Annotated in this window: 56 protein-coding genes, 1 pseudogene and 1 riboswitch (1 of these 58 only partly in view); of the genes and pseudogenes, 19 read left to right on the forward strand and 38 right to left on the reverse strand. The window is 58.1% G+C overall.

The window, feature by feature from the left end:
* The 12 genes from ACR0B5_RS19570 to dnaK form a co-directional block, all read right to left on the reverse strand.
* On the reverse strand, window positions 1-329 hold the start of the coding sequence (locus ACR0B5_RS19570) for an ABC transporter permease (RefSeq protein ID WP_480542751.1). Its footprint begins 406 nt before the window's first position; only the first 329 of its 735 coding nucleotides appear in the window; it begins with the start codon at window positions 327-329; its stop codon lies beyond the left edge, outside the window.
* On the reverse strand, window positions 326-1051 hold the full coding sequence (locus ACR0B5_RS19575; RefSeq protein ID WP_480542753.1) for an ABC transporter ATP-binding protein: 726 nt from the start codon (window positions 1049-1051) through the stop codon (window positions 326-328). The genes ACR0B5_RS19570 and ACR0B5_RS19575 overlap by 4 nt, the downstream gene beginning before the upstream one ends.
* Window positions 1048-1722, reverse strand: coding sequence for a thiaminase II (gene tenA / locus ACR0B5_RS19580; RefSeq protein WP_480542755.1), 675 nt, complete (start codon window positions 1720-1722; stop codon window positions 1048-1050). The genes ACR0B5_RS19575 and tenA overlap by 4 nt, the downstream gene beginning before the upstream one ends.
* Window positions 1719-2654, reverse strand: coding sequence for an ABC transporter substrate-binding protein (locus ACR0B5_RS19585; RefSeq protein WP_480542757.1), 936 nt, complete (start codon window positions 2652-2654; stop codon window positions 1719-1721). Before ACR0B5_RS19585 ends, tenA begins: the two co-directional genes overlap by 4 nt.
* A gap of 20 nt (window positions 2655-2674) precedes the next feature.
* On the reverse strand, window positions 2675-3637 hold the full coding sequence (locus ACR0B5_RS19590) for a ThiF family adenylyltransferase (protein ID WP_480542759.1): 963 nt from the start codon (window positions 3635-3637) through the stop codon (window positions 2675-2677).
* Window positions 3634-4230, reverse strand: coding sequence for a thiamine phosphate synthase (locus ACR0B5_RS19595; protein ID WP_480542761.1), 597 nt, complete (start codon window positions 4228-4230; stop codon window positions 3634-3636). Before ACR0B5_RS19595 ends, ACR0B5_RS19590 begins: the two co-directional genes overlap by 4 nt.
* The gene (locus ACR0B5_RS19600) at window positions 4227-4991 is read right to left on the reverse strand and encodes a thiazole synthase (protein WP_480542763.1); all 765 of its coding nucleotides are present in this window, start codon (window positions 4989-4991) and stop codon (window positions 4227-4229) included. Before ACR0B5_RS19600 ends, ACR0B5_RS19595 begins: the two co-directional genes overlap by 4 nt.
* Window positions 4992-4993: 2 nt before the next feature.
* Window positions 4994-5188, reverse strand: a complete 195-nt coding sequence (thiS, locus tag ACR0B5_RS19605; RefSeq protein WP_170479983.1) for a sulfur carrier protein ThiS — start codon at window positions 5186-5188, stop codon at window positions 4994-4996.
* On the reverse strand, window positions 5172-6149 hold the full coding sequence (locus tag ACR0B5_RS19610) for an FAD-dependent oxidoreductase (protein WP_480542765.1): 978 nt from the start codon (window positions 6147-6149) through the stop codon (window positions 5172-5174). Before ACR0B5_RS19610 ends, thiS begins: the two co-directional genes overlap by 17 nt.
* Complete coding sequence (thiD, locus tag ACR0B5_RS19615; protein WP_480542767.1) at window positions 6146-6949, reverse strand: bifunctional hydroxymethylpyrimidine kinase/phosphomethylpyrimidine kinase; 804 nt, start codon at window positions 6947-6949, stop codon at window positions 6146-6148. The genes ACR0B5_RS19610 and thiD overlap by 4 nt, the downstream gene beginning before the upstream one ends.
* 45 nt (window positions 6950-6994) lie before the next feature.
* Window positions 6995-7099: riboswitch (TPP riboswitch) on the reverse strand.
* 252 nt (window positions 7100-7351) lie between these two features.
* The gene (gene dnaJ / locus ACR0B5_RS19620) at window positions 7352-8500 is read right to left on the reverse strand and encodes a molecular chaperone DnaJ (RefSeq protein ID WP_170380244.1); all 1149 of its coding nucleotides are present in this window, start codon (window positions 8498-8500) and stop codon (window positions 7352-7354) included.
* A 74-nt stretch (window positions 8501-8574) separates the two neighbouring features.
* On the reverse strand, window positions 8575-10482 hold the full coding sequence (dnaK, locus tag ACR0B5_RS19625) for a molecular chaperone DnaK (RefSeq protein ID WP_480542770.1): 1908 nt from the start codon (window positions 10480-10482) through the stop codon (window positions 8575-8577).
* A 214-nt stretch (window positions 10483-10696) separates the two neighbouring features.
* Here dnaK and ACR0B5_RS19630 point away from each other — a divergent pair, with 214 nt between their 5' ends.
* Complete coding sequence (locus ACR0B5_RS19630; RefSeq protein ID WP_480542772.1) at window positions 10697-11299, forward strand: alpha-ketoglutarate-dependent dioxygenase AlkB family protein; 603 nt, start codon at window positions 10697-10699, stop codon at window positions 11297-11299.
* Here the strand turns inward: ACR0B5_RS19630 and ACR0B5_RS19635 are convergent.
* Window positions 11296-12117 (reverse strand): ABC transporter permease, encoded by an 822-nt coding sequence (locus ACR0B5_RS19635; RefSeq protein WP_480542774.1) that lies wholly within the window; start codon window positions 12115-12117, stop codon window positions 11296-11298. The genes ACR0B5_RS19630 and ACR0B5_RS19635 overlap by 4 nt on opposite strands.
* Before the next feature lie 122 nt (window positions 12118-12239).
* Here ACR0B5_RS19635 and cysQ point away from each other — a divergent pair, with 122 nt between their 5' ends.
* The 7 genes and pseudogenes from cysQ to ACR0B5_RS19670 all read left to right on the forward strand — a co-directional run bounded on the left by cysQ (window position 12240) and on the right by ACR0B5_RS19670 (window position 20007).
* On the forward strand, window positions 12240-13037 hold the full coding sequence (gene cysQ, locus ACR0B5_RS19640) for a 3'(2'),5'-bisphosphate nucleotidase CysQ (protein WP_480542776.1): 798 nt from the start codon (window positions 12240-12242) through the stop codon (window positions 13035-13037).
* Complete coding sequence (locus ACR0B5_RS19645; protein WP_480542778.1) at window positions 13037-13837, forward strand: 3-deoxy-manno-octulosonate cytidylyltransferase family protein; 801 nt, start codon at window positions 13037-13039, stop codon at window positions 13835-13837. The genes cysQ and ACR0B5_RS19645 overlap by 1 nt, the downstream gene beginning before the upstream one ends.
* Window positions 13838-13888: 51 nt before the next feature.
* A pseudogene (locus tag ACR0B5_RS19650) lies at window positions 13889-14681 on the forward strand (NAD-dependent epimerase/dehydratase family protein).
* A gap of 7 nt (window positions 14682-14688) precedes the next feature.
* The gene (locus ACR0B5_RS19655) at window positions 14689-15750 is read left to right on the forward strand and encodes a glycosyltransferase family 2 protein (RefSeq protein WP_480542780.1); all 1062 of its coding nucleotides are present in this window, start codon (window positions 14689-14691) and stop codon (window positions 15748-15750) included.
* A 145-nt stretch (window positions 15751-15895) separates the two neighbouring features.
* Complete coding sequence (locus tag ACR0B5_RS19660; RefSeq protein ID WP_480542782.1) at window positions 15896-16882, forward strand: glycosyltransferase family 2 protein; 987 nt, start codon at window positions 15896-15898, stop codon at window positions 16880-16882.
* Window positions 16879-18579, forward strand: coding sequence for a DUF5927 domain-containing protein (locus ACR0B5_RS19665; RefSeq protein WP_480542784.1), 1701 nt, complete (start codon window positions 16879-16881; stop codon window positions 18577-18579). Before ACR0B5_RS19660 ends, ACR0B5_RS19665 begins: the two co-directional genes overlap by 4 nt.
* Window positions 18580-18585: 6 nt before the next feature.
* Window positions 18586-20007 (forward strand): nodulation protein NodH, encoded by a 1422-nt coding sequence (locus tag ACR0B5_RS19670; protein ID WP_170643439.1) that lies wholly within the window; start codon window positions 18586-18588, stop codon window positions 20005-20007.
* Here ACR0B5_RS19670 and ACR0B5_RS19675 read toward each other — a convergent pair.
* The 8 genes from ACR0B5_RS19675 to hslO form a co-directional block, all read right to left on the reverse strand.
* The gene (locus ACR0B5_RS19675) at window positions 20004-20522 is read right to left on the reverse strand and encodes a L,D-transpeptidase family protein (protein ID WP_170643438.1); all 519 of its coding nucleotides are present in this window, start codon (window positions 20520-20522) and stop codon (window positions 20004-20006) included. The genes ACR0B5_RS19670 and ACR0B5_RS19675 overlap by 4 nt on opposite strands.
* A gap of 57 nt (window positions 20523-20579) precedes the next feature.
* Window positions 20580-21365, reverse strand: coding sequence for an ion transporter (locus tag ACR0B5_RS19680; protein WP_170550765.1), 786 nt, complete (start codon window positions 21363-21365; stop codon window positions 20580-20582).
* 14 nt (window positions 21366-21379) lie between these two features.
* Window positions 21380-22609: a class I SAM-dependent RNA methyltransferase gene (locus ACR0B5_RS19685; protein ID WP_480542786.1), complete on the reverse strand. Its 1230-nt coding sequence runs from the start codon at window positions 22607-22609 to the stop codon at window positions 21380-21382.
* A 38-nt stretch (window positions 22610-22647) separates the two neighbouring features.
* Window positions 22648-24480 (reverse strand): ABC transporter ATP-binding protein, encoded by a 1833-nt coding sequence (locus ACR0B5_RS19690; protein WP_480542788.1) that lies wholly within the window; start codon window positions 24478-24480, stop codon window positions 22648-22650.
* The gene (locus ACR0B5_RS19695; protein WP_480542790.1) at window positions 24477-26315 is read right to left on the reverse strand and encodes an ABC transporter ATP-binding protein; all 1839 of its coding nucleotides are present in this window, start codon (window positions 26313-26315) and stop codon (window positions 24477-24479) included. Before ACR0B5_RS19695 ends, ACR0B5_RS19690 begins: the two co-directional genes overlap by 4 nt.
* Window positions 26316-26507: 192 nt before the next feature.
* Window positions 26508-27662, reverse strand: coding sequence for a CCA tRNA nucleotidyltransferase (locus ACR0B5_RS19700; protein WP_480542792.1), 1155 nt, complete (start codon window positions 27660-27662; stop codon window positions 26508-26510).
* Complete coding sequence (locus tag ACR0B5_RS19705; protein ID WP_480542794.1) at window positions 27659-28255, reverse strand: CoA pyrophosphatase; 597 nt, start codon at window positions 28253-28255, stop codon at window positions 27659-27661. The genes ACR0B5_RS19700 and ACR0B5_RS19705 overlap by 4 nt, the downstream gene beginning before the upstream one ends.
* Window positions 28248-29234 (reverse strand): Hsp33 family molecular chaperone HslO, encoded by a 987-nt coding sequence (hslO, locus tag ACR0B5_RS19710; RefSeq protein WP_480542796.1) that lies wholly within the window; start codon window positions 29232-29234, stop codon window positions 28248-28250. Before hslO ends, ACR0B5_RS19705 begins: the two co-directional genes overlap by 8 nt.
* 76 nt (window positions 29235-29310) lie before the next feature.
* Between hslO and ACR0B5_RS19715 the strand changes: the two genes are divergently transcribed.
* The gene (locus tag ACR0B5_RS19715; RefSeq protein ID WP_170491759.1) at window positions 29311-29754 is read left to right on the forward strand and encodes an NUDIX hydrolase; all 444 of its coding nucleotides are present in this window, start codon (window positions 29311-29313) and stop codon (window positions 29752-29754) included.
* 100 nt (window positions 29755-29854) lie between these two features.
* Here the strand turns inward: ACR0B5_RS19715 and ACR0B5_RS19720 are convergent, their stop codons facing one another.
* Window positions 29855-31066, reverse strand: a complete 1212-nt coding sequence (locus ACR0B5_RS19720; RefSeq protein WP_480542892.1) for a PP2C family protein-serine/threonine phosphatase — start codon at window positions 31064-31066, stop codon at window positions 29855-29857.
* A 217-nt stretch (window positions 31067-31283) separates the two neighbouring features.
* Between ACR0B5_RS19720 and ACR0B5_RS19725 the strand changes: the two genes are divergently transcribed.
* Window positions 31284-31613, forward strand: coding sequence for an Hpt domain-containing protein (locus ACR0B5_RS19725; protein ID WP_480542798.1), 330 nt, complete (start codon window positions 31284-31286; stop codon window positions 31611-31613).
* Here the strand turns inward: ACR0B5_RS19725 and ilvA are convergent.
* Together ilvA and ACR0B5_RS19735 are read right to left on the reverse strand one after the other, a co-directional pair.
* Window positions 31610-32836, reverse strand: a complete 1227-nt coding sequence (gene ilvA / locus ACR0B5_RS19730; RefSeq protein WP_480542800.1) for a threonine ammonia-lyase IlvA — start codon at window positions 32834-32836, stop codon at window positions 31610-31612. The two genes, ACR0B5_RS19725 and ilvA, sit on opposite strands and share 4 nt — an antisense overlap.
* A 56-nt stretch (window positions 32837-32892) precedes the next feature.
* Window positions 32893-33711 carry a hypothetical protein gene (locus ACR0B5_RS19735; RefSeq protein WP_480542802.1) on the reverse strand — a complete coding sequence of 273 codons (819 nt, stop codon included), beginning with the start codon at window positions 33709-33711 and terminating at the stop codon, window positions 32893-32895.
* 91 nt (window positions 33712-33802) lie between these two features.
* Here ACR0B5_RS19735 and ACR0B5_RS19740 point away from each other — a divergent pair, with 91 nt between their 5' ends.
* Both ACR0B5_RS19740 and ACR0B5_RS19745 read left to right on the forward strand, forming a co-directional pair.
* A complete protein-coding gene (locus ACR0B5_RS19740) occupies window positions 33803-35029 on the forward strand; it encodes an argininosuccinate synthase (protein ID WP_480542804.1) in 1227 nt (408 codons plus the stop codon).
* Between the two features lie 139 nt (window positions 35030-35168).
* Complete coding sequence (locus ACR0B5_RS19745; protein ID WP_480542806.1) at window positions 35169-35450, forward strand: SCP2 sterol-binding domain-containing protein; 282 nt, start codon at window positions 35169-35171, stop codon at window positions 35448-35450.
* On the opposite strand, the gene ACR0B5_RS19750 is transcribed toward ACR0B5_RS19745, so the two are convergent.
* From ACR0B5_RS19750 to ACR0B5_RS19760, 3 genes are read right to left on the reverse strand one after another with little or no spacing between them, the layout of a single operon-like run.
* A complete protein-coding gene (locus tag ACR0B5_RS19750; RefSeq protein ID WP_170462857.1) occupies window positions 35447-35788 on the reverse strand; it encodes a carboxymuconolactone decarboxylase family protein in 342 nt (113 codons plus the stop codon). The two genes, ACR0B5_RS19745 and ACR0B5_RS19750, sit on opposite strands and share 4 nt — an antisense overlap.
* An 11-nt stretch (window positions 35789-35799) precedes the next feature.
* Window positions 35800-36558 (reverse strand): amino acid ABC transporter permease, encoded by a 759-nt coding sequence (locus tag ACR0B5_RS19755; RefSeq protein ID WP_480542808.1) that lies wholly within the window; start codon window positions 36556-36558, stop codon window positions 35800-35802.
* Window positions 36559-36567: 9 nt separating this feature from the next.
* Entirely contained in the window at window positions 36568-37308 is a 741-nt protein-coding gene (locus ACR0B5_RS19760; protein ID WP_170470721.1) for an ATP-binding cassette domain-containing protein, read from the reverse strand.
* Between the two features lie 122 nt (window positions 37309-37430).
* Here ACR0B5_RS19760 and ACR0B5_RS19765 point away from each other — a divergent pair, with 122 nt between their 5' ends.
* Together ACR0B5_RS19765 and msrA are read left to right on the forward strand one after the other, a co-directional pair.
* Window positions 37431-38201 carry a transporter substrate-binding domain-containing protein gene (locus ACR0B5_RS19765; protein ID WP_170667578.1) on the forward strand — a complete coding sequence of 257 codons (771 nt, stop codon included), beginning with the start codon at window positions 37431-37433 and terminating at the stop codon, window positions 38199-38201.
* 160 nt (window positions 38202-38361) lie between these two features.
* A complete protein-coding gene (msrA, locus tag ACR0B5_RS19770; protein ID WP_170640883.1) occupies window positions 38362-39033 on the forward strand; it encodes a peptide-methionine (S)-S-oxide reductase MsrA in 672 nt (223 codons plus the stop codon).
* On the opposite strand, the gene ACR0B5_RS19775 is transcribed toward msrA, so the two are convergent.
* Together ACR0B5_RS19775 and ACR0B5_RS19780 are read right to left on the reverse strand one after the other, a co-directional pair.
* Complete coding sequence (locus tag ACR0B5_RS19775) at window positions 39030-39902, reverse strand: ribokinase (protein WP_480542810.1); 873 nt, start codon at window positions 39900-39902, stop codon at window positions 39030-39032. The genes msrA and ACR0B5_RS19775 overlap by 4 nt on opposite strands.
* On the reverse strand, window positions 39899-42160 hold the full coding sequence (locus ACR0B5_RS19780; RefSeq protein ID WP_480542894.1) for an NADP-dependent malic enzyme: 2262 nt from the start codon (window positions 42158-42160) through the stop codon (window positions 39899-39901). The genes ACR0B5_RS19775 and ACR0B5_RS19780 overlap by 4 nt, the downstream gene beginning before the upstream one ends.
* Before the next feature lie 161 nt (window positions 42161-42321).
* On the opposite strand from ACR0B5_RS19780, the gene mutS reads away from it, so the two are divergent.
* On the forward strand, window positions 42322-44937 hold the full coding sequence (mutS, locus tag ACR0B5_RS19785; protein ID WP_480542896.1) for a DNA mismatch repair protein MutS: 2616 nt from the start codon (window positions 42322-42324) through the stop codon (window positions 44935-44937).
* A gap of 58 nt (window positions 44938-44995) precedes the next feature.
* Here the strand turns inward: mutS and ACR0B5_RS19790 are convergent, their stop codons facing one another.
* Both ACR0B5_RS19790 and hrcA read right to left on the reverse strand, forming a co-directional pair.
* The gene (locus ACR0B5_RS19790; RefSeq protein WP_170470713.1) at window positions 44996-45559 is read right to left on the reverse strand and encodes a nucleotide exchange factor GrpE; all 564 of its coding nucleotides are present in this window, start codon (window positions 45557-45559) and stop codon (window positions 44996-44998) included.
* Between the two features lie 10 nt (window positions 45560-45569).
* Window positions 45570-46634, reverse strand: a complete 1065-nt coding sequence (hrcA, locus tag ACR0B5_RS19795; RefSeq protein ID WP_170550810.1) for a heat-inducible transcriptional repressor HrcA — start codon at window positions 46632-46634, stop codon at window positions 45570-45572.
* Between the two features lie 112 nt (window positions 46635-46746).
* On the opposite strand from hrcA, the gene rph reads away from it, so the two are divergent.
* Genes rph through ACR0B5_RS19815 form a run of 4 tightly spaced genes read left to right on the forward strand, consistent with a single transcriptional unit; the run spans window position 46747 to window position 49572 of the window.
* Window positions 46747-47460: a ribonuclease PH gene (rph, locus tag ACR0B5_RS19800; RefSeq protein WP_480542813.1), complete on the forward strand. Its 714-nt coding sequence runs from the start codon at window positions 46747-46749 to the stop codon at window positions 47458-47460.
* Window positions 47457-48071 (forward strand): RdgB/HAM1 family non-canonical purine NTP pyrophosphatase, encoded by a 615-nt coding sequence (gene rdgB, locus ACR0B5_RS19805; RefSeq protein ID WP_170680647.1) that lies wholly within the window; start codon window positions 47457-47459, stop codon window positions 48069-48071. The genes rph and rdgB overlap by 4 nt, the downstream gene beginning before the upstream one ends.
* Entirely contained in the window at window positions 48061-49215 is a 1155-nt protein-coding gene (gene hemW, locus ACR0B5_RS19810) for a radical SAM family heme chaperone HemW (protein WP_480542816.1), read from the forward strand. Before rdgB ends, hemW begins: the two co-directional genes overlap by 11 nt.
* 3 nt (window positions 49216-49218) lie before the next feature.
* Window positions 49219-49572, forward strand: a complete 354-nt coding sequence (locus tag ACR0B5_RS19815) for a YbaN family protein (protein ID WP_170660972.1) — start codon at window positions 49219-49221, stop codon at window positions 49570-49572.
* On the opposite strand, the gene ACR0B5_RS19820 is transcribed toward ACR0B5_RS19815, so the two are convergent.
* The 7 genes from ACR0B5_RS19820 to ACR0B5_RS19850 form a co-directional block, all read right to left on the reverse strand.
* The gene (locus tag ACR0B5_RS19820; RefSeq protein WP_170720529.1) at window positions 49562-50458 is read right to left on the reverse strand and encodes a ParB/RepB/Spo0J family partition protein; all 897 of its coding nucleotides are present in this window, start codon (window positions 50456-50458) and stop codon (window positions 49562-49564) included. The genes ACR0B5_RS19815 and ACR0B5_RS19820 overlap by 11 nt on opposite strands.
* A gap of 20 nt (window positions 50459-50478) precedes the next feature.
* Window positions 50479-51282, reverse strand: a complete 804-nt coding sequence (locus ACR0B5_RS19825) for a ParA family protein (RefSeq protein WP_170380205.1) — start codon at window positions 51280-51282, stop codon at window positions 50479-50481.
* Window positions 51275-51886: a 16S rRNA (guanine(527)-N(7))-methyltransferase RsmG gene (gene rsmG, locus ACR0B5_RS19830; protein WP_480542818.1), complete on the reverse strand. Its 612-nt coding sequence runs from the start codon at window positions 51884-51886 to the stop codon at window positions 51275-51277. The genes ACR0B5_RS19825 and rsmG overlap by 8 nt, the downstream gene beginning before the upstream one ends.
* Complete coding sequence (gene mnmG, locus ACR0B5_RS19835; protein WP_480542820.1) at window positions 51883-53751, reverse strand: tRNA uridine-5-carboxymethylaminomethyl(34) synthesis enzyme MnmG; 1869 nt, start codon at window positions 53749-53751, stop codon at window positions 51883-51885. Before mnmG ends, rsmG begins: the two co-directional genes overlap by 4 nt.
* Window positions 53752-53763: 12 nt before the next feature.
* Entirely contained in the window at window positions 53764-55050 is a 1287-nt protein-coding gene (mnmE, locus tag ACR0B5_RS19840) for a tRNA uridine-5-carboxymethylaminomethyl(34) synthesis GTPase MnmE (RefSeq protein ID WP_480542822.1), read from the reverse strand.
* Between the two features lie 30 nt (window positions 55051-55080).
* Complete coding sequence (gene rho / locus ACR0B5_RS19845; protein WP_480542824.1) at window positions 55081-56352, reverse strand: transcription termination factor Rho; 1272 nt, start codon at window positions 56350-56352, stop codon at window positions 55081-55083.
* A gap of 135 nt (window positions 56353-56487) precedes the next feature.
* A complete protein-coding gene (locus ACR0B5_RS19850) occupies window positions 56488-56937 on the reverse strand; it encodes a CopD family protein (protein ID WP_170550835.1) in 450 nt (149 codons plus the stop codon).
* Window positions 56938-57086 lie beyond the last annotated feature (149 nt).

Raw genomic sequence — 57086 nt, forward strand, 5'->3', positions numbered from 1 at the left:
AGCCACAGGGTCAGCAGCGGCGCCAGCGCAAAGACCGGCAGAGCCTGCGTGAAAACCAGCATCGGCTGCACCAGCACCCGTGCGGCCCGCGAATTGGCCAGTTGCAGCGCGGTGACGACGCCTAGAACGGTTCCCACCGCCAGGCCGATCACGACCTCAACCGCGGTAATCCAAGTGTGTTCCGCAATCACCCAGCGGTTCTGCCACCAGGTCTCAGCCACAAGCGCCGGACCGGGCAGGATGAATTTGGGCAGGCCCGTCAGGCTGACAATCGCTTGCCAGACGGCCAGAGCGAACAGGGTTGCGGCGAGAGCAGAGAGGAGTTTCATGCCGCCTCTCTCAACAGTTTCAGCAGCGCGCCTTGGGTTTCCAATGTCTCCAAGTCATCCACATGGCGCGGAGCGGGCGCGGCAGGTGGAGCACAGGGCGTCAGCCCTTGCTGCGTCATCACGACGATGGATTGGCCCAGACGTGCTGCCTCGGCTGGGTCGTGGGTGACCAGAAGGACTGTTCGGCCCTGCAGCGCCTCGGCGGCCAGATCCTGCATGTCTGCGCGGGTGCGCGCATCGAGGGCCGAGAACGGCTCATCCAACAGCACGATGGGGCGATCTTCCATCAGGGTCCGCGCCAAAGCGACGCGCTGTCTCTGGCCGCCAGACAGTTCCGACGGTTTCTTGGCCATGTGGTCTTGTAAGCGCATCCGCTCGATCAGACGGTCCCGGCGATCCAGATCAGGTTTCTCACCCCGCAATCGCGCGCCGAGCGAGACGTTTTGCGCCACCGTCGCCCAAGGCAGCAGCAGGTCGTCCTGCGCCATATAGGCCACGCGAGTCGGGACCGTTTGGCCATCGCTGGCCGATATCTGACCAGTGAAATCCGCGCCTGTCTCCAGCCCGGCGATCAGGCGCAGAACCGTGGTTTTGCCAACGCCCGATCCACCCAACAGGCAGGTCCACTGCCCTGCCCCAAGGGTCAGGGTCAGCGGTGCGAATAAGGGCGTATCGCCAATGCTCCCGTGTCCGCTGATGGTGAGATCGGGCGCCGGGGTCATGGGGTCAGACCCATTTGCCAGAAATTGACCTCCAGCTCGGTGGCGGTTCGGAAGGTTTGGCACAGACGACCCCAACGCGGGGAGGCCTTGAAATCTGCCCCAATCCGTCGTGTTAGAGCCGAATCCAGCAGTTCGCCGACCGCCTTGCACGCGCCCTGGTAGTCCTCACCAGCATAGGTATTGATCCAGTCGCGATAGGTGTCCGAGGTCGCTTCAGCAGCGAGTCGAGACCCGATTTCTCCGTATCCCATGACACAAGGCGAAAGCGCGGCCAGCAGGTCCAGCAGATCGCCACTATACCCGGCCTCAAGCACGAAGCGCGTATAGGCCAGATTTTCGGCACGTTCCGGGGTCGCAAACAGCTCCTCCTGAGAGATCCCAGCCGCTTCGCAGATACCGATATGCAGCTGCATCTCTTCGGCAACCAAAGCGTTCACGGTGCCCACAGCCGTCAGCATTTCGGAATGCGTTTCCGATTTCACCACCGCCAGCGCCCAGGCGCGGCTGAAATGGATAAGGAACACATAATCCTGACGCAGGTAGTGCAGGAATGCCTCTCGGGGCAGAGAGCCGTCTTTCATCCCTTCGACAAAGGCGTGACGGGTGTAGTCCTGCCACGGCCCCTGCGCTGCATCACGCATCAGCGTGAAGGCTTTGCCATAGTCGCTCATTGCGCGGTCACGTCGATGGTGATGTCGCTGACCGGCAGAACGCTGTCGATCATGCCGCTTTCGTTCAGGAAGGTCTCAAATCGGGCATAACGGCCTGCATCAAAACCCGCCGGGCGCAGAGCAAAGCGCGGCAGGGTGTCGACCCAAGCGCGAGCATTCAGCTCATCCTGCAACTCGGGCGAAGTCGTGGCGAAAATCTCCCAGCTTTTTTCGGGGTTGTTGACAATGTACTGGGTCGCTTTTTCGGTCGCCGCCAGGAAACGCGCGATCTTATCCTTGTCCATCGTCTCGGGGTTAGCAACGTAGATCAACTCGTCATAGGACGGCACGCCCTCTTCCTCGATATAGAAGCAGGTGCCGGGACGGCCTTCGATATCCATCTGGTTCAACTCGAAGTTCCGATAGGCGCCGATCACCGCGTCCACCTGACCGGTCATCAGCGACGGCGAGAGCGAGAAGTTCACGTTGATCAGTTCAACGTCGTCCAGCGCCACGCCATATTTGCCCAGAACGGTGGTCAGAACAGCCTCTTCCACGCCAGCAACCGAGAAGCCGATTTTCCTGCCCTTCAGGTCCGCAGGCGACTTGATCGGGCCGTCTTCCAGAACCAGCAGACAGTTCAGAGGGGTCGCGACCAGCGTGCCGACGCGTTTCAGCGGCAGGCCTTCGTGGATCTGCAGGTGCAGCTGAGGTTGATAAGAGACGGCCAGTTCGGCCTGACCAGCAGCCACCAGACGCGGCGGAGCGGAAGGATCGGCGGGCGGAACGATCTCAACCTCGAGGCCTTGCTCGGCGAAATAGCCGTTTTCCTGCGCCACGATGATGGGCCCATGATCGGGGTTGATGAACCAATCCAGCAGAACGGTCATCTTGTCTTCGGCCCAGGCCGGCGCAGCGGCCAGAAGGGCGATGGCTGTCATCAGCTTTTTCATGTCTCGCGTTTCCTTTTCACTCACGAGGTTGAGGCCGCGACGAGGACAATCTCGCCCGGCCAATCCGGTTCAATCTGCTCAGCTGCGCGCCAGGCACGCAGGCCGGTTGCACAGCACAAAGCCAGTCTTTTTTCTTTGTTAGGCTCTAATTTGAGGCGTTCCACGCCTAGGCGACGTGCCAGAGGGTGGATGGGTTGAGGAGCTTCATCCTCGTCCCGAAGATCAACAATCACATCGTCTGAAGACAGCTGCGAGGCGGCGACGAAGGCGAAGGAATGTTCAGGCTCAGGCGCTGCGTCAAAACGGAAGCTAGAGCTTCGGAAGGTCCGGGCATCCACCTGCACCATCTGGCCCAGGGGCGATGGGTCGAGGCCGAGGATCAGGGCCAATGCCATCTGCGCCTGTATCGCGCCGATCATCCCCACAACCGGCCCCAGCACGCCTGCCGTGGCACAGCTCGCCCCGCTGGTTGGTGCGTCGGGGAACACGGCCCGTAGTGAAGGCGCACCGCCGCAGAACGCACCAACATAGCCAGACAGGCCCAACACCGAGGCACTGACCAAAGGTTTTCCCAAGGTCAGGCAGATATCCGACAGCGTGTAGCTGGCGGCATAGCTGTCCGCACAGTCGAGAATCACATCGGCCTGTGAAACAAAACCAGCCGCATTCCCGTTTGTTAGAGCCCGTTTATATACCACGACGTCAATATCAGAATTCAAAGAACGACTGCGATCGGCTGCAACTTCGGCTTTTGGGCGTCCGCAATCTGCCTCAGTAAACAGCGTCTGCCGATGCAAGTTCGACAGGGCCACGTCATCCGCATCGAGGATCGTCAGATGCCCAACGCCCGCCCCAGCCAACAAAGGTAGGACCGGAGCCGCCAATCCACCCGCCCCGACAACCAAAACCCGCGCCTTGGACAGGCGCGCCTGCCCTTCGGCCCCCACCTCAGGCAGGATCATCTGTCGGGCGTAGCGGCTCATCTGGTGGCCTCGATCCACTGGCGCACCCGTGCCTCGGGGTCGGCGTTCAGGGTGATGTCTGTGACGACCGAGACAATGTCGGCCCCTGCCTCAAGCACGCCGGGCGCGCGTTCGACGCTCATACCACCGATCCCGACCAGAGGGATATCGCCCACACGGGCCTTCCACTCGGTGACTCGCGGCAGGCCCTGCTGCTCCCACTTCATCTTTTTCAGGATCGTCGGATAGACCGGCCCCAGTGCGACATAGTCGGGGTCCATGACCAGAACGCGCTCTAGCTCGTCACCGTCATGGGTGGAAACGCCCAGCTTTAGACCCGCTTTTCGGATAGCTTTAAGGTCGGCGTCATCCAGATCTTCCTGCCCCAGATGAATCCAGTCGCAACCCGCATCTATCGCGGCCTGCCAAAAGTCGTTCACCACCAGAACCGCGCCATGCTGATTGCACAGATCGCTAGAGGTTGCGATCTCGGCCCGGACAACATCGTCCGGCTGATCCTTCATGCGCAGCTGTACCAGCTTTACACCTAAGGGCAGCATCCGCCGCAGCCAGTCCGAGTGGTCAAAGATCGGGTAGAAACGGTCCAAACTCATGACAGGAACGCCTTTCCAACAACGGGGGTTGAGGGTTCGGCCATGTCGCGGGCCTCGATCGGGTCGGCCTGATGGGCCAGCTGCCCGGCCTCAACCGCGCACATCATGGCCTTTGTCATCAAGACCGGATCACCAGCACGGGCGACGGCTGTGTTCAGCAATACGGCGTCATATCCCAGCTCCATCGCGTGGGCCGCATGGCTGGGCAGGCCGATCCCGGCATCAATCACCAGCGGCACATCCGGGAACTCGGCCCGCATTGCGCGCAGGGCGTATTCATTGTTCAGCCCCCGGCCCGAGCCGATGGGCGCACCCCAGGGCATCAAGACCTCACACCCGGCCTCAAGCAGTCGCTCGCCCACGATCAGGTCGTCGGTGGTGTAAGGGAAGACCTCGAACCCGTCCTCGGTCAGGATGCGCGCGGCCTCGACCAGCTGGAAGACGTCCGGTTGCAGACTGTCGGTATGGCCGATCAGCTCCAGCTTGATCCATTTGGTCTCAAACACTTCGCGGGCCATATGCGCGGTGGTCACCGCCTCCTTGACCGTGTGACAGCCGGCGGTATTGGGCAGCACCAGCACGCCCAGATCGCGGATCATCTGCCAAAAGGTCTGACCCGCCCCCGCTTCCCGCCGCAGAGAAACAGTGGCCACACCCGCGCCGCTATCGCGGAACGCCTGTTCTAGGATAGCAGGGCTGGGATATTGCGCGGTGCCCAGCATCAACGGGTTTGGCAGATCGACGCCATAGAAGCTTTTCATCCTCACCCTCCTTGCATCGGCGACAGGATTTCGACCCGGTCACCTTCAGACAGGGCGTGGGCAATGCGCAGGCTGGAGGGGACGAATTCTTCGTTCACCGCCGTTGCGACACGGCCCGAGAAACCGCATTCCTCTAGCAGCTCTGCCAAGGTGGAGGCCTTTACCTCCTTTGGGTCTCCATTAAGCACGATCTTCATCGACCATCTCCGAATGTTTGTTCTCAAGCGCCAGATCGGCCACGCCCTGTGCCAAGGCAGGGGCCAACAGGTAGCCATGGCGGTAGAGGCCATTGGCGTAGATCGTCCGGCCCAAGCGCCGAATTCGCGGCAGGTTGTCGGGAAAGGCAGGGCGCAGATCGACGCCAATTTCCAGCACCTCAGCCTCACCAAAGGCCGGGTTCAGAGCGTAGGCCGCGCTGAGCAGTTCCAGCATTGAGCGTGCGGTGATCCGGCTGCTGTCTTCGCTTTCGATCATGGTCGCGCCCAGCATGTAGATGCCCTCACCACGCGGCACGATGTAGAGCGGCATCCGCGGGTGCAGCAGGCGCACTGGACGGTTCAGCATCACATCGGGGCAGCGCACAACCAGCATCTCACCCTTCACTCCGCGCAGGTCATGCAGGTATTCGCGCGCGTGCAGCCCTCGACAATCGATGGCGTTCTCCAACTGCGCAGGTGCGAGTTTGCGGTGGAATTCGACGCCCTTGTCTTTGAGATCTCGGTGCAGGTCCAGCAACGCCTGACGGGGGTCGAGATGCGCTTCCTGATCGAAGTACAGTCCCTTTCCGAATCCATGCAGATCAGGCTCTAAATTGGTAATTTTTGCCCGATCTACTTCGGAATAAGAATTCGTCCGGCGGGCAAATCTGCGCAAATCCGGAATATCCCGCGCATTGGCCACAACCAGAGTGCCGCATCGGTGCACAGGTGTTCGGGAGGCCCACCACTCGATCGCGAATTGACCCAGCCTGAGGACAGGTTCCTCGGCGTTTTCATACTCGCACCACGGGGCCAACATACCGCCCGCCCACCAGGAACATCCATGCGGGCCCGGAGGGCCGCCGGGATCGAAAACCTGCACCTTTTCCCCGCGCGAGACCAGCTCGGACGCGACGGCCAAACCGGCAACACCGGCCCCTATGACGGACCAGAGGGTCACGCGGGCCAAACCCGGTGGAAGTGATGGACAGGCCCGTGACCCGCACCGATCTTCAGCTCATCAGCCCGCGCGATGGCACCCTGCAGATACTCATGCGCCTGTGCCGCGGCATCGACAAGGGTCAGGTCCTTGGCCAAACCGGCAGCGATGGAAGAAGAAAGCGTGCAACCCGTTCCATGGGTGTTTCGGGTGGCCTTCCGTGGGGCCTGAAATTCAGCAATCACCCCGGTTTCGTCGATCAACAGATCATGGCAAACATCCCCCTTGCCATGACCGCCCTTCATCAAAACCGCTTTTGCACCCAACACACACAGAGCTTTCCCCTGATCAACCATCGCCTCGGGCGTGTCGGCATCGCCTTGATCCAGCAAACATGCCGCCTCGGGCAGGTTTGGCGTCAGAACCGTCGCACGAGGCAGCAAGACATCGCGCAGGGTCTGAACCGCCTCATCGGCCAGAAGGGCGTCACCGGATTTCGCAATCATCACCGGGTCCAGAACGACTGGCCCTCGATACCCGGAAACCCCCTGCGCCACAGTTTCAATGATCTCTGGCGTCGCCAGCATCCCAATTTTGATGGCGCGTACATCCAGATCGCTGAGCACCGCTTCGATCTGGGCCGAGATGACCTCGGACGGGATACCATGCACGGCCGTAACCGCCTGCGTGTTCTGAGCAGTAACAGCGGTGATCACGCTGGCCCCGAAAACACCCAAAGCCGACATCGCCTTGAGGTCGGCCTGAATGCCCGCGCCGCCGCCACTGTCGGATCCTGCTATGGTCAAGGCAATAGGTGCCACGTCGTTGCTCCATCAATTTTGAGCAACTCGGGCATGGAAAACGTCTGTTTGCTTTAGACCGTTCCCTACGCCGGAATTGCCCGGATCAGGTTCGATGGGTTAGCGCTTGCGCCTCTCAGCCCTTCGATAAGGGCACCCCAACGGTTGATGCGGACAATCTCAGGACCGGTCTGGAAAATCAAGCCTCAATCCGAGTATCGTATGGCCAATATCTTCAATAAATTAAGGCCAGAGGAACGGTGGAGTTTGCGGGAACCTGCCCGGCGCTCCGAAGCTATTTGCGACAGATGAATGAAGGATCACATCCTTTGGAAGGCCGAGCCACCCGGCGACAGAGACGTGTGGGGCGGCGGGATCAGAGCCTCGATCGAAAAAGGCCGCCCCAGTTAGGGCGGCCTGAACTTAGCTTTTCATCCCATCCCAGAAGGACTTCACGGATGAGAAAAAGCTTTTTGATTCTGGATGGTTATCCTCACCCAAATCATCAAACTCACGCAAAAGTTCTTTCTGGCGTGAGGTGAGGTTGACCGGAGTTTCCACAGCCAGTTCGATGAACATGTCACCGATGCCACCACCCCGCAAAGCAGGCATGCCCTTTCCGCGCAGGCGCATTTGGCGACCCGACTGGCTGCCCGCCGGGATCTGCACCCGTCCGCGCCCGCCATCAATGGTCGGCACCTCGATGGACCCGCCCAGCGCGGCTTTGGCCATGCTGACAGGCACGCGGCAATAGAGGTTCACGCTGTCGCGTTCGAACAGTTTGTGGTCCGAGACCTCAACAAAGATATAGAGGTCACCCGGAGGGCCGCCGCGCATACCGGCTTCACCCTCACCCGCCAGGCGGATGCGTGTACCGGTCTCAACACCGGCGGGGATATTGACCGACAGCGCGCGTTCTTTTTCCACACGACCCGCGCCATTGCAGGATTTACAGGGGTTTTTGATGATCTGCCCCAAGCCCGAACAGGTCGGGCAGGTGCGTTCAACCGTGAAAAAGCCCTGCTGAGCCCGAACCTTACCCATGCCAGAGCAAGTCGGACATGTTGTAGGTTCAACACCACCCTCAGCGCCCGATCCGTCACAGGCCGAACAAGCCACGGCAGCGGGAACGTTGATGGTTTTCTGCAGGCCCGAGAAGGCCTCTTCCAGCGTTACACGCAGGTTGTAGCGCAGGTCAGATCCGCGTGCCGCGCGACGTCCGCCGCCGCCACCACGTTGGCCGCCCATGAAATCGCCAAACAGATCGTCGAACACATCCGAGAACGCGCTGGAGAAGTCACCCTGCCCAAAGCCGCCGCCAGGACGGCCACCGCCGCCCATGCCGTTTTCAAAAGCGGCGTGACCAAAGCGGTCGTACGCAGCTTTTTTGTCGGCATCACGCAGCACGTCATAGGCTTCGTTCGCTTCTTTGAACTGCGCCTCGGCATCCGGGTTGTCTTTGTTGCGGTCGGGATGCAACTCCTTGGCTTTCTTGCGAAAACCTTTTTTGATCTCATCCGCAGATGCGCCCTTGGTTACACCAAGCACATCATAGTAGTCGCGTTTTGACATCAGTTTTCCCTTCTGCCTCAACGTAATCGGGCCGGCCCGGCAAGCGGACCGGCCCAGATTGGCCCGGTTACCGGTTACTTACGCTTGTCGTCGTCCAGATCTTCGAACTCGGCGTCGACAATGTCATCATCCGCAGGACCCGCATCTGCTGCTGCAGGCTCTTCCTCGCCCTCTTCGGCTTGCGCCTTGTAGATGGCTTCGCCCAGCTTCATGGCAGCTTCGGTGACGTTCTGGATGCCAGACTTGATCTTGTCGGCGTTCTCGGTTTCCAGTTCGTCCTTCAGCGCGGCAATTGCCAGCTCGATCGCTTCGATCGTGGTCGGATCGACCTTGTCGGAGTGCTCTTCCATCGACTTCTCGGTCGAGTGGATGAGGCTTTCCGCCTGGTTCTTGGCGTCGACCAGCTCGCGGCGTTCCTTGTCGGCTTCAGCGTTCTCTTCGGCGTCCTTGACCATCTTTTCGATGTCCTCATCGGACAGACCGCCCGAGGCCTGGATGGTAATCTTTTGCTCTTTGCCGGTACCTTTGTCTTTGGCCGAAACCGAGACAATACCGTTGGCGTCGATGTCAAAAGTCACCTCGATCTGAGGCATACCGCGCGGTGCCGGCGGGATGTCTTCGAGGTTGAACTGACCCAGGATCTTGTTGTCCGCAGCCATTTCACGCTCACCCTGGAACACGCGGATGGTTACGGCGTTCTGGTTGTCCTCGGCGGTCGAGAAGACCTGAGACTTCTTGGTCGGGATCGTGGTGTTACGGTCGATCAGGCGGGTGAACACGCCACCCAGAGTCTCGATGCCCAGCGACAGCGGGGTCACGTCCAGCAGAACCACGTCTTTGACGTCGCCTTGCAGAACACCGGCCTGAATGGCGGCGCCCATGGCAACGACTTCGTCCGGGTTCACACCTTTGTGGGGCTCTTTACCGAAGAATTTGGTGACCTCTTCGATCACTTTCGGCATCCGGGTCATACCACCGACCAGAACAACTTCGTCCACGTCAGCAGCCGACAGACCGGCGTCTTTCAGAGCAGCGGCGCAAGGCTTCATCGACTTTTTGATCAGATCGCCAACCAGCGATTCCAGCTTGGCACGGGTCAGTTTCATGACCATGTGCAGCGGCTGGCCGTTCGAACCCATCGAAATGAACGGCTGGTTAATCTCGGTCTGCGAGGTCGAGGACAGCTCGATCTTGGCTTTTTCAGCGGCTTCTTTCAGACGCTGCAGGGCCATTTTGTCCTGGCTCAGGTCGACACCGTGTTCCTTTTTGAACTCATCTGCCAGGTAGTTGACGATGCGCATGTCAAAGTCTTCACCACCCAGGAAGGTGTCACCGTTGGTCGATTTGACCTCGAACAACCCGTCGTCGATTTCCAGAATGGTCACGTCGAAGGTACCGCCACCAAGGTCATAGACCGCGATGGTTTGGGTTTCTTCTTTATCCAGACCATAGGCCAGAGCAGCCGCAGTCGGTTCGTTGATGATGCGCAGAACTTCCAGACCGGCGATTTTACCGGCGTCTTTGGTGGCCTGACGCTGAGCATCGTTGAAATATGCCGGAACGGTGATAACCGCCTGCGTGACTTCCTCACCCAGATAGCTTTCTGCGGTTTCCTTCATCTTGCCCAGAGTGAAGGCCGAGATTTGGCTTGGGGAGTACTTTTCACCGCGGGCTTCAACCCACGCGTCGCCGTTGCCGCCATTCACAATGGCGTACGGCACCATTTTCTTGTCTTTTTCGACTTCGGCATCATCCACACGACGACCGATCAGACGCTTGACGCCAAAAATCGTGTTGTCGGGGTTGGTGACCGCCTGACGTTTTGCAGGCTGACCGACCAGTCGCTCATCTTCGGTGAAGGCGACGATCGAGGGCGTGGTCCGCGCCCCTTCGGCGTTTTCGATGACCTTCGGCTGCGAGCCATCCATGATCGCAACACACGAGTTGGTGGTGCCGAGGTCAATCCCGATTACTTTTCCCATATTTTCAATCCCTTTCTCTTCAAGGCGATGTCCCGAGGGCCGGACCCGTTATGGCATCCCGTCCCCGATCTGATGTGCGCGACAGCACTACACCATCGCGCGTCTCGGCGTATATAAGGGCCGGACCAGAGGCCTGCAAGCATTCTGAATTGCAGGTTTTCGGGAATCTGCGGCCTTTTTTGGCAAGGATTTGGTAAGGAATGGGGAATCCGGCATGGCTCGGCTGCTTTTACGGGGATTTGAGATCAGGAAGGGCTATCTGAACAGCGCCGCCCAAAGCCGGCTGATTGATGCGCTGCGCCCGATTCTGAAATCCGCGCCCCTGTTCCGCCCCATGACACCATCGGGCAAAGAAATGTCGGTGCGCATGACGTCTGCCGGAGATTTGGGCTGGGTGACGGACAAGGCGGGCTACCGCTATCAGGACCAGCATCCCGGGGGCATGAACTGGCCCAAGATCCCCGAACTTGTCCTTGCGATCTGGCAAGATCTGGTGGGCCCAGAGCGCGCACCGGATTGCTGCCTGATCAACTACTATGGCGAAGACGCGAAGATGGGCCTGCATCAGGACAAAGATGAGGCCGATTTCTCGTGGCCTGTGTTGTCGGTCTCGCTCGGCGATGACGCGCTCTTCCGCATCGGCAACACAACACGTGGAGGCAAGACGGAATCCCTTTGGCTGAACTCAGGCGATGTGGTGATCATGGGCGGCCCTGCGCGGTTGACTTATCACGGTGTGGACCGCATCCGGTTCAAATCATCCAAACTGCTGCCCAAAGGCGGGCGGATCAACCTAACCCTGCGCGTTGCGCTCTAGCGGCGTGCACCCCAGCTTTGTGAGACGTGTTTTTTGGTAAAGAAAACGCCCAACAGACCGATCATCACCAGCGCGACGCCAACCCAGACCGCATATTCCCAGCTTGTATTGCGCGGGTAATAATTGCGGAACACATAACCGCGACATTGGTCGATCAAATGAAACAGGGGGTTCCAGGCGAACAGCATCAACATGTAGCCGCCCAGCGCATTGGCCAGAAACATCTTGCCAGAGAAGATCATTTGCAGCCGACGGTACACGGTCGTCAGAATGGTCGCGGTCATCGGAAACCAAGGTTGCAGCGCCATCAGAACCAGCCCCACCGCACATCCGGTGAACCACGATAACAGAACCATCGCGAAAGCAGGCCCTGGCTGTTCAATCACCAAGGGTTTCACCGCAGCATGGTAGAGGAACAGGATGACGAACATCGTCACCATCATGGTATAGAGTGTCCCGAGCGCCGTGGCCGCAATCGTGATCACCATGTTCATTGGAGAGTGTAGCATCATCGGGTTGTTGCCCGCCCCGACACCCGCGACCTTTTTTACCGACTTGATGTGCAACATGAACAGGAACACGCCCGACAAGAGGTACAGAACAATGTCGCCACGCACCCTGGCCACCCGCGTGCCCATGAAGGACATGATCAGGTAGAACACCAGAACCATGACAAGAACCTGGACGATACTGCGCACAATCGCGACAACAGCATTTGAATGCTGAGTCCGGATATCACGTACAACCGCATGAAAAATCAGCTCGGCCGTGGTGAAGGCACCACCCAGCAGGGTTTTGTTATTCCTGAAATAGAACACGTGTCGGGTCTTTCCTGCTCTGTTGACCTCAGTCTTTCACGAATACCTTGCCGTTCGGTAACCAGCACATCATAAGGCCGTCACCACATTCGATCAACAAACCACCAAATCGGAGCTTTTTTGTGACCTACGACGCCCTTATCCCCGTCATCCGACGTCTGGCACTGGAAGCCGGTGACAAGATCATGGAGATCTACAACTCGGATACGTTCGATGTGAAGGTCAAGTCCGACGAAAGCCCCGTGACCGAGGCGGATGAGGCCGCCGATGCGTTGATCTCAGAAGGGCTGCGCGCCGCCTTCCCCGACATCCTGCTGGTGACCGAAGAACAGGCCGCCTCGCATTCCGAGAAGGGCGATACGTTCCTGATCGTTGATCCGCTGGATGGCACCAAGGAATTCATCAATCGGCGAGGAGATTTCACCGTCAATATCGCTCTGGTCGAAAACGGCACCCCCACGCGCGGCGTTGTCTATGCCCCTGCGCGCGGTCGAATGTTCTACACCCAAGCCGATGGGCAATCTGTCGAGGAAACAGGCGCATTGGACACAGCTCACGCGGGGGAGATCGCGCCGATTTCAGTCTCTAATCCGGACAATTCTGCCCTTTTGATCGTCGCGTCCAAGTCGCACCGGGATCAGGCAACCGAGGATTACATCAACAAATACCGGGTGCAGGACAGCAAGAGCGCGGGCTCGTCCCTCAAGTTCTGTCTGGTCGCAACGGGCGAGGCGGATCTCTACCCGCGGGTCGGACGCACGATGGAGTGGGACACCGCCGCCGGGCACGCTGTACTGGCAGGGGCCGGTGGTCAGGTGGTCCGGTTCGACGACCACACACCGCTGACTTATGGCAAGGACGGCTATGCAAACCCGTTCTTCATCGCCTACGCTCCGGGCGTTGAGTTAAAGGAAGCCTGATGTCCGTTCTGATCGCCATTCCCGCCCGCTATGCCTCATCCCGCTATCCGGGCAAGCCTTTGGTGCCGTTGACCGGCGCGACGGGCCAAGCCATGACACTGATCGAACGCTCATGGCGGGCAGCCAAGTCTGTATCAGGCGTGGACAAGGTCGTTGTCGCCACAGATGACGACCGCATCCGGGAAGCCGCCGAAAGGTTCGGGGCCGAGGTCGTGATTACCTCGGAAACCTGCCAGAATGGCACCGAACGCTGTGCCGAGGCACATGAGGTTTTGGGTGGTGGCTATGAGATCATCGTGAACCTACAAGGCGACGCGCCGCTGACGCCGCATTGGTTTGTTGAAGACCTGATCTCGGGCCTGCGCGCCGCGCCCGAGGCCGGTGTCGCCACACCCGTTCTGCGCTGCGACGGAGACGCGCTGAACAGCCTGCTCAATGATCGCAAACACGGGCGCGTCGGCGGCACGACCGCCGTTTTTGCCAGCGATAACAGCGCAATGTATTTCTCAAAGGAGGTGGTGCCCTTCACCTCCGACAGCTATGCAGGCGCGGATCCAACCCCTGTGTTTCACCATGTGGGTGTCTATGCCTACCGCCCGGATGCGTTGGCCGCCTATCCCAGCTGGCCCACCGGTCCGCTAGAGGAGTTGGAAGGTCTGGAACAGCTGCGTTTCATGGAGAACGGCCGCAAGGTTCTATGCGTCGAGGTCGAAGCCAAGGGCCGTCAGTTCTGGGAGCTGAACAACCCTCAGGACGTGCCCAAGATCGAAGCGATGATGGCAGATATGGGGCTGGAGTGATCTCTTTTCCCCCTGACCGAGCCTGTCAAGTTGGCTTAGAAGCAGCCAACTATGACCACTGGACCTGATACAAAAACGATCCTTGTCACGGGTGGCGCCGGCTACATCGGCTCTCATGCTTGCAAAGCGCTGCCACAGGCGGGCTTTGTGCCGGTTACCTACGAAAACCTTTTCACCGGCTGGCCGGATGCGGTCAAGTTTGGCCCGTCTGAACAGGGCGGCCAGCATGACCGCGCGAACCTGGACGAGGTCTTTGCCAAGTATCAACCTCAGGCCGTGATGCATTTCGCCGCCCTCAGCCAAGTGCGTGAGGCCATGAAAGAGCCCGCGCGCTATTGGTCGAACAATGTGACTGGCTCGCTGACTCTGATCGAGGCCGCAGTGGCCGCAGGCTGTCTGGATTTCGTTTTTTCCTCAACCTGCGCAACCTATGGCGATCGATATAATGTGGTGCTGGATGCGATTGATGGCAAACGGGATGGCTTGACCTTGTTTGGCACAGACTACGACACGCCAGACGGAACCAGCATCCGCGACTACGTTCATGTCTGCGAACTAGTCGATGCGCATTTTCTCGGCTTGAACTGGATGCAAATGGGTAATGGCAGCCGTGTGTTCAATCTGGGCAACGGGTCGAAGTTCTCGGTTCTTGGGGTCATCGAACAGTCCAAAACCGTTACCAACCGCGCTCGTCGGGCCGCGCCACGCAGGGGATTGCACCAAGCTGGTGTCAGGCTCGGTGCACGCCGACAGAGAGCTGGGTTGGAGGGCAAAACGCTCAACGTTAGAGACGATGATCATCGACGCGTGGCGCTGGCATCAAACCGTCACCTACGAGAAATGAGCCGCCTTTGACCCCCGTCAGCGCCCAGCTTCCCCGCATCAGCCCGGCCCAGAAATACCGGCTGCGTTGGAAACGACACAGGCTGCTGTGGCAATCCTGGCGCAGTCGGCACCAGTTGGCCTGTTTGCAGAACAGAACCTTGGATATCCAGCGCGGAGATATTCTGGCCTTCGTCACCCTGCGCAACGAGTTGGAACGTCTACCGTGGTTTTTCCGGCACTACCGCGCCTTGGGCGTCGACCATTTTCTGATCGTGGACAATGGCAGCGACGACGGATCGACCGAGTTTCTGGCGCAGCAATCTGACGTATCGCTCTGGCACACTCAGGCCAGCTACCGCGCGGCGCGCTTTGGGCTGGATTGGCTGACCTCGCTGCAAATCCGGTATGGCCACGGCCATTGGTGCCTGACAGTCGACGCGGATGAATTGCTGATTTATTCGCATCACGACACCCGACCTTTGGAAGACCTGACCCGTTGGCTGGAGGCGCAAGGCCGTAAAGGGTTCGGTGCCTTGATGCTGGATCTCTACCCGAAAGGTCCGCTGGGGTCGCAAACCCACGGCCCGGAAAGTGACCCGACCGAGACCCTGAATTGGTTCGACGCCGGCCCCTACCGCGTGCAGCGGCAGACCCCGATGGGCAATCTATGGGTCCAGGGCGGCGCGCGCGAGCGGGTGTTTTTCGCCAATACACGCCAGCGTTCACCGACTTTGAACAAGATCCCACTGATTAAATGGTCCCGTCGCTATGCCTATGTAAACTCGACCCATTCCGCGCTGCCACGTCGCCTTAATGCGCTCTATGATGGGCCAAATGGAGACAAGCCTTCCGGGGTGCTTTTGCACACGAAGTTTTTGCCCGAGATCACCACAAAGTCGCAAATCGAGAAACAGCGCCGCCAGCATTTTCATGATCCCGACCAATTCCAGACATACTATGATGGGATCATCGCGCAGCCGGATATGTGGACCGACCAGTCCGAGGCATATACCGGCTGGCTAAAACTACAGCAGCTGGGGCTGATGAATGCAGCGGGCTGGTCGGATCAGCAGGGCCAGGGTTACTAACCTGTTGTAAATGCATTGCCCCTCAAGATGAAAAAATGGCATAGTCAGCAAAACCCGGGTGTTGGACACTCAGCAATCAATCCGGGGAAGCTCGCGTCAATAACAAGGGTTGGGCAGTCGCGTGGGCCTTTTGGAGTCTTATCGCATGAGGTTGCGGCGCAAGCGCCGTATCGTTCGCTGCGTCAAAAGCCGGCGTGAGCTGAAGCCCATCAGCACCAATACCGCCGCCATCCGCCCGGACGATGTGTTACTGATGAGCGTTGTTCGCAACGAGAAGATCCGCCTGCCCTTCTTTCTGGACTACTACCGCAAGCTGGGCGTGAACCATTTTCTGTTTGTCGACAATTACAGCGATGACGGCAGCCTCGAGTTTCTGCGCACGCAGCCCGATGTCTCGGTCTGGCAGACGAAAACCAGCTACAAGAAAGCGGGTTTCGGGCTGGACTGGTCCAACTATCTGCTGCGCAAATATGCGCATGGGCATTGGGTTCTGACCGTCGATCCTGATGAGTTCTTTATCTATCCGTTCTGCGACACCCGCCCGATCAGCGCGCTGACCGACTGGCTGGACAGCTGTGCGGTGCGCAGTTTCGGCACCATGCTGATCGACATGTATCCCGAAGGTCCTGTAGACGACGAACCCTATCACGAGGGTGAGGACCCGTTTGAAATCGCGCGTTGGTTCGATGCCGGGAATTACATGATTTCCAAGAACCCCGAATATAAGAACCTGTGGATTCAGGGTGGCCCAAGGGCCCGTGTTTTCTTTCAGGACAACCCCTCGAAGGCCCCGGCGCTGAACAAGATACCCTTAGTGAAGTGGGATCGGCGCTATGTCTATATCAGCTCAACCCATTCGCTGCTGCCGAGGGGTTTGAACCAAGTTTATGACGAATGGGGTGGGGAAAAGACCAGTGGCGCGCTGTTGCATGCCAAGCTGATCAACACCCTAGGCGACAAGGCACGCGAAGAGATGCAGCGCAATCAGCACTATCGCGGGTCCGGTGAGTACAAGGCTTACGCCAAACAGCTAGAGCAGCAGCCCATTTTCCGCTGCGATTGGTCGGAGCAATATATCAACTGGCGGCAGCTTGAGATTCTGGGCCTCATGTCGAAAGGAAACTGGGCATGAGTTCGCTTGGCATCGTCATGCTGGTGCATACCGCCCTGGACCGGGCGGAGCAGGTTGCCCGCCATTGGACCGCCGCGGGCTGCCCTGTTGTGATTCACGCGGACGGCAAGATCGCCGAAAAGACGTATTCAAACTTTGTCGCCTCCTGCGCGGACAACCCCCTAATCGGTTTCTCGGAGCGTCATACGTGCGATTGGGGCCGTTGGGGTATCGTCGCTGCCTCACAATCCGCATCCGAGCAGATGCTGGAGAGCTTCCCGGACGTGCGGCATGTCTTCCTATCGTCCGGCGCGTGTCTGCCTCTGCGCCCGGTGCAAGAGCTGATCGACTACCTGTCCGACCGTCCCCGCGTCGATTTCATCGAAAGTGCTACTACCGCCGATGTCAGCTGGACGATCGGTGGGCTGGACCATGAACGCTTTACCCTGCGGTTCCCGTTTTCCTGGCGCAATCAGCGCAAACTGTTTGACGCCTATGTAAAACTGCAACGGGCGACCGGCATGCGCCGCAGCATCCCAGACGGTTTGACTCCGCATATGGGCAGCCAATGGTGGTGCCTGACGCGGCAGACCCTCTCGGCCATTTTGCAAGACCCCAGGCGTAAGGTCTATGACCGCTATTTCCGCCATGTCTGGATACCGGATGAAAGCTATTTTCAGACCCTCGCGCGCCTCTATTCCACGCATATCGAAAGCCGGTCACTGACCCTGTCGAAATTCGACTACCAGGGGCGGCCCCACATCTTTTACGATGATCATCTGCAACTGCTGCGCCGGTCGGACTGCTTTGTTGCCCGTAAAATCTGGCCCCGTGCCGAGAGACTTTATCACTCTTTCCTGACCGACCAGTCCAGCGCGATGCGGCCGGCCGAGCCTAACCCGGGCAAGATCGACCGTGTCTTTTCTAAAGCGGTCGAGCGGCGCACTCATGGGCGCGATGGCCTCTATATGCAAAGCCGCTTTCCCCGCCACGGCAGCGAGAACGGTCTGACAGCTGCGGGTTATTCGGTGTTTCAGGGCTTCTCGGACCTGTTTGAAGAGTTCGAAACCTGGCTGGAAACAGCGACCAACACGCGGGTTCACGGGCACCTCTTTGCCCCGAACCGCGCCGAATTCGCGCAGGGTGAGACGGTCACCAATGGCGCACTCAGCGACAGTGCCACGTTGCGCGACTATAACCCCAAGGCGTTCCTGTCGAACCTGATCTGGAACACACGCGGTCAGCGCCAGTGTTTCCAGTTCGGCCCGCGAGACACGCAGGACATCAACTGGTTTCTGGCGCGGGACAAGAACGCGCAGATCTCGGTGATTACCGGGGCGTGGGCAATCCCGCTGTTCCGGTCAAACATGAACTTCGCCGATATCCGTTGCGAAGCCGCCCGTTTGCAACAGATCGAGAGCAAACAGCTTGAAGTGCTGAGCTCGGTTTGGACAAAAGCGCGTGTACGGAGCTGGACACTGGCAGATTTCATTGAGGCTCCGATGGAGCCTCTGCAAACCATTCTGGACGAGATCGCACCGCAGACGGCCCGCCACCTGACCGAGGCCCCGCTGATGGTCGATCTGGCGGGCTTTGGGCAGTTCCTTCAGAACCTCAAAAACCAGGGCATGCATCCGCAACTGATGGGCGATTTCCCCGTCGATGATGTGTTTGGAACCCGCACCAAGCCTTTCCGCAAACCTTATCTGGTGCAGTGATCCCCGATGGCCAGTCTCTTTGAATCGTTCGTGATCCTGGGTGCGATGCGCACCGGATCAAACCTGCTAGAGGCCAACCTGAACCGGATCGACGGCCTCACCTGCCATGGCGAGGCCTTCAATCCGCATTTCATCGGTCGGGTGAAATCCGACCAAATTCTGGGTCTAACACTAGACGAAAGGGACAAAGATCCGGGCAGGCTTCTGTCAGCCATACGCGCAGCCCCGGACGGGTTGCACGGGTTTCGGTATTTTCAGGAACACGACCCGCGCGTCCTGCCTGAGGTCCTGAACGACCCGCTCTGCGCCAAGATCATCCTCAGTCGCAATCCGCTGGACAGCTATCTGTCGCTGAAGATCGTCCGAAAAACCAAGCAATGGCAGTTGAAGAACATCAAGCGTCGTTTGGAGGAAACAGTCGCATTCGACGCGGCTGAGTTCTCGGACTACGTCGACACCCTCGCCTCTTTCCAGACGTCTCTGCTTAACCACCTGCAAAGATCGGGCCAGACCGCCTTTTACATCAACTATGATGACCTGAGCGATCTTGAGGTTTTGAACGGTCTCGCCAAGTGGCTGGGAGTCGATGGGCGGTTGGATGCGCTGGACGATACGCTCAAGCCGCAGAACCCGTCAGCCGCCGTGACCAAAGTGACCAACCCGGACGAGATGGCGCGTGCAGTGTCAGGGATGGACCGTTTCGCCCTGCACCGCACGCCAGATCTGGAACCACGACGCGCGCCAAAGCTGCAAAAGCTCATCGCGGCCCCAACAACACCACTGGTATTTTTACCTGTTCCTGGCGGGTTAGAGCCTGTTGTTACCCAGTGGCTGACCCGGTTGGATGGGTGCGACAAGGGCGCATTGCACGACATCCCCGACGCGGTCGCAAGCTGGATGCAAACCCACCCCGGGCACCGCAAATTCACCGTTCTGCAACATCCGATCGCCCGCGCACATACTGCGTTTTGCGACTATGTTCTGGCCAAGGACCATGACGACTATGCCGATATCCGCCACATGCTGCGCAATCGGTTCAAACTGCCGATCCCCGGACAGTTGCGTGAAAAGAACTACTCGAAGGATCAGCACCATGCGGCGTTTGCGGCTTTCCTGACCTTTCTGCATCACAATTTAAAGGGCCAAACCCCGATCCGGGTCGATGCGATGTGGTGCAGCCAGTCAAAGGTGATTGAGGCCATGACGCCCATCGCCCTGCCCGATCTGATCCTACGAGAGGATGACCTGCAGACTGCTCTGCCCGATCTCGCCATAAGTATGGGGCATACAAACCCGCCTACGCCAGAAAGTCGCACCGCGGATACGCCGTACGGATTGGAAAAGATCTACGACTCACAACTCGAGGCGCTGGCAGCAAAAGCCTACCAGCGCGACTATGTGAAATTCGGGTTTGATGCCTGGCGTTAGGGGCGCAAGGTGATCAGCGTACCTTGGTTGACCATCGCATAGATCTCTTCGATCTCGTTATTCTTGACGGCGATGCATCCGGCGGTCCAGTCCGGGGTCTTCTTGGCGCGCTTCAACTCAGAGCGCAGATTGGGCTGACCGTGGATAAAGATATCACCACCCGGATCAACGCCCGCCGCCTTGGCCTGAGCTACATCCTGTGAGTTGGGATAGGAAATGCCCAAAGACAGATGATAGCGGCTTCTCGGGTTGCGTCGGTCGATCAGATAGCTCCCCTCGGGGGTCCGACCATCACCACGCTTGGTTTTGGTGCCATTGGGCGCAAAGCCCAGATCAACATCATATTCCCGCAAAACATGCTCATGATGCAAAAGGTACATCTTGCGCGCGCTCTTGTTGACGACCAGCGAGGTCACCTCGGGTCCATCATATGTCAGAAATCTGGGGCCGGCTGAGGCACAAGCCGAAAGGCTCAGCGTTGCCATTGCACCCAATCCAAATGCTCGACGATCCATGATTCACTGCCTGCTGCTTTTTTTTGGGTATTATGCCAAAAACTGAAAAAACTGAAATCACTTTTTGATGTTTGATTGCTCAATTAGACGGCGTTCTATTGCTTCCAACCGCTCTAGCACCTCATCTCGGTAGGCATCGGTCTTCACTTCGTCCTCGGCGTGGTGCGCATCCTGCATCGAATTCACGATCAGACCGACCAGCAAGTTCACAACCGCGAAGGTGGTGACCATGATGAAAGGCACAAAGAACAGCCAGGCGTAGGGGTAAACCTCCATCACCGGGCGCACGATGCCCATGGACCAGCTTTCCAGCGTCATGATCTGGAACAGCGTATAGGCTGACAGGCCCAGATCCCCAAACCAAGCCGGGAAGGAATAAGAGAACAGCTTGGTCGATATCACCGCGCCAATATAAAACAGGATCGCCATCAGCAGGAACACGCTGGCCATGCCCGGAAGGGCCGAGATAAAGCCCTCGACCACGCGGCGCAGGCGCGGTGCAACCGAGATCACGCGCAAGACCCGCAGGATTCGCAGGGCCCGCAGCACCGACAAACCGCCCGCGCTTGGGACCAGAGCGATGCCGACGATCGTGAAATCGAATAGATTCCAACCACTCTTGAAGAAGTTGCGACCTGAGACGATGAGCTTCATCGCGATCTCGACCACGAAAACCGCAAGGCATAGCTTATCGAGAATGACGATCAGTGGCCCCGCCGCATCCATCAGCGTGGGTGAGGTCTCCATCCCCAGCAGAATTGCGTTGAAAATGATCACAGCCGTGATGAACTGCCCGAAGAGGGGGGCTTCGATGATGCTCTGCAAGCGCTGTTTGAACGCCATGGGTTGCTGTCTCCTTAACGTGCGGGGTTCAGCACAAACCGCGCGGCCAGTTCCGTATGGGATGACCACCGAAATTGGTCAACGACCTGCACCCATTCAAGGGTGTAGCCTGCGTCAACCAGCGTTTTTGCATCCCGCGCAAAGGTAATGGGGTTGCACGAGACATAGGCGATCACCGGCGGCTGCGCCTGCGCCAGTTCCGCCACCTGCGCTTCGGCCCCTGCACGCGGCGGGTCAAGGACCACGGCATCGAAGTCCTTGAACTCATCCGGCATCAGCGGGCGCCAGAACAGATCACGGGCCTCACATGTGACGCGTTTCAGCCCCGTCGCCTTGCGCCATCCCTGATCAAGTGCCTGCGTCATAGCGGATTCACCTTCGACCGCGTGAACCTCAGCTTCGTGCGCGAGCGGTAGAGAGAAGGTTCCACTGCCAGCAAACAAGTCCACAATCCGCTTTGCACCTTGCGTGGCTTCCAAAACAGCCTGTGTTAGAGCCTGTTCTCCGTCCTTTGTCGCCTGCAGAAAGGCCCCCGGTGGCGGGATGACCCCGGCGGTTCCAAAACGCTGGACAGGCGGTTGCCGCATCGCGATCACCTCACCATCCCAGCTGAGGCGCGCCAGCCCGTGTTTCTCGGTCGCTTGTGCCAAGGCAAGCTCCAGCGGGCCGTCCAGGGGCTTGCCGCCTGACACCGCGATATCCAGACCGCCCTCGGACAGGGTCAGCGTAACCGCCAGTACACCTTTGCGGCTGCCACCCAGCAGCGCCAGCGCCTCGGCGACCGGGATCGCGGCGATCAGGGCCGGGTCCAGGAGATGGCAATCTGGGATTTCGGTGATCGTATCGGACGCGCGACCGTGAAATCCGGCCAGCGTGCCTTTCTTCGTCCGCCGCACGGCAATCGTTGCCCGCCGACGAGACCGCTCGGGTGAGGTGTGGATCGGTCGCATCGGGGCCTCAAGGCCCTGTGCTGACAGTGCTGTGCGCACGATTTCCACCTTCCAATCCGCCACAAACGCGTCCGAGGCGTGCTGCAACTGGCAGCCTCCGCAGGCTTTGTAGTGGCGGCACGGGGCTTTAACCCGTTGATCTGAAGGGGTTTCCACCCGCATGTCTTCCAGTAGCTGGCCGACCAAAGTTCCGCTGACCACTTCGCCCGGCAAAGTCCGGGGAATATAGACAGGGCCGTCTGCGATACCGTCGCCTTGATGACCAAGGCGGTTGATGGTGAATTGCTGCGTCATGGGGGCCTGATAGCCGGGCTTCGCCTGCAACAAAACCCTTATTCTGCAGCCTCGGCCTGAATGAAACCACCCGACTGGCGATGCCAGAACCGCGCATACAGCCCGCCCTGGTCCAAAAGCGCCTCATGCGTGCCGGCTTCAACGATCCGCCCCTGATCCAGCACGACGATCCGGTCCATCTCGCTGAGGGTCGACAGGCGATGCGCGATGGCAAGCACGGTTTTACCCTCCATCACCCGATGCAGCGCAGTCTGGATCGAGGCCTCGACCTCGGAATCTAGCGCCGAGGTCGCCTCGTCCAGCACAAGGATAGGCGCGTCCTTAAGAATGGCACGGGCCAGGGCGATCCGCTGCCGTTGTCCACCGCTGAGTTTCACGCCTCGCTCACCCAAGTGCGCGTCGTAGCCTTTCCGGCCCTGCGCGTCTTCGAGGCTCAGGATGAACTCATGCGCTTCAGCTTTCTCGGCGGCCTCGATCATCTCGGCCTCGGACGCATCGGGGCGGCCATACAGAATATTCTCACGCGCTGAACGGTTGAACATGGCGGTTTCTTGCGTGACCATCCCGATCTGACGGCGCAGGCTGTCTTGGGTTACTTGCGACACATCCTGCCCGTCAATCGAAATCGCGCCTTTTTCCCCGTCATAGAGCCGCAACAACAGCGAAACGAGGGTGGATTTGCCCGCACCTGACGCCCCAACGATGCCCAGCTTTTCGCCCGGTGCGATCGTCAGGTTCAGATCAGAAACCCCGCCAATATCCCGACCATAGGCAAAGCTGACCGCCTCAAAAGCGATGCTGCCCAGAGACACAACCAAGTCCTTGGCTGCTGCGGCATCTTCAACCCGATCCCGCTTGGCCAGCGTTTTCATGCCGTTTTCGATCTCGCCAACATTGGCGTAGAGACCCATCAGCGTAAAGCTGACCCAGCCCGTCATTTGGGAAATACGGATCGCAACTGCTCCCGCCGCCACAATATCTCCGGCCGTAGCCATCCCTAGTTGCCAAAGCCAAAGCGTTGCACCCAGTAGCATCACTGGCAGGACCCCTGCCAGAACCATGAGGATGAACCGGAACGCGGCAGAGAGTTTGCCGAAATCCAGAGACCTTTCGCGCAGGTCAACCATCGCGTTTCGCGCTGTCTGGTCTTCAAATGCGGAGTGGGCAAACAGCTTGACGGTTTTGATATTGGTGATCGTATCCACCACCTGCCCCGACACCATGGCCCGCGCGCCCGCCCGCGCGGCCGAGCGTTTGCGAATGCGGGGAAGATACCAGCGGACCAGCATGAAATAGACCACCAGCCAACCGGCAAAGGGCAGCATCACCAAAGGATGAATAGACCCTAACAAAAGCAAAGATCCAACAAGAGACGCCAAAGCAAAGACAATCGCGCTGATCGTTTCCGAGACAACCGAGGCCATCGCGTTCGAGGTTTGCATCTGCTTCTGGGCAATCCGACCGGCAAAATCATCGTCGAAATACGTGACTGACTGGCCCAAGGTCCAACGGTTCAGCTTAGCCAGAACCAAGGGCGGGATATTCGGCATGACGATATAGTTGTTCGACACCGAGGACAGGCCGAACAGGATCGGGCGGATCACCATGAAGAATGCTGCCGCGCCGACAATCATCCAGATATTCTCAGCGGTCAGAAAATGCTCGGGCCCGCCCGAGGTCGCGACGTCGATGACTCGGCCTAGAATCCAGGCGGTGGCGGCCTCCATCGCGCCAGCGATCGCCGAGAACGCCGCCGCGACAAACAGCATGGGCCAGGCGCCTGACAGACTCCAGCGAATGAACGCCCCCAGCGTTTGTGGTGGGGGCGTCTCGATGTTCTTGAACGGGTTGATGAGGTCGGCAACCCTCATTCAGCGGCCTCCGGATTCATGAAGCCGCCAGATTGCCGAGCCCAGAACTGCGCGTAAAGGCCACCCTGCGCCAAAAGATCGGCATGCGCGCCCTCTTCCACGATCCGGCCCGCATCCATCACCAGAATACGGTCCATCTGAGCGATGGTGCTGAGCCTGTGGGCAATAGCAATCACGGTTTTTCCTTGCATCATGCCGTAAAGGGTTTCCTGAATGGACGCTTCCACCTCGGAATCTAGGGCGGATGTCGCCTCATCCAACAGCAAAATCGGCGCGTCCTTCAGAATGACTCGCGCAAGCGTCACCCGCTGCCGCTGACCTCCTGATAGCTTCACGCCACGCTCACCCACATGCGCGTCATACCCGGTTCTGCCCTGAGGGTCCTGCAGGTCGAGAATGAACTCATGCGCTTCGGCCTGTTTGGCGGCGGCGATCATCTGATCCTCGGTCGCGTCCGGACGGCCATAGAGGATATTGTCGCGCACCGACCGGTGCAGCAAAGCGCTGTCCTGCTGGACCATGCCGATACGGCTGCGCAAACTGTCCTGCGTGACCTGCGCAATGTGCTGATCGTCGATCAGAATTGCCCCTCGCTCAACGTCATAGAATCGCAAAAGAAGCTTTACTAGGGTCGATTTTCCGGCCCCGGAGCGCCCGATCAGACCAATCTTCTCACCCGGTTGAATGGTCAGGTTGATGTGGTCCAAACCTCCGGCCTCGCGGCCATAGTGGTGCGACAGATCGTTGATTTCGATCTTCCCCTTGCTCAGCTGCAAAGGCTTCGCCGTAGGTGCATCCAGCAGGTCGATGGGCTGGGCGATGGTTTCCATCCCCTCAGCGACGATTCCAAGCTGGCGGAAGAAGCTGGTCAGCGCCCACATGATCCACCCCGTCATCGCGTTCAGGCGCAGGGTCAAAGCAGTCGCCGCCGCAACGACACCAACCGAGGCCGTGCCCTGCATCCACAGGGAAATCGCCCATCCCACGACGCCCACGATCAGCAGGCCGTTCAGAGTGACCAGAACCGCGTCCATGATGGTGAAGATCCGCATTTCGATCTGGAATGTGCGGCGCGTCTCTTCGATGGCCTCGCGGGCATAGTCCATCTCTTGCCGACCATGGGCAAACATCTTGACCGAGTGGATATTGGTGTAGCTGTCCACCACACGCCCCGTCACGGTGGAACGCGCATCGGACGCCGCCTTGGATGCCGGGCCAACGCGCTGGATCGTCCAGCGCACCAACAGCGCATAAAGCGCAAACCAGATCAGCAGCGGGATCAGCAATCGTGGGTCTGCAGCATACAACAGAATGGCAGCGCCAATCAGATAGGCCAACGAGAACGAGATCGCGTCAAAGACCTGGAACACCACCTCGCCGGCAGCAGGAGGGGTCTGCATGATCCGGTTGGCAATCCGCCCGGCAAAGTCATTCTCGAACCAGCCAACCGACTGGCGCAAAACATGTTTATGCGCCCGCCAGCGGATCAGCGTGCCAAAATTCGGTAGGATCGTGTTGTTGAGCAGCAGCACGTCGATCAAATGCAGCAACGGACGCAGCAGTAGGACAAACGCAGCCATCAGCAACAGCTCAGTCCCGTGGTTATGCCAGACTTCGGCCGGAGTTCCACCCAGTAGATCGACCACGCGACCCATATAGGCGATCAACCCGATCTCAACCCCGGCAACGATGATCGATATCAGCGCCGCCCAGGCAAACACCCGATAGAACGGGCGCGAGTAGTCCAGCATGAACGGCCACAGCTTGGTTGGTGGCGCGTCGGCTTCTTTATAGGGGCCAAAAGGGTCAACGAGGTTTTCGAAATAGCGAAACATAGAGGAGTGCTCCGATTGAGCAGAAAATTAGACATGCGAAGAAGAATGGCGCCTGAACACCACCCTATACGGGGTAAGCGTCCCGGCTTTAGCCGAACCAGATCCCGTAATACATTCGCAGTCCTCCATCCATGTGACAGCCGCACGTAAGCACAAACGTTCTGATTTGTCATCCCCTTTTGAGACTTCGTGCTACCCTGCCAGCAAATCCTCGCGCGTCAGGGTGAAGCCGGACGCGATCCAGCTTGCCTCAAGATCGGCCAGTTTCCTGCCCAGCGCAGGGCCAGAGAAGCTGGGAATTAGATCCGTCGCCTTGATCGGGAACTGCGCGGCGGCCCCTGAATGCAGCGCCGCGCGCAGATCCTCGGACCACGGGCGCTCCAGAAACGCACATCGCAACAGTGTTTCGTGCAAGCCCCCCTCGTCGCCATAGCGGTAGCCCAGTTCGGCCACACTGGTCGAGGCCTGCGCCTCCTCCCGCATCCGGGTCAGACGCTGTAACTGGTTGCGGCTCAGGCGCAGGGTCGCAGCATCCTCGGGAGTGGCGATGGCTGCAAGTCTGCGCACCGCGTCCGGTTCGGTACCCGCGGCCTGCTCTATGGCAACCAAAGGCGCCAAGGCGCGATCGTCCGCGCCCGGCAGAAGCTGCGCCAATACTCCCGTGCTGCGCATTGCGGCAACGGAAGGGGCTGGATCGGGCGCACCCAAAAGCTTCAGCAACTCGGTCCCGACACGTTCCCGCGACAAGTTGGACAAACCGTCCAGGTTCGCTGCAATCGCGGCCAGAGCATCAGGATCGAACCCGGCCTCGACATCTCCGTACCAGGCATGAAACCGGAAATAGCGCAGGGACCGCAGATAGTCTTCGCGGATTCGGTTTTCTGCGGTCCCGATGAACCGAACGCGGCGCGCCTGAAGGTCCGGCAGGCCCAAAAGCGGGTCTAAGACGGCACCATCTGGCTTTGCGTAGATCGCGTTCATTGTAAAATCGCGCCGGGCTGCATCCTCTTCCACCTTGTCCGAGAAGGCCACGACCGCGCGGCGGCCATCGGTTTCCACGTCACGGCGAAAGGTGGTGATCTCATGCGGGATGTGATTGCAGACCACAGTTATCGTTCCGTGATCAATCCCAGTAGGAATCGCCTTGAGCCCCGCGCTCTGCGCCAGCTCCAGCACCCTTTTGGGATGCGCATCCGTTGCGATATCAATGTCCGACACCGGCGCGCCCAAAAGCGCGTTGCGCACACATCCCCCCACAAACAGCGCTTGCGCACCGCCATCCGTGAGGGCCGCGCATACCTTTTGTGTCGCAGGGTCCGAAACCCAAGCCGCGCCGATTTGCTTCATTCACTCACCCGTGCTGCAAGCCCGCGCAATATGCGGGCGGTCGCGCCCCATATGTAATAAGGGCCATAGGGCACGGCGAAATACTTCCGTCTTTTCCCCTGCCAACGACGCGACTCGATCACATAATTCGCAGGGTTCAGCACATGTGCAAGAGGAACCGAGAAGATTTCGTCGACTTCGCCGGGTTCGGGCACCGGGTCGAAGCCCTGCCGGATGATCGCCACCACCGGGGTGACCGAGAAGGAAGTGACGGTTTCATGCGTGGGTAGAAAGCCTACAACCTCGGGCAGGTCAGTGGGCAGACCGACCTCTTCCCGCGCCTCGCGCAGGGCAGCGGCGGTGACATCCGCGTCACCTTCATCCTGCTTGCCGCCGGGAAAGGCGATCTGGCCGGGGTGATGTTTCAATGCCGAGGAGCGTTTGGTCAGGATCAGGCGCGGTATCCCGTCCGCGACGGTGATCGGCACCAGCACCCCCGCCGGTCGCAATTTGCGCCCCGGCGGCAGCACGGTGTCTGGGTTCAGGTCAAAATCACTGGACCCATGGCCCGGACGACCCAAAGCCGTCCGGAGTTGTGTCTCTAACTCAGACACTTTTGCTGTTTTCGGCGTCAAACCCCACGGTGGCAGGATCCAGCACGTAGTGCGCACCGCAGAACTGACAATCGGCCGTGACCTGACCTTCGGGCGTGGTCATCTTTTCGATGTCCTTGGCCGAATAGATCGACAGGCTTTGGCGCACACGCTCTTCCGAGCAGGTACAACCAAACTGTACCTGCTGCGCGTCATAGACCCGCGGGTTTTCCTCGTGGAACAGACGCACCAGCAGATCGGTTGGCGCAATTGAGGGGCCGATCAGCTCAAGATCCTCGACTGTATCCAGCAGGATATTGACGCGGCCCCAATTCTCACCTTCTTCGCCATCGACCAGATCAGTGGCGGTCAGGATCTCTCCGGTGCCTTCGCTGGACGCCGCAAAAGGCGAAGCTTTGGGCATATGCTGCAGCATGATGCCGCCTGCGCGCCAATGCTCGCCCACACCCGGCTCGGTCGATTTGCCGAAGCTCAGCGAGAACCGGGTCGGCAACTGCTCGGACTGCGCAAAATAGGCTTCGGCACAAGCACTTATCGAGCCTCCGGCCAGCGGAGTGATGCCCTGATAAGGCTGCGTGCCTTCGCCCTGGTCGATCATGATCGCGAAATAGCCCTCGCCCACCTGATCGAAGGGCGCGCCATCGGTCAGACGATCGCGGTCGAAACTGGCGTAAGCGCGGATGCGGGCTGGCTCACCCTCGTTCTGTGGTGCGTAGTAGTCGGTGGCAATCATACGCACCGGACCCTTGGACTGCACCTGCAACGACAGCTTCCAGCGAAGCGAGACAGTCTGGCCGATCAACGCGGTCAGCAGTGCCATCTCGGCCACGAGGGCCTCAACCTTTTCAGGATAGTCATGCTGTTTCAGGATGCCGTCCAGCACGCCATCCAGACGGGCCACACGCCCGCGCATGTCCGATACATCGAGTTGAAAGGGCAGGACGGTATCGTCCCACGCGATTTTTGTTCCAAGAGACATGGGGTTTCCTTACACGCCAAGGGTTGGCATACCGGCACCATATAGGTCGCAGAGATTGGGTTGTAAGGGGCCATACATGATCAGACGGTTCGGCGAAAGCCCCGAACCCGGGCGCAAGTACACCCGGCGGGTCGGAGTCTACGCGTTGCTGCCCCGCTCAGGGCACCTTCTTCTGACCTGCCAGACCGAACCGGGGCCGGATCTGCAATTGCCCGGCGGCGGAATAGATCCGGGCGAATCACCCGCAACCGCTCTGCACCGCGAAGTGTTTGAGGAAACGGGCTGGCTGATCGCGGCACCCCGTCGTGTCGGCGCGTTCCGGCGATTTACCTATATGCCGGAATATGACCTCTGGGCCGAGAAGGTCTGCCTGATCTATCACGCGCGCCCGGTACGGCGACTGGGGCCACCGAGCGAACCGTTCCACGAAGCGCTCTGGATGCATACCGCCGACGCGGTTGAAACGCTGGGCAACGATGGCGATCGCCATTTCGCGATGCTGCATCTTCGCGGGCTTTAGATCGTTTCGGGTTTAGCCTGCGACGCGAATACCCTGCCACGCTTTCAGCGTTTTCGGGACATTTGTTTCACTTGATGATTCAGGTAAAATCCAAAACGCTTTAGGCCCCATTATATTCGAAGAACACGGCCGAGACATCGTCGCCCATACCGCTTTCAGGTGACATCACCTGTGTCAGGCGCCAGAACAGATCGTCCAAAAACTCAGGCCCACAGCGACCCGCGGCACAGTCGAACGCCATGTCCCGCAAGCCGTCGTCATCCAGCATTCCGCCTTCAGCCAAAGCGCATTCCGTGAACCCGTCTGAATGCAGTAACAAACGGTCCCCCGGCTCCATCTTCGTCTCAATCTGCTGAAACTTCACATCCGGGATCAACCCGATGGGTAGCCCACCTTCGCCCAGAAACTCGGTCGTGCCATCGCGTCGCAGCATCAACGGATGTGGATGCCCGGCCTGAACCATCCTGATATGCCCGTTGCGCAGATCTACAATGGCATAGACCATAGTAAAATATTCTTCGATCCCGGCATCCGCCAGCAATCGGGAATTCAGCATCCCCGCGACTTCCTCCGGGGGGAGCAACGCGTAGAATTTGTCAAACCGCTTTTCCATTGCGACGTTCTGTTCGAAATGCTTGCTGGACAGATAGCCGCCCAACCGCGCGGTCATCATGGCCGAGGTGATGCCGTGCCCGGATACATCAATACTGTAGAACCCAAGGCGGTTAGGACCGGGTGAGAACATCCCTACCAGATCGCCTCCGATATGCCCACAGGGTTTCAACAACAGACTGACGCGCGATTTACCGAACTCTTGCGTGAGGTCAGGCACCAGCGATTCCTGTATCTTGCGGGCTTGGATCAGGTCCTTGTCGATGGCCTCATGCGCCAGTTTCAACTCTTGCAGGGCGGATTCGATCAGTCGGTTCTTCTGCGACAACTCGCGCTGCATATCCAGAATACGCGCACCGGCCGAGATACGCGCTCGCAACTCATCCGCCTCAAGCGGTTTGATCAGGAAGTCATCCGCGCCCGCGTCCAGACCCCGCGCAACCTCCTGCTTTTCGCTTTTTGAGGTGAGCAGGATGAAATAGCTGTAGTGCTCCGCCTCAAGCGCACGGAAAGCGCGGCAGAACTCAAGCCCGCTCATCCCCGGCATGACCCAATCGCTGAGAACAAGGTCCGGCGCGGCTTCGGTACAGATTTCTATCGCCGCCTCGCCATTGTCGGCCTCAAGAACCTCAAAACCCCATTTCTTGAGCGAGGCCACCAGAATGCGCCGTTGCAGGCGGCTGTCATCTACCACCAGCACCCTCCGGATTGCACCGAAGTCCAGATCGGATCTGGTTTCTTCAAGACTTGCCGCTGGCACTCTGCAACCCCACACGCTTCCTTTTATCGGGATGGTGCGACCCTACGCGTCTGGGGCTTAACATCGGGTGAAGGCCAATAGAGGACGACGCTTAACCCGACATTTACTCAAGCCGGGCTACCACGGATCCATTCAATTCCGATGCAGGACACCACCCATGATCCACTGGCCCCGAGTTCGACAGCTACGCGACGAGGTTGGCGCTGATGAGTTCAATGAGGTTGTCGAGATTTTTCTGGATGAGGTGCAAGAGGTCACCGCCCGCCTGCACGCAGACACCGCGCGTCAGGATCTTGAACAGAACCTGCATTTCCTGAAAGGCAGCGCCTTAAGCCTTGGGTTCGAGGTGTTCTCGAAGCTCTGTCAGGATGGCGAAAGGCTGGCCGCCTCAGGTGAGGCGGCAAAAGTCGATCTATCCGAAATCCTCGCCGTGTTTGCTGCGTCGAAATCAGTGTTTCAAGCCGAACTTAAAGACAATCTGCGCTAGATCACAAACTGTGCCAGCGTCTCATCCTCGGTGATGTCGGTATAGGTGAACCCGGCCTCATCTAGGTGCGCAAAGAGGCGGGCGAAGTTCTCGGGCTTACGGGTCTCGATTCCGATCAGGACCGAGCCGAAATTGCGCGCCGATTTCTTCATGTATTCGAACCGGGCGATATCGTCTTCGGGTCCGAGGATGTTCAAGAACTCTTTCAACGCGCCGGGGCGCTGCGGCAGGCGCAAGATGAAGTATTTCTTGACCCCGGAATAGCGCTGCGCGCGCTCCTTGACCTCGGGCAGACGCTCAAAATCGAAATTGCCGCCAGAGGTGACACAAACAACCGTTTTGCCACGGATAAAGCTTTGCACATCAGCAACCGCCTCAATCGCCAATGCGCCAGCGGGCTCCAGCACGATGCCTTCCACATTAAGCATCTCGATCATTGTGGTGCAGATGCGATCCTCGGACAGGACCAGCACATCCGATAAGTGACGGTCTTTCAACAGCTCAAACGGCTTGGCACCGATCTTGCCGACCGCCGCGCCATCGACGAAATTATCTACGTGATCCAAGGCAACCGGATGCCCTGCAGCCATTGCCGCGTGCAGACAGGCCCCACCTTTGGGTTCGACAAACAAACAGTGGGTCCTATCCCCGAACCAAGTTGCCACGCCCGACGACATACCGCCGCCGCCGACCGGCAAGATGACATGATCAGGCACGCGGCCCAGCTGTTCCTCGATCTCGACCGCAAGCGAAGCCTGACCTTCGATCACATCCTCATCATCGAACGGCGACAGGAAATGCCCGCCTTCTTTTGCGCACCACACTTGTGCTGCGGCAAGCGTATCGTCGAAATAGTCTCCGCTGAGGTGAACCTCGATATTGTCGCCGCCGAAGATACGGGTCTTCTGGATCTTCTGCTGAGGCGTGGTGACCGGCATGAAGATCACCCCCTTCACATCCAGATGCTTGCACATGAAGGCCACGCCCTGCGCGTGGTTGCCGGCGCTGGCACAGACGAATAGATCCTGCCCCTGCTGCTTGCGCATGGCATTGAAGGCGCCTCGAATCTTGTAGGAACGAACCGGGCTGAGGTCCTCTCGCTTGAGCCAGATATCAGCACCGTAGCGGTCAGACAGATGGGCATTCCGCTGCAAAGGCGTTGCCGGAAACACAGAGCGCATCGCCTGTTCGGCAGCGCGGGCACGGGTCATGAAATCGCTCATGCCGGTTTCAGTGGCTTATCCTAAGCAAAAGGGCAAGGAATACATGTGTGTACGAATTACGACAGCGCGCGTTTTTCGATGAAGACGCCATAGAACGTTGTCAGGATGCTGACATTGACTAAGGGCACGATCAGCATGCTGGCGAAAACCACCACCAAAGCGCCAATCACTGGGATGATCAGAAGCGCTGCGAACAGAAGCTGAAGCACCATCTGGAACAATACCAGCAACACAACCAGCGCCACTATGGTGCCGTTCGCTCCGTCAGTTGCCCGCCACGCGTTCGACAGTTTCAACGGTTCGCCTATTGCTGCGGCAGGCATGATCGGAGACACCCGGTAAAAGGCCACGGAAAGACCCACAACAACCAGAAGCCACGCCAATATGCCCATCGCGGCCGAGGCCTGCGTCAAAAATCCGATGACCAGCATCGCCGGGATCAGGACGACCACACCCAGCAAGGCCAGCATCACCATCCGCCCAATGTAAGCGAGCATTCGATCCGATCTGAACGCGGGCAGAAAACCGGCCGGGTACTCTTCGAGCAGGACAAAGCGATGCCAGGACACGACAATCCAAACCATGATCGCAAATAGGGATGCCACCACGCAGAACAGGAAAGCTGTGACCGCGCCCGGCGATGCTGCATCCGGCAGACCGTTTGGTTCGGTCGAGATATCTTCGAACGAAATACCAAATAGAAGGCTGAATGCGATTATGACCAGACCGCCGATCAATGCGGGGATCAGCGCGATCTGAATCGCCTGTTTCAGGTTCCGCAAAACCATCTTGATCGAATGCATGAAAATCTCGAACGCCAACATCTGGAAATACCCCTGCTCAACTATCTCTTGTTCTTTGTCCGGCCGTTTCACCCCAATTCCCGGCCTGCGTCAATCCACACAGCTTGCCCCCGCTCACAAAACCCGTTAGGGGCCAATCGTCTTGCGAATAAGGGGAAGTCAGATGTCCGCGCCAAAGAAAGTTGTTCTGGCCTATTCCGGTGGCCTTGATACCTCGATCATTCTGAAATGGTTGCAGACCGAATATGGATGTGAGGTCGTCACCTTCACCGCCGATCTGGGTCAGGGTGAGGAACTGGAACCCGCCCGCCAAAAGGCTGAGATGCTGGGGATCAAACCCGAAAACATCTATATCGAGGACATCCGCGAAGAGTTCGTGCGCGACTTCGTTTTCCCGATGTTCCGTGCAAATGCGCAGTATGAAGGTCTGTACCTGCTGGGCACTTCGATCGCGCGGCCTCTGATCTCGAAACGTCTGGTTGAGATCGCTCAGGAAACCGGTGCCGATGCCGTAGCACATGGCGCAACCGGCAAGGGCAACGATCAGGTTCGCTTTGAATTGGCCGCCTACGCACTGAACCCCGAAATCAAGGTCATCGCCCCGTGGCGCGAGTGGGATTTGACCAGCCGTACTCGACTGATCGAATGGGCCGAAGCGCATCAGATCCCGATCGCCAAGGACAAGCGCGGCGAGGCACCCTTCTCGGTCGATGCTAACCTGCTGCACACCTCCTCCGAGGGCAAGGTTCTGGAAGACCCCGCCGATATGGCGCCCGACTACGTCTACCAGCGCACCGTCCACCCTGAAGACGCGCCCGATCTGCCCGAATTCATCGAGATCGGTTTCGAAAAAGGCGACGCAGTCAGCATAAATGGCGAGGCGATGAGCCCGGCCACCATCCTGACAAAGCTGAACGAATATGGCGGCAAGCACGGCATCGGTCGTCTTGACCTGGTCGAAGGCCGGTTCGTCGGCATGAAGTCGCGCGGCATCTATGAAACTCCGGGCGGCACCATCCTGCTGGAAGCACACCGTGGTATCGAATCCATCACCATGGACCGTGGCGCGATGCACCTGAAAGACCAGCTGATGCCGCAATATGCCGAGCTGATCTATAACGGTTTCTGGTACTCGCCCGAACGCGAGATGCTTCAGGCCGCCATCGACAAGAGCCAAGAGCATGTCACCGGCACCGTGCGCGTGAAACTGTATAAAGGTCTTGCCTCGACCGTGGGCCGCTGGTCCGATCACTCGCTGTATTCCGAGGCGCATGTGACCTTCGAGGAAGACGCAGGTGCCTATGATCAAACCGACGCCGCAGGCTTTATCCAGCTGAACGCACTGCGTTTGAAACTGCTGGCGGCACGCGACAAACGCCTGTCCAAGTAGCCTGGCAAACAGTTTAGAATTCGAAACCCCGGCAATCATACGGTTGCCGGGGTTTTCTTTTGCCCAACGGACCCAGCGTCATGCTTGCCGGATGTGGGGCCATGTCTTTACGCATACGTCAAGTTTAAAAGGACAGACCATGCTGCAAGAGATCGCCGACGGAATTCAAAAAGGACTGAATGGCAAAAGCTTTGATGGCTCACTCAAGTTCGATTGCGGCGATGCGGGCGTGATCGTGCTGGTCGACAATCAGGCCACCACGCAGGATCAGGATACCGATTGCACCATCCGGATCTCGCAGGACAACCTGACCAAGCTGCTGACCGGCAAGCTGAACCCGATGACCGGCGTTGCTTTGGGAAAGCTTAAAATCTCGGGCAATATGGGCGTGGCGATGAAGCTGGGGCAGCTGCTCGGTTAATCGCCTTCCGAGAACACATCAAACGCCTTCAGCGCCTTTGCGCTGTAGGCAAAAGACGGGCCTCCGCCCATATAGGTCGCCATTGAGAGCGCCTCGCACAGTTCCTCGCGGGTGGCACCGAGACGCACCAGTGATTTCACGTGAAACCCGATGCAGCTGTCGCAACGTGTGGCGATGGCAATGCCCAGCGCGATGAACTCTTTGGTTTTTTCGCTCAGGGCGCCGTCGGTTTTGGCCGCCTTGCCCATCATCCCGAAGCCGCGCACCGTTTCGGGGACCTCTTTCGAGAGGGTGCCGATATTGGCCTCGGTCTCGGCCATGAAGTCTTTCCAGTCCATACTGTGCCTCCTTATCCGCGTTCGTCTGCGCCCATGCGGCGTTCCAGCCAGCGTACCCCGGCGCTGATGATCAGAACCAGGATCAGGTATTCAAATATCAGCAAGGTGTAGATTTCCAGCGGGCGGTATTCCGTCACCACCAGCTCATTTGAGCGGCGGGTCAGTTCCTGCATGCCGATGACGCTGGCAAAGGCGCTCATCTTAACGATGTAGATGAACTGGTTGGCCAAGGGCGGCAGGATACGTCGGATTGCTTGCGGCAGGATCACGTAGCGCATGGTTTGCACATAGTTCAGCCCGATGGTCTGCGCCGCCTCGCGCTGACCGCGTGCGATGGATTGGATGCCGGCGCGGTAGATCTCGGCCGTGAAGGCACTGTCGGAAATCGCCAGGGTGATGATCGCGCCCCAGAATGGGTCAATCGGGATGTTCAGACCCATCGACTGGAACACGATCGGCAGTCCGTAGAACACCCAGAACAGCATAGGCAACAGCGGAATGGCGCGAATGAACTCGACATAGACCCTGTTCAGCAGCCGCCAGCCGCGTTTCTCGGACAGTCCGGGCAAGGCAACCAACAGGCCGATCACAATCGACAGCGCCGCCGCGATCAGAGAGATCAGGATCGTCGCGCCCATGCCCGAGATCAGGAATTTCACATTGGTCCAGCCCGAGTCAGTCCTCGGGTCGATAACATACCAGCCCCATGTCTGGGATGAGGAACAGCCTGCCAGCAGCAGAAGCGGTATGAGGAGAAGTGCTTTTTTCATCGTACCCACTCAGTGCTGCAATATCTGGCTGAGGAACTTGCGGCACCGCTCCGAGGTCGGATTGGTGAAGAAATGCTCGGGCTTGCCCTGCTCCACGATCTCGCCCTCATCCATGAAGATCATCTTGTCGGCGACTTTGCGGGCAAACCCCATTTCATGAGTGACCACGACCATGGTCATGCCTTCATTCGCCAGCTCAACCATCACGTCCAGCACCTCGGCGATCATTTCCGGATCGAGGGCCGAGGTCGGCTCATCAAACAACAGAACTTTCGGCTCCATGCACAGGGATCGGGCGATGGCCACACGCTGTTGCTGGCCGCCCGATAGTTGCGTGGGGCGTTTATCGGCCTGATCCGGGATGTGGACACGCTCAAGATAGTGGCGCGCGCGCTCTTCGGCCTGCGCGCGGCTCAGGCCCCGCGCCTTGATCGGGCCGAGGGTCAGGTTGTCCAGAACGCTCAGATGCGGGAACAGGTTGAACTGCTGAAACACCATGCCGACCTCGGACCGGATCGTGGCTGCAGATTTGGCGTCATCCTTCAGTTCGACCCCGTCAATTCGGATGGTGCCTTTCTGATGTTTCTCCAACTGGTTGATACAGCGCACGACCGTGGACTTACCCGAGCCGGACGGCCCGCAGATCACAACCTTTTCACCACTATTAACTGTGAGGTTGATATTCTTGAGGACATGGAACGTATCGAACCACTTGTTGACATCGACAAGCTCGATGGCGGGGTCTGGCATTGGTCGATCTGTCCCTAGTTTGCGCGGGTGGATTGATTTATTGGGCCTGCGCCCCCTATCCCGCTTAAAACAACGAACTATATATGGCAGCAAGTCCCAGCTGCCACCAACAGGAGAATTAAATGAACACAATCTGGAGAGCAGCCGCTGCCGCTGCGCTTGGTCTGGTCTTGTCAGGCGCAGCCCAAGCACAATCGGCGCTGAACGAAATCCTCGATTCCGGTGTGTTGAAGGTCGGAACGACAGGCGACTGGAACCCAATGTCCCTGCGGGATCCGGCCACGAACAGCTACAAAGGCTATGACATCGACATCATGAACGAACTCGCCGCCGATCTGGGGGTTGAGGTCGAATACGTCCCGACCGATTGGAAAACACTGGTGAATGGTGTCGTGGCCAAGAAATATCACCTGACCGGCTCGGCCTCGATCTCACCGCCGCGCATGAAGGTTGCCGGATTCTCGGACAGCTATATCTCGGTTGAGCTGTTTCCCTACACGACAAAGGACAAGGCCGATAAATTCGACGGCTATGAATCTATCAACCAGTCGGGTGTGACAGTCGCGACAACACTGGGCACCACCTTTGAGAAGCGTGTCCGCGAGTGGTTCCCGAATGCCGAAATCAAAGTGGTCGAAGCCCCCGCACGTGGTTTTCAAGAGGTGATCGCCGGACGGGCGGATGTGTTCATCACATCGAATATCGAGGGCTCCACCCTGGAAGAGAAGTTCCCGATCGAGCGTGTGAAAAACGCCGGTCCACGCTCGCCTTCACCAATCGCGATGATCCTGCCGCAGGATGATCAGGTCTGGATCAACTATGTGAACAACTGGATTGAGGTGAAGAAAGCCCAGGGTTTCTTTGAGGAAAACCAGAAGAAATGGGGTCTGTGATCCCGCCAACGCCCGGTCTAACAGCCGGGCGTTTTCTTGCCCTCCCCTTGGGTAAACAGGTTGGTCAATAAACTCAGGTCACCAGCGCGTGACATTCCATGTCAGGCAATTGCAACTTGTTAGAACACCGGTCACCTTGAGTCTCGGAAGGAGACATACCATGACCCGGACTGCATATCTCGACTACCTAAAACCCGCCCTGTTGTTCACCTTGATTGCACTGGCCGCAACCTTGCGCGCCGTTCCGGCCCCGGCTGCAGGGACCGAGACCCTGACGGTTGCCGGCGGATGCTTCTGGTGTGTTGAATCCGATTTCGAATCCGTACCCGGCGTCTTAGGCGCTGTGTCCGGGTTCACGGGCGGTTCTGTCTCAAACCCGACATATGATCAGGTGACCAAAGGTGGTACGGGCCACTACGAGGCCGTTCAGATCACGTTTGATCCTGCGCGCGTCTCACGCGAAACGCTGCTGAACATGTTCTTCCGCTCGGTCGATCCCACAGATGCGGGCGGTCAATTCTGCGATCGGGGAGAGAGCTACCGCACGGCGATTTTCGTCTCTAACGCAGGGGAAAAAGCGCTTGCGCAACAGGCAAAGACCAACGCGCAACGAGCCCTCGGCCAAACGGTCGTCACCCCGATCCTGCAGGAGGGCGCGTTTTATCCGGCTGAAGCATACCATCAGGACTACTACAAAGGCGACAAGCTGGTGTTCACCCGCTTTGGCCCCAAACGCCAGAAGAACGCCTATAAAGCCTACCGCAATGCCTGCGGTCGGGATGCTCGGGTGAAGCAGCTTTGGGGAAGTGACGCGCCCTTTGCCGGATCTTAATCCAGCTGCGCGTCCCGGACTTCCCTCAGATCCGGAATGACATCCGCAGTGCCGTGCCGCGTGACCATCAGGGCCGCGGCGCGGTTTGCTTGTAGAATGGCCTGCTCCATCGGCATGCCACGGTCCATCCCAGCCAAAACATAGCCGGTGAACGTATCCCCTGCGCCTGTCGTATCCACCGCCTGCACCTTGTGAGCCGCGAAATCCACGGGGTCACAACCTTGCTGCAGATACCGCGCGCCTTTCGACCCAAGCGTAACGATCACATGGCGCACCGGCAGTTCCGCTGCATCCAGCCCAGTTTCCTGCCGCAATTGCTCGGCCTCGACTTCGTTGAGGATCAGGAAATCCAGATAAGGCAGAACCTCTTGCACCGATTGCGCCTGAAACGGCGCGGCGGCGTAGCAGACGGTCAGGCCAAGCTCATGCCCCAGACGGGCCGCTTCGACCTGAGCGTTGGTTTCGTTCTGCAAAACCAGAATATCTCCGGTATTGGCCGAGGCCAGCGCCTGCCCAATCTGCGCGCTGTCAAGCGCATGGTTGGCACCGGGGTAGAGGATGATCAGGTTCTCGCCCTGGGCGTCCACCCCAATGATCGCGTGACCGGTCGGCACATCCACCTCAGCGATGAACCGCGTGTCGACGCCATATTCCGTCAGTCGATCCTTGGCCCAGCGCCCATCCGGACCGACAGCACCGATTTGGCTGACCCGGGATCCCGCGCGCGATCCGGCAACGGACATATTGGCCCCTTTGCCGCCCAGAAAACGCTCAAGACCGTCTGCCGCCAAGGTCTCACCCGCCGCAGGCAGGTGCGGCAGGCCGTAAACCATGTCGGCATTGATCGAGCCTAGGTTCCAGATCGTCATGACTTGCCAATATCGCAGGAGGCCAGAATGGCCATGTTCAGGATATCATTGGCCGTCGACACGGTCGAGCAGATCTGGATCGGTTTATCGACACCAGACAGGATCGGGCCGATCACGGTGGCGCCGCCCATTTCTTGCATCAGCTTGGTCGAGATCGAGGCCGAGTGCCGCGCGGGCACGATCAGGATATTGGCCGGGCCGGTCAGGCGCTGGAACGGGTATCCGGCCTGCTGGTCCACGTTCAGGGCAACATCGACAGTCATCTCGCCTTCGTATTCGAAATCAACGCCGCGCTGGTCCAGAACCGCAGGCGCGCGGTGCATCTTTTCGGCCCGTTCCGAGACCGGATAGCCAAAGGTCGAGAAGCTGACAAAAGCCACGCGGGGTTCAAGCCCCATATGGCGGGCCACGTCGGCCGAGCGTTCAGCGATATTGGCCAAATCGTTCTCATCCGGCCATTCATGCACGAGCGTATCGCCGATCAGAACAATGCGCCCCTTGTGCAGCAACGCCGTCACGCCCGCCGCGCCATGGGCAGCGTCAGCATCGAATACATGGTTGATCCGGTCCAACACATGGGCCGATTTGCGCGTTGCCCCCGTCACCAGACCGTCGCCATGCCCATGCGCCAGCATGAGGGATGAGAACACATGCCGATCCCGGGCCGCCAGACGGTGGATATCCTTGGGGTCAAAACCTTTGCGTTGCAAACGGTTGTACAGGAAATTCGAGTAGGCCTCGAGATGCGAGGTGTTGGCGGCGTTCACCACCTCAAGCTCACGCACCGCATCGCCAAGACCGGCTTCTTCCAGCTTGGTTTTCACATCATCTGGACGACCCACAACCAGCGCCTTGCCAAAGCCCGAGCGCTGATAGGTCACCGCTGCACGCAACACGCGCGGATCATCGCCCTCGGCAAAGATCATGCGGCTTTGTGCCTGACGCGCACGTGCGTTCAGGCCGCGCAGGATGCTGGCGGTCGGGTCCATGCGGGACTTGAGGCTGAGCTCATACGCCTCCATGTCGATGATCGGACGGCGAGCCGCTCCGGTATCCATCCCGGCCTTTGCTACAGCGGGCGGGATACGGTGGATCAGGCGCGGGTCAAATGGCGTCGGGATGATGTAGTCGCGGCCAAAGGTCAGCGATTTGCCATAGGCCATGGCGACCTCATCCGGCACATCCTCACGCGCCAGACGGGCCAGAGCATGGGCACAAGCGATCTTCATCTCGTCATTGATGGCGCGCGCGTGAATATCCAGCGCACCGCGGAACAGGTAAGGGAAGCCCAGAACGTTGTTCACCTGGTTCGGATAGTCGCTGCGGCCTGTGGCAACAATCGCATCAACGCGAACCTCATGCGCCTCTTCCGGCGTGATTTCAGGATCCGGGTTCGCCATCGCGAAAATCACTGGATTATCGGCCATGCTGGCAACCATATCCTGCGTCACAGCCCCCTTGACCGAAACGCCTAGGAATACATCCGCACCTTTCATGGCATCTTCAAGCGAACGCAAATCGGTTGAGATCGCATGGGCCGACTTCCACTGGTTCATACCCTCGGTTCGACCCTGATAGATCACGCCCTTTGTGTCACAGACGATGCAGTTCTCATGCCGCGCACCCATCGACTTGAGCAGCTCAATACAGGCAATCCCCGCCGCGCCCGCGCCGTTCAGAACGATCTTAACGTCTTCGATCTTTTTGCCCGAAATATGCAGCGCATTCAGCAGACCTGCTGCACAGATCACCGCCGTGCCGTGCTGGTCGTCATGAAAGACGGGGATGTCCATCTCTTCTTTCAGCCGCTGTTCGATGATGAAACATTCCGGCGCCTTGATGTCTTCCAGATTGATGCCACCAAAGGTCGGCCCCATCAGGCGCACCGCGCGGCAGAACTCATCCGGGTCTTCGGTGTCCAACTCGATATCGATCGAGTTCACATCCGCAAACCGTTTGAACAGGACAGATTTCCCCTCCATCACCGGTTTCGACCCCAGCGCACCCAGATTGCCAAGACCCAGCACGGCGGTCCCGTTTGAGATCACAGCAACAAGATTGCCCTTGTTGGTATAGTCATAGGCAGTCTCGGGCGCTTCGGCGATTGCTTCACATGGAACAGCGACGCCGGGGCTGTAGGCCAGCGAAAGATCGCGCTGTGTGGTCATGGGAACGGTGGCCTGCACCTCCCACTTGCCGGGGGTTGGGTCGAGGTGAAAGGCCAGTGCCTCTTCTTTGGTGATCTTCGCTTTGGGCATCTTAAATGTCGTTTCCATGACTTCGGGGCTGATGCGTCATAGCGCAGCCACGCGCGGGCCTCAACGAGAATGAGTTTTCGGCTTTTACAGAAGATGGGGGATTTGTAAGGTCACGTCCGGAACACGCCAGAAGGGGGCCGCTTTTGTCCACAGTCACGCCGATGATGGCGCAGTATCTCGAGATCAAAGAAGCCCATGCCGACGCCCTGCTGTTCTATCGTATGGGCGATTTCTACGAGATGTTCTTTGAGGACGCCGTCAACGCCGCCGAGGCGCTGGACATCGCCCTGACCAAGCGCGGCAAACACAATGGCGACGATATCCCGATGTGTGGTGTTCCGGTGCATGCGGCCGAGGGCTATTTGCTGACCCTCATCCGCAAAGGGTTTCGCGTGGCCGTCTGCGAACAGATGGAAAGCCCAGCTGAAGCGAAGAAAAGAGGTTCTAAATCGGTGGTAAAGCGCGATGTCGTGCGTCTTGTAACGCCCGGCACGCTGACCGAAGACGCCCTGCTGGAAGCCCGCCGCCACAACTTTCTGGCCACTTACGCCGAGGTCCGGGATGAGGCCGCACTCGCCTGGGCCGATATCTCGACTGGGGCGTTTCACGTGATGCCTTTGACCTCCGTTCGCCTCAGCCCCGAGCTAGCTCGGCTCGCCCCATCCGAGCTGATCGTCGCCGACGGGATGGAGCAGTCGCTGAACGAAACCATCCGCGACCTTGGGATTTCTCTGACGCCTGTCGGGCGGGCCAGTTTCGACAGTACCGCGGCGGAAAAACGCATCTGCGGGCTGTTTCACGTGGGCGCGCTGGAGGCGTTCGGGTCTTTTGGCCGGGCAGAGATTTCCGCCATGGGCGCCCTGATCGACTATCTTGAGATCACGCAGAAGGGCAAACTGCCCCTCCTGCAAACACCCCTGAAGGAATCCGAAGACCGTGTGGTGCAGATCGATGCCGCCACTCGCCGCAATCTGGAACTAACCCGATCTCTGTCAGGCGGTCGCGCCGGATCGTTGTTGTCGGTGGTCGACCGCACCGTCACACCCGGCGGGGCACGATTGCTGGAACAGCGCCTCTCAAGCCCGTCTCGTAATCTGGATGTGATCCATTCCCGTCTCGACGCCGTCAGCTTTGCCGCCGAAGACAGCCTGATCGCCTCGGACCTGCGCGAGGCCCTCCGCAAAACCCCCGATCTGGACCGCGCCCTGTCTCGCCTGTCGCTTGAACGTGGCGGGCCTCGCGATCTGGCCGCCATCCGCAACGGCCTGACCCAAGCCGCCGCAATTGCCGGCATCTGCGAGGGACAAGATATGCCGGTCCTGCTGGCAACCGCGTTGCAAAACCTTGTTGGCTTTGACGATCTCCTAAACCTGCTGGATGAGGCTTTGGTGGCCGAACCGCCCCTGCTGGCCCGCGACGGAGGTTTCATCGCCCCCAGCTTTGACCCCGAACTGGACGAAGCGCGCACCCTACGCGACGAAGGACGATCCGTCATCGCCGGGTTTCAGCAGAAATATGCGGAACACACCGGCATCACCTCGCTGAAGATCAAGCACAACAACGTCTTGGGCTATTTCATCGAAACCACGGCCACTCATGCCGAGAAGATGCTGAACCCGCCGTTCTCCGAGACCTATATCCATCGCCAAACCACCGCCAATCAGGTGCGGTTCACGACGGTCGAACTCTCGGAGATCGAAACCCGTATCTTGAATGCTGGAAACTTGGCGTTGGAGATCGAAAAGCGGCTCTATAAAAGGCTTTCTGACGAAATTCTGACCCTTGCCGCCCGACTGAACCAAGCCGCCCGAGGACTGGCCAAGCTGGATCTGACCACAGCCCTTGCCGACCTTGCGCGTGGTGAGAACTGGTGCCGCCCACAAGTCGACACTTCGCGCGCCTTTGAGGTTCAGGGAGGACGCCACCCGGTGGTCGAACACGCGCTGCGCCAGCAAAGCGGCGATGCCTTCGTCGCAAATGACTGCGATCTCAGTGCCGAAGACGGGGCCGCAATTTGGCTGCTGACCGGTCCCAACATGGCCGGTAAATCAACCTTCCTCCGCCAGAACGCTCTGATCGCCCTACTGGCCCAAATGGGCAGCTACGTCCCTGCGGAACAGGCCCATATCGGCCTTGTCAGCCAGCTTTTCAGCCGTGTCGGAGCATCGGACGATCTGGCCCGAGGCCGCTCGACCTTCATGGTCGAGATGGTCGAAACCGCCGCCATTCTGAATCAGGCCGATGACCGCGCCCTCGTCATTCTGGACGAAATCGGCCGCGGCACCGCCACCTATGACGGCCTCTCCATCGCCTGGGCCACGCTGGAGCACCTGCACGCTACCAACCAATGCCGTGCCTTGTTTGCCACGCATTACCACGAACTCACCGCGCTTGCTGGAAAGCTCAAAGGCGTCGACAATGCCACCGTCGCCGTGAAGGAATGGGAAGGTGAGGTCATCTTCCTGCACGAGGTCCACAAAGGCGCCGCCGACCGTTCTTACGGTGTGCAGGTCGCCCAACTCGCGGGTCTGCCTGCCTCAGTTGTTGAACGTGCCCGCATCGTATTGGATCAACTGGAAAAAACCGAGCGTGAGGGCGGTAAACAAAAATCCCTGATTGACGACCTTCCGCTCTTTTCTGCCGCTCCGCCACCGCCGCCGCCTGCACCGAAAGCCTCACCGGTCGCAGACATGCTGAACGACATCCTGCCAGACGAGCTGACCCCTCGCGAAGCACTCGACCTGATCTACAAACTGAAAGAGGCGGCCAAATCCTGACCGCCCCTTCTTCTGTTCAAAAATACCTCCGCCGGAGGCTTGGCCTCGCAGAGGCCAATCAGCTTGCAGGTGTCGACGACACGCCAACCTGCGCCGGGCGCAGCAAACGGTCGTGCAACATAAACCCTTCAGCCGAAACCTGAATGATGTCCCCCGCTCGCGTTCCCGGCACCGGAGCTTCAAACATCGCCTCATGCACATTCGGATCGAACCGATCCCCAACCTCCGGCGTGATCACTTCGATCCCGTGCTTCTGGAACACATCCTTCAGTGCGCGCATGGTCAGCTCAACACCTTCCAGCAAACCAGCAGCCACTTCTTTCTGCTCATCGGTCGCTGCTTCAAGCGCGCGTTTCATGTTGTCATAAACCGGCAGCATGTCGCGGGCCAGTTTCGACCCACCATATTGCTCCGCGTCCCGGCGGGCCTTGTCGCCACGCTTGCGCGCGTTTTCCGCGTCAGCCAAAGCGCGCATGAACTTGTCTTTGTAGTCATCCCGCTCGGCGCGCAGTTCATCCAGTTCCAACGCCTCGTCGCTGATCTCAGCGAACTCTTCGGCCAGTTCTTCCGCTTCGGCCGCCATGATGTCGTCCAGAAATTCTTCGTTCTTGGGCTCTGCCATCTCTTACCCTCTAGCTCCGGTCGGATATCAGCTTGCCGACCAGTTGCGCCGTATAATCCACGATCGGTACGATCCGTCCATAATTCAAACGTGTGGGTCCGATGACCCCAACCGCACCAATTATCTTACGATCAGCGTTCATATAAGGAGACACCACCAAAGAGGAACCCGAAAGTGAGAAAAGTTTGTTCTCAGACCCAATAAAAATGCGCACACCCTCGCCTTCCTCGGTCAATTCAAGGAATTCGGCTATGTCGCGCTTGCGTTCAAGATCATCGAACAGGGTGCGAATGCGGTCCAACTCCTCGACCTCACCCGAATCCGCCAGAAGATTCGCCCGGCCGCGCACAATCAGACGCGCCGAGTCGCTTCCATCGCCGTCCCAGGCCGCAATCCCGCTTTCCACCATCTCTCGGGCCAGTACGTCGATCTCTTGCCGACGCGCATCAATCTGCGACAGCATCTGACGCCGCACTTCGCTGAGCGTTCGCCCCTCGATCAGTGCATTCAGGAAATTCGCGGCCTCTCGCATCGAACTGGGCGTCTGACCCGGCGGCGGTGTGAACAGCCGGTTTTCAACATGCCCATCCGAGAACACCAGAACCACCAGCGCCCGGTCATGCGCCAATGAGACAAACTCGATATGCTTGATCTCGGCCTCATGTTTTGGCGTCAAAACTAGCGACGCGCCATGTGTCACGTGTGACAAGGCCGAGCCCACGCGATCCAGCATTCCGCCTACATCACCCGCGTTAGAGCCTAAAGTCTCATCCAGTTTCTGCCGATCATCGGCGCCCAGATCGCCGACCTCAAGCAAACCGTCCACAAACATCCGCAGCCCTTGCTGCGTCGGAATTCGCCCTGCACTGACATGAGGGCTATCGAGCAGACCCAGAAACTCGAGATCCTGCATCACGTTGCGCACGGTTGCGGCACTGACTTTTTCGGAAAGGGTCCGCGTCAGGGTGCGGCTTCCCACCGGCTCACCACTTTCCAGGTAGCTTTCGACGATCAGCCGAAACACCTCACGCGACCGGTCGTTCATCTCTGACAGAATTCTGCTGGCTTCGCTCATTCTCGGTCCCCTGCTGGACTGCCATTAAATCGCAGGTAAATGAAAGGTCAATCGGGGTTGCATCGTAATGCCGCAGGACGTTATCCCCAACCCAGCAAACAAAGGAATTCCCATGCGACCCTCAGGACGTGATCTAAACGAAATGCGCGCCGTTTCAATTGAGACAGGCTTCACCAAACATGCCGAAGGGTCTTGCCTGATCAAGATGGGCGACACCCATGTGCTGTGCACCGCTACGATCGAGGATCGCGTACCGCCCTTCATCAAAGGCTCGGGCCTTGGCTGGGTCACCGCCGAATACGGCATGCTACCCCGCGCAACCAACACCCGGATGCGGCGTGAGGCGGCCTCGGGCAAGCAAGGTGGTCGTACCCTAGAAATCCAGCGCCTGATCGGCCGCGCCCTGCGCGCCGGCGTCGACCGGGTTGCATTGGGTGAGCGTCAGATCACTGTGGATTGCGATGTCATCCAGGCGGATGGCGGCACCCGCTGCGCCTCGATCACCGGCGGCTGGGTCGCGCTGCGGCTGGCTGTGAACAAGCTGATGAAAGCGGGCGATGTGATCTCGGACCCCTTGGTAGACCCTGTTGCTGCGGTTTCTTGCGGTATCTACGCGGGCCAGCCAGTGCTTGACCTCGACTACCCCGAAGATAGCGAGGCGGGCGTGGACGGCAACTTCATCATGACCGGCTCGGGCAAACTGGTCGAAGTCCAGATGAGCGCCGAAGGGTCGGTCTTCAGCCGCGCGCAGATGGATCAACTGATGGATCTGGCCGAAAAAGGCGTGGGTGAGCTGGCTGCCGCCCAAAAGGCAGCCACCGCATGACCCGCAAGTTCGACGGCGACAGGCTACTGGTCGCCACACACAACAAAGGCAAGCTTGAGGAGATGGCGCATCTCCTCAACCCCTTTGGCGTGACCGTGGTCGGCGCGGCTGAGATGAATCTGCCCGAACCGGACGAGACCGAGGATACATTCGTCGGCAATGCCCGGATCAAAGCGCATGCCGCCGCGAAGGCCACCGGCCTGCCTGCCCTGTCGGACGATTCCGGGATCACCATCGACGCGCTGGACGGTGCGCCGGGCGTCTATACGGCCGACTGGGCTGAAACCGACAATGGCCGCGATTTCATGATGGCCATGACCCGTGCCAACAACGAATTGGAGGCCAAGAACGCCCCTCACCCGCGCACCGCACAGTTCCGATGCACATTGGTTCTGGCCTGGCCCGACGGTCATGATGAAGTGTTCGAAGGCATCGCGCCCGGTCATCTCGTCTGGCCAATCCGTGGCAAGGACGGCTTCGGGTATGACCCGATGTTTGTCCCCGAAGGCCACGACATTACCTTTGCCGAGATGGATCGTTGGGAAAAGAATAAGATCAGCCATCGTGGTCGCGCGGTGGAGATGTTCGTGAAGGGCTGCTTTGGCGGATGATTGGCGCAACGGGGGCTTTGGCCTGTATGTGCATTGGCCCTTTTGCGAGGCCAAATGCCCCTATTGCGATTTCAACAGCCACGTTTCTAAAAATATTGATCAAAAACAATGGCTTGATTCTTATCTAGCCGAACTTCGCCGCTCGGCCAGTGAAACGCCTGACAGGGTTCTCAATACGATCTTTTTTGGTGGTGGCACCCCGTCATTGATGAACCCCGACACCGTTTCAGCCGTCATTGACGAAGCCCGCAGCCTCTGGCGGCCCGCCAACGACATGGAAATATCGCTCGAGGCCAACCCTGGTTCGGTCGAGGCCGGGCGCTTTGCCGCCTATCGTGACGCTGGCGTCAATCGGATTTCGATGGGTGTGCAGGCGCTGAACGATGAAGACCTCCGCCGCTTGGGTCGCATCCACACCGTCTCCGAAGCACGCACCGCTTTCGACATCGCCCGAACCTGTTTCGACCGCGTCAGCTTTGATTTGATCTACGCGCGCCAACACCAAACCCTTGAAGCTTGGCAGGCCGAGTTGACCGAGGCCCTCTCTATGGCCGTCGATCACCTGTCGCTCTATCAGCTGACGATCGAGGAGGGCACCGCCTTTGGGGATCGCTATGCGGTCGGTAAATTGCGCGGTTTGCCCGAGGATGACCGCGCCGCAGATATGTATCTGGCCACGCAAGAGATCTGCGAGGCGCACGGCCTGCCAGCCTATGAAATCTCCAACCATGCCCGCCCCGGGTCCGAGTCTCAGCACAACCAGGTCTATTGGCGCTACGGCGACTATGTTGGCATCGGACCCGGCGCGCATGGTCGTGTCACTTTGAACGGACGTAAATTCGCGACGGAGACCCATTTGTCGCCAAATACCTGGCTAAATGCGGTTTCAAACGGATCCGGAGAAAGTGATCGAACCGAGGTTTTTCCGCTGGAACAGGCAGCTGAATACCTTATGATGTGTTTGCGATTAACTGAAGGTCTAGATATGGAGAGGTTTAGCACTCTCTCCGGTTATCCTCTCCCCAAAGGCAAGCTCGAATCTCTCACCGACCTTGGCATGGTAGAGCTGTCAGACACGCATCTGAAGGCAACCAAAGACGGGCGTGCCGTTCTGAATGCAGTCATCCGCGAGTTGTTGGAGTAACCGATGCAGTACCTTTGGGCCGGTCTTGGTTTGCTCTGCGTCGCGCTTGCCATGGTCGGAGTGGTTTTGCCCCTACTCCCAACCGTTCCCTTTCTGCTGCTGGCGGCGTTTTTCTTTGCCCGCTCATCGTCCCGGTTGCACAATTGGCTTCTAACCCATCAGGTGTTTGGTCCGATGATTATCGATTGGCAAAGCTCCGGCGCGATCCGCCCGAGCGCAAAAAAGGCGGCCACCGTGTCGGTCGCCGCCGTATTTGGCATCTCGGTTCTGCTGTCTTTACCGTCCTACGTCCTGATTATTCAGGCCGTGGTTCTGAGCGGCGTCATGATCTTTATCTGGACCCGCCCTAACGGCTGAGCTTAGCGCAAAGATCGTCCAACTGATCCAGGTTTTCATAGGTCAATACAACTTGGCCCGATTCTGTCCCGGCCTTGTGATTGATCGAAACCTTCATCGCCAAGATGGCTGAGAGGTCTTTCTCCAACGCGCGGGTATCTGCATCTTTACCTGCGTTCAGATCCCGAGACCTCGGTGCGGGCCGATCTCCTGTATCCTGCTGTTGCTTTTTCACCAGGGCTTCTGTGGCTCGCACCGAAAGCCCCTCTTTCACGACCTGCTTGGCCAGCTCGGATGGATTCTCGGCTGTGATCAAAGCTCGTGCATGGCCCGCGGACAATTTCCCTTCGATCACAAAGGCTTGCACATCCATCGGTAGAGATAAAAGCCGCAAGAGGTTAGCGATGTGGCTGCGACTCTTACCCAAAGCCTCGGCCAGTTTCTCCTGCGTGTGGCCGAAACGATCCATGAGCTGCTTGTAACCAGCCGCTTCTTCGACGGAATTGAGGTCCGCCCGTTGGATATTCTCGATAATCGCGACTTCCAGAACTTCGGTATCATCAAAGTCACGAATAATAACTGGAATATCATGCAGTTGCGCCATCTGCGCAGCGCGCCAACGGCGTTCACCCGCAACGATTTCATACTCTCCAGCACCAATCGACCGTACGATCAATGGTTGGATGATTCCCTTTTCCTTGACCGAGGATGCCAACTCATCCAACTGCTCCGGCTGGAAAGTCCGGCGAGGCTGGTTCGGGTTCGCCTTCAGCTTTTCGATGGGAACCGTCATATCCGGCCGCCGCGGCTCAGCCGGTGAGCGTCCATCGGTTTCCTGCGTGACATCCGCCATAAGGGCCGAAAGACCGCGGCCAAGACCCCTGGGTTTCGCTTTTTTGGCGCTCATGTCGCCCTCCTCATTGTCGCTTAAGCGGCGACTTTGTTGTTCTTGTGCATGACTTCGCGGGCCAGATGACGATATGCCATCGCCCCAAGCGAGCCCGAGTCATATTGCAAAACTGGCAACGCATAAGACGGTGCCTCACTGACCCGCACATTTCTGGGTATCTTGGTCTTAAAAACCATCTCACCCAAATTGTCACGTGCGTCTTTCTCGACCTGACGAGACAAGTTGTTGCGGTTGTCATACATGGTCAACACAATACCTTCGATTCTTAGATCCGGATTCGCAGTTTGGCGAACCTCTCGGATCGTCAGCATCAGCTGAGACAAACCCTCCAGAGCAAAGAATTCACTCTGCAATGGAACAAGAACCGAATGCGAGGCTACCATTGCGTTCACCGTCAGCAGGTTCAAGGACGGTGGGCAATCAATCAAAACAAAATCCAGTTCAAACCCGTCTATTGAGGTTTGTCGCAAAGCGTCATGCAACAGGTAGCTGCGTTTTTCGTTTGAAATGAGTTCAATATCCGCCGAGCTCAGATCGACAGTGGCCGGAATGACAAAAAGACCACCTATCTCAGTCTCTTGTATAACGGCTTCCAGCGGCGCGTCATCCAGAATAAGATCATACGTGGTCCAATCCCGGTCTTCGACGCCCAGCCCGGTCGACGCATTGCCCTGCGGATCGAGATCAACAACCAGAACCCGGCAGCCAGCTTCGGCCAAACCCGCAGCCAGATTTATCGCCGTCGTGGTTTTCCCAACTCCGCCCTTCTGATTGGCAACCGCAATTATCCGGGGCCCTGAAGGACGAGAAAGATCAACCACGAAATACTCCTTTGATTTTAAGGATTACAGCTTGGGGCTCTGTTAAACTTGTAATCGGCTCAACATCGAATTTCCATTCTTCCTGAGCCTCTGACAGTTCTTTTTTCCAGTTCGCGCCTTTCGGCAACAAAGCAGTGCCGTTTTCGGTTAAATGCCTGTCACAAAAGGACAATAGTGTGCGCAAATCTGCCAAAGCACGGGCTGATAGAATATCAGCTTCAAGTGGATCAACGGATTCGATTCGTTTTGAGATGACCTGACACGTCACCCCACATTCACGGGCAACGTTCCTCAGGAATGCTGATTTTCTCTGATCACTTTCGACGAATTGGAAACGGGTGTTTGGCGACTCATCCAGTGCCATAATCGCACACACCATCCCCGGAAATCCGCCTCCGGTTCCGATATCAACCCAGGTATCTGCAGCCGTTGCACATCGGAATACCTGAACGGAATCCAGAATATGCCGATCCCAGATATCCTCCAGACTGTTCCTTGAGACGAGATTGATCTTGGGATTCCAGCGTTTCACCAGCTCTACATACGTATCCAGCCGGTCGAATGTTTCACGTGAAACATCAAACTTGGAAAATTCAGGCTTCATGCTTGCTTAACTTTTTGATCGCGCCGAAGTTTTGCCAAAACCAAGGTCAAGGCCGCGGGTGTAACGCCTTCTACCCTACTGGCCTGAGCAATATTTCCAGGTCTTGCCTGAGACAGCTTTTGCTTCATTTCAGATGAAAGCCCATCCAAAGCAAAATAGTCGAAATCCCTGGGAATCTGATAGGCTTCATCCCTCTTCATTGCTTCAACATCCCGCTGTTGCCGTGCGATATAGTTCGCATATAGCGCATCCCTAGCAACTTGAAGCCGGATATCTGGCGTCACCGAATCCAATTCAGGTATCAACGGCAGCAGATCCTCAAAAGTCACATCCGGAAAAGCCAGGATCGCCATTCCATCACGCCTATTCCCGTCCTGATTGACATTGATGCCAGCGGCCAAAACCTCTTTTGGCGTATAGGTCTTTTCGCTCAACAGCGATTTCGCGTCGCTTAGTTGATCCATCTTTTTGGTGAAAGCTTGTCGACGCCTGCTTCCAACGCAACCCAACTGCAATCCGATAGGCGTCAAACGTTGATCAGCATTATCTGCTCGAAGCGACAATCTGAATTCAGCGCGAGAGGTGAACATTCGATAAGGTTCAGCAACGCCTCGGGTGGTAAGATCATCTATCATGACACCGATATAGCTATCGGCGCGGGTGAAATGGACCTGGTCTTTACCTTGAACAGCCAAAGCCGCATTGAGACCAGCAACCATACCCTGAGCTGCGGCCTCCTCATATCCTGTGGTTCCGTTGATCTGACCCGCTAGATATAGGCCTGGAATCTCAGGCAAGGCCAAAGAAGCTGATAAGACACGGGGGTCTATATAGTCGTACTCGATGGCATAACCGGGTTGCAGAATATCAGCATTCTCCAGACCTTTTATCGAACGAACATATTGTAGCTGCACATCCTGCGGCAGAGACGTTGAAATACCGTTGGGGTATATCGTGTGATCATTCACCCCTTCGGGCTCAAGGAAGATCTGATGCGAATCTTTCTCTGCAAACCGAACAATCTTGTCTTCGATCGACGGGCAGTATCTTGGACCAACCCCATCGATATGGCCGCCATACATCGCCGACTTGCTTAGGTTCTTTTCAATTATTTCATGTGTTTGAGCGTTCGTATGCGTAATCCCACACGAAATCTGAGGCGCGACAACTGAAGTCGACAGGAACGAGAACAAGGTTGGTTCATCGTCGCCGTCCTGACGTTCCAACCCTGACCAGTCTATTGTGCGCCCATCCAGCCTCGGTGGGGTTCCCGTTTTCAAACGTCCAGTCGGAAGGTCATACGCGTCTAAGCGCTCCGCCAATCTGACGGAAGGGCGATCTCCCATGCGACCTCCGGGTCGCGAGACGTCTCCAATGTGAATCACACCTCGAAGGAACGTGCCCGACGTAAGAATGACTGACTTTGCCGAGATTTCTGATCCGTCGCCCAACCTAACGCCGGCTACTCGATCCTGCTTCATTAGAAAGTCTACGACTTCGCCAACAAGAACAGACAGGTTTTCTTGCCTATCCGTTTCTTTTTGCATCGCTGCTCGGTAAAGCGCCCTGTCCGCTTGCGTCCTAGGGCCCTGCACTGCTGGCCCTTTTCGGCGATTCAACAGCCTGAACTGGATCCCTGCCTGGTCTGCAACACGTCCCATGACGCCGTCTAGGGCATCTATCTCGCGAACCAAGTGGCCTTTACCCAATCCTCCGATTGCAGGATTGCAGGACATCACACCGATATCTGCGGCGGATAGCGTGACCAATGCTGTCGAAACGCCCATTCTGGCTGCAGCATGCGCAGCCTCGGTGCCCGCGTGCCCCGCGCCAATGACGACTACATCGAAGTCTGAATGTTTCACGTGAAACACTCCTTATTTTCCCAGGCAGAAACTCGAGAATATTTCATCCAATAGATCCTCGACACCTATTCTGCCCACCAAAGTTTCAAGTGCGCGGATCGCAGTGCGCATCTCTTCTGCTGCTATATCATACAGGTCCGGACCCGATTCCAGAACCGACATTGCCGCAGTCAGAGCGTCCAGTGCTTTAGTCAAAGCAATTCGATGGCGTTCTCGTGTCGCAATACCATGAATAGTGGTTCGATCACTCAGTACACGCGATATGTTGGATATCAGCTGATCAATCCCCTGACCCGTTTTCCCGGAAACCCCACCGACTTGGGGACTACGAAGATCCGCTTTCGGTGCCACCTGAATATCATCCGGCTGAATATCTACACCAAGAAGCAACGGTTCGTCAGACAGGAACACACGCAGATCAGCAGCTTCAGCGCGTTTCTTAGCCAATGCGATACCAAGGCTTTCAACGTGGTCGTCCGTATCACGCAGCCCGGCGGTGTCCAGCAGTGTCACCGGAAGTCCTGCCAGATCCATACGAACCTCGATGACGTCCCGCGTTGTCCCCGCATATTCTGATGTAATTGCAGCGTCACGCCCAGCCAAAGCATTCAGCAAAGTAGACTTGCCCGCGTTGGGAAGGCCGACGATTGCAACTTCAAACCCAGTTCGGATGCGTTCCGCGATCTGAACGCCATCTGCTTCGCGCTTCAAATCCGCCATTACGCCCAAGATCAGGTCGCGCACCTCAGGGGTGACATCGGTCGGAACCTCCTCATCAGCAAAGTCGATCACGGCCTCCAACAGAGAGGCAGCTCGGATCAAGTCCCGCCGCCATCGCTCAGCCAGTTTTCCCAACTCTCCAGCGAGGATCGTTTGCGCCTGCTTGCGTTGGGCTTCCGTCTCGGCGTCGATCAAATCGGCAAGACCTTCGACCTGGGCCAAATCCATCTTGCCGTTTTCCAATGCGCGGCGGGTGAACTCTCCCGGATCGGCAAGGCGCAGACCGTCCGTTTCCGACAAGCAGCGCATGACTGTATTAACCGAGGCCGTACTTCCGTGAATCTGCAACTCAGCCACATCTTCACCGGTGAAGCTGGCCGGAGCCTTAAACGTCAACACCAGCCCGTCATCCAGACGAGCCCCGTCACCATCCCTAAGAGTTCGCAGAGACATCCCACGCGCCGGAAGTGCGCCACCGGTCATCCCGGCCGCCGCACGATGCGCATCGGGACCAGAGAGGCGGATGACCGCCACCCCTGCCTTGCCCTGCGCGCTGGCCAAGGCGAATATCGTATCCATTCGAAGGCCTCGCGTCAGTTAAGACCTGTGTCAGGTGTTCATCGAATCGAAGAACTCGCCGTTTGTCTTCGTCTGTTTCAACTTGGACAAGAGGAACTCGATTGCGTCGGTGGTGCCCATCGGGTTGAGGATCCGGCGCAGAACGAAAGTCTTGGCCAGATCGCCCTTATCCACCAACAGGTCCTCTTTCCGGGTACCGGACTTGAGGATATCGATGGCCGGGAACACGCGCTTGTCTGCGATCTTACGATCCAGAACGATTTCCGAGTTACCCGTGCCTTTGAATTCTTCAAAGATCACTTCGTCCATCCGGCTGCCGGTATCGATCAGCGCGGTGGCGATGATGGTCAGCGAACCACCTTCTTCGATATTCCGGGCCGCACCAAAGAAGCGCTTAGGCCGTTGCAGAGCATTCGCGTCCACACCACCGGTCAGAACTTTACCCGAGGATGGGACCACAGTGTTAAACGCCCTACCAAGTCTTGTGATCGAGTCGAGAAGAATAACAACATCTCGTCTATGTTCGACCAGACGCTTGGCTTTTTCGATCACCATCTCGGATACGGCCACGTGGCGCGTTGCAGGTTCGTCGAAGGTCGAGGACACAACCTCACCCTTCACCGAGCGCTGCATGTCCGTCACCTCTTCCGGGCGTTCGTCGATCAGCAGGACGATCAAGTAGCACTCCGGGTGGTTCTGTTCGATCGAGTGCGCGATGTTTTGCAGGATCACCGTCTTACCGGTCCGCGGAGGCGCCACGATCAGCGACCGCTGACCTTTACCGATGGGCGAGACCAGGTCGATCACACGGGCCGACTTGTCTTTGATGGTTGGGTCCTCGATCTCCATCTTCAGACGCTCATCCGGGTAGAGCGGCGTCAGGTTGTCGAACAGGATTTTGTGCTTGGCCTTCTCAGGATCTTCAAAGTTGATCTTGGTAACCTTGGTCAGCGCAAAATACCGCTCGCTATCGTCGGGCGCTTTGATTTCACCTTCAACGGTGTCACCGGTTCGCAGCGAGTGCTGACGGATCATGTCAGGCGAGACATAGATGTCGTCCGGACCCGGCAGATAGTTCGCCTCAGGCGAACGCAAGAAGCCGAAGCCGTCTTGCAGGACCTCAAGAACGCCATCACCGCCAACAGTCCAGCCCTCATCCGCGCGTTCGCGCAGGATCTGGAACATCATCTCGCCTTTACGCATGGTCGAGGCGTTTTCGATCTCCAGCTCTTCGGCCATCGCCAGAAGGTCTTTGGGGCTCTTGGCTTTCAGATCGGCCAGATTCAGGGATTCATTAGACATGATGCATACCTTCACCGCGGACTGCGGTTCGAAGTGGAATTTTAGTACGGAAAAGACGCCGCCCGGACGGGCGTGTTGACCCCTACATAGTTGCGTCGATCTACGGAGTCAAACAGGCCCTTGCTGGAATGGCTCTCAGAACTTCAGAATGACCGCGAGAACGATGATAACCATCAGAACGGTGGGAACCTCGTTCATCATGCGATACTGCCGCCCAGTGAGCTTATTTCGCCCCTCAGCGAAATCCTTACGGCGGGCCATCAGCCAATGATGAAACCAGGTCATGCCAATCACGGCTGCGCCTTTTAGCCAGGGCCATGCAAAATCCCAGCCGACGATGCCGGGCGTGAACACCATGATCAGGCCACAAACCCAGGCCGCGATCATCGCAGGGCGCATGATCACGCGTAGCAGCTTCTCTTCCATTTCAAAGAAGATGGTCTCGGCCCCGTTAACCGATTGTGCCTTTTCTACGTGATAGACGAACAGACGGGGAAGGTAAAACAGTCCTGCCATCCACGAAATCACCGCCATGATATGAAGGGACTTCACCCACGGGTAAATCGTGAAAAGAAGATCAGTCATCTTGGCTCCGGGTGTTGCTCGGAACTCTCCCTAATAAAAAAATAAGAAAGAAGAAAGGAAGATGGTTTTGTAGGGTGGGTAAAATCCGTGGATTACTTTTTTACCCATTGGTTTTCCCCAGGTGGACAGTTTCGCACGAGATATGAGTG

The sequence above is a fragment of the Ruegeria sp. AG1 genome, from assembly GCF_056541705.1.

Bases quoted from the DNA above. Each gene is read 5' to 3' on its own strand.
- rho (WP_480542824.1), bottom strand. From the start codon at position 56,352: ATGTCTAATGAATCCCTGAATCTGGCCGATCTGAAAGCCAAGAGCCCC.
- ACR0B5_RS19585 (WP_480542757.1), bottom strand. From the start codon at position 2,654: ATGAAAAAGCTGATGACAGCCATCGCCCTTCTGGCCGCTGCGCCGGCC.
- ACR0B5_RS19685 (WP_480542786.1), bottom strand. From the start codon at position 22,609: ATGACGCAGCAATTCACCATCAACCGCCTTGGTCATCAAGGCGACGGT.
- ACR0B5_RS19665 (WP_480542784.1), top strand. From the start codon at position 16,879: ATGAGTTCGCTTGGCATCGTCATGCTGGTGCATACCGCCCTGGACCGG.
- dnaJ (WP_170380244.1), bottom strand. From the start codon at position 8,500: ATGTCAAAACGCGACTACTATGATGTGCTTGGTGTAACCAAGGGCGCA.
- ACR0B5_RS19680 (WP_170550765.1), bottom strand. From the start codon at position 21,365: ATGGCGTTCAAACAGCGCTTGCAGAGCATCATCGAAGCCCCCCTCTTC.
- ACR0B5_RS19790 (WP_170470713.1), bottom strand. From the start codon at position 45,559: ATGGCAGAGCCCAAGAACGAAGAATTTCTGGACGACATCATGGCGGCC.
- ACR0B5_RS19600 (WP_480542763.1), bottom strand. From the start codon at position 4,991: ATGAAAAGCTTCTATGGCGTCGATCTGCCAAACCCGTTGATGCTGGGC.
- ACR0B5_RS19740 (WP_480542804.1), top strand. From the start codon at position 33,803: ATGTCCGCGCCAAAGAAAGTTGTTCTGGCCTATTCCGGTGGCCTTGAT.
- ACR0B5_RS19780 (WP_480542894.1), bottom strand. From the start codon at position 42,160: ATGCCCAAAGCGAAGATCACCAAAGAAGAGGCACTGGCCTTTCACCTC.
- ACR0B5_RS19575 (WP_480542753.1), bottom strand. From the start codon at position 1,051: ATGACCCCGGCGCCCGATCTCACCATCAGCGGACACGGGAGCATTGGC.
- ACR0B5_RS19645 (WP_480542778.1), top strand. From the start codon at position 13,037: ATGTCCGTTCTGATCGCCATTCCCGCCCGCTATGCCTCATCCCGCTAT.
- ilvA (WP_480542800.1), bottom strand. From the start codon at position 32,836: ATGAGCGATTTCATGACCCGTGCCCGCGCTGCCGAACAGGCGATGCGC.
- tenA (WP_480542755.1), bottom strand. From the start codon at position 1,722: ATGAGCGACTATGGCAAAGCCTTCACGCTGATGCGTGATGCAGCGCAG.
- ACR0B5_RS19850 (WP_170550835.1), bottom strand. From the start codon at position 56,937: ATGACTGATCTTCTTTTCACGATTTACCCGTGGGTGAAGTCCCTTCAT.
- ACR0B5_RS19670 (WP_170643439.1), top strand. From the start codon at position 18,586: ATGGCCAGTCTCTTTGAATCGTTCGTGATCCTGGGTGCGATGCGCACC.
- ACR0B5_RS19675 (WP_170643438.1), bottom strand. From the start codon at position 20,522: ATGGATCGTCGAGCATTTGGATTGGGTGCAATGGCAACGCTGAGCCTT.
- ACR0B5_RS19630 (WP_480542772.1), top strand. From the start codon at position 10,697: ATGGCTCGGCTGCTTTTACGGGGATTTGAGATCAGGAAGGGCTATCTG.
- hslO (WP_480542796.1), bottom strand. From the start codon at position 29,234: ATGTCTCTTGGAACAAAAATCGCGTGGGACGATACCGTCCTGCCCTTT.
- ACR0B5_RS19690 (WP_480542788.1), bottom strand. From the start codon at position 24,480: ATGAGGGTTGCCGACCTCATCAACCCGTTCAAGAACATCGAGACGCCC.
- ACR0B5_RS19660 (WP_480542782.1), top strand. From the start codon at position 15,896: ATGAGGTTGCGGCGCAAGCGCCGTATCGTTCGCTGCGTCAAAAGCCGG.
- ACR0B5_RS19725 (WP_480542798.1), top strand. From the start codon at position 31,284: ATGATCCACTGGCCCCGAGTTCGACAGCTACGCGACGAGGTTGGCGCT.
- mnmE (WP_480542822.1), bottom strand. From the start codon at position 55,050: ATGGATACGATATTCGCCTTGGCCAGCGCGCAGGGCAAGGCAGGGGTG.
- ACR0B5_RS19695 (WP_480542790.1), bottom strand. From the start codon at position 26,315: ATGTTTCGCTATTTCGAAAACCTCGTTGACCCTTTTGGCCCCTATAAA.
- ACR0B5_RS19755 (WP_480542808.1), bottom strand. From the start codon at position 36,558: ATGAAAAAAGCACTTCTCCTCATACCGCTTCTGCTGCTGGCAGGCTGT.
- ACR0B5_RS19760 (WP_170470721.1), bottom strand. From the start codon at position 37,308: ATGCCAGACCCCGCCATCGAGCTTGTCGATGTCAACAAGTGGTTCGAT.
- rsmG (WP_480542818.1), bottom strand. From the start codon at position 51,886: ATGAAGCCTGAATTTTCCAAGTTTGATGTTTCACGTGAAACATTCGAC.
- ACR0B5_RS19590 (WP_480542759.1), bottom strand. From the start codon at position 3,637: ATGAGCCGCTACGCCCGACAGATGATCCTGCCTGAGGTGGGGGCCGAA.
- hrcA (WP_170550810.1), bottom strand. From the start codon at position 46,634: ATGAGCGAAGCCAGCAGAATTCTGTCAGAGATGAACGACCGGTCGCGT.
- mutS (WP_480542896.1), top strand. From the start codon at position 42,322: ATGATGGCGCAGTATCTCGAGATCAAAGAAGCCCATGCCGACGCCCTG.
- ACR0B5_RS19595 (WP_480542761.1), bottom strand. From the start codon at position 4,230: ATGAGTTTGGACCGTTTCTACCCGATCTTTGACCACTCGGACTGGCTG.
- ACR0B5_RS19745 (WP_480542806.1), top strand. From the start codon at position 35,169: ATGCTGCAAGAGATCGCCGACGGAATTCAAAAAGGACTGAATGGCAAA.
- ACR0B5_RS19820 (WP_170720529.1), bottom strand. From the start codon at position 50,458: ATGAGCGCCAAAAAAGCGAAACCCAGGGGTCTTGGCCGCGGTCTTTCG.
- ACR0B5_RS19765 (WP_170667578.1), top strand. From the start codon at position 37,431: ATGAACACAATCTGGAGAGCAGCCGCTGCCGCTGCGCTTGGTCTGGTC.
- ACR0B5_RS19815 (WP_170660972.1), top strand. From the start codon at position 49,219: ATGCAGTACCTTTGGGCCGGTCTTGGTTTGCTCTGCGTCGCGCTTGCC.
- rph (WP_480542813.1), top strand. From the start codon at position 46,747: ATGCGACCCTCAGGACGTGATCTAAACGAAATGCGCGCCGTTTCAATT.
- ACR0B5_RS19750 (WP_170462857.1), bottom strand. From the start codon at position 35,788: ATGGACTGGAAAGACTTCATGGCCGAGACCGAGGCCAATATCGGCACC.
- msrA (WP_170640883.1), top strand. From the start codon at position 38,362: ATGACCCGGACTGCATATCTCGACTACCTAAAACCCGCCCTGTTGTTC.
- dnaK (WP_480542770.1), bottom strand. From the start codon at position 10,482: ATGGGAAAAGTAATCGGGATTGACCTCGGCACCACCAACTCGTGTGTT.
- thiS (WP_170479983.1), bottom strand. From the start codon at position 5,188: ATGAAGATCGTGCTTAATGGAGACCCAAAGGAGGTAAAGGCCTCCACC.
- rdgB (WP_170680647.1), top strand. From the start codon at position 47,457: ATGACCCGCAAGTTCGACGGCGACAGGCTACTGGTCGCCACACACAAC.
- ACR0B5_RS19715 (WP_170491759.1), top strand. From the start codon at position 29,311: ATGATCAGACGGTTCGGCGAAAGCCCCGAACCCGGGCGCAAGTACACC.
- ACR0B5_RS19700 (WP_480542792.1), bottom strand. From the start codon at position 27,662: ATGAAGCAAATCGGCGCGGCTTGGGTTTCGGACCCTGCGACACAAAAG.
- ACR0B5_RS19775 (WP_480542810.1), bottom strand. From the start codon at position 39,902: ATGACGATCTGGAACCTAGGCTCGATCAATGCCGACATGGTTTACGGC.